The organism is Psychrobacter maritimus (genome assembly GCF_904846345.1).
Taxonomy (GTDB): Bacteria; Pseudomonadota; Gammaproteobacteria; order Pseudomonadales; family Moraxellaceae; genus Psychrobacter; species Psychrobacter maritimus.
In genome coordinates, this window is record NZ_CAJHAJ010000003.1 from 1 (window position 1) to 57,671 (window position 57,671).

A 57,671-nucleotide genomic window follows, 5' to 3' on the forward strand; every position below is an offset into this window, starting at 1 on the left:
TTCATGACTATATGCATTATTATAATCATGAGCGTATTCAACTTAAATTAAAAGGACTGAGTCCTGTGCAATACAGAACTCAGTCCTTGGGGTAAACTAAACCGTCCAACATTTGGGGGTCAGTTCACTAGTTATAATTAGCTGCTGGGTTTTTTTATTATCTCCGCGCTTTAAATGCCCAATAAAAGCCATATAAACTACTTATCTATAGTCACAAGCGTTCACTCAAAGTCATTTATTTTAAAGGGATGGGCGTTATACTAAAGGACGAATTTTCATTTTATTAGCAATAAAGTGAATAAAACATATCGTTAATACGTCACTGGTTTGCTAGTGGAAGGACAGGAAAGCGGTCAAGGAAGATAAATGAGTTTATGTCATATCGTACGCTTGGATGGGTATATTCAAAGTAGCTATCTCGCGGTTTATCCAGATAAATTGATGCTATTAGACGGCGGCTGTCGTCCTGATGTGGCGCTGGTGCTGGGTTATATTAAAAATACTCTTAAGCGCCCAATCAGCGATTTAAAAGTAGTGGTCGTCACCCATATGCATCCAGATCATGCGGGCGGCGCGCACAAACTGCGTACGGCAACTGGCTGCTTGATCGTCTCTGCTGCGAAAGAGACCCAGTGGTACAGCGGTGTTGGCGGGCATGTTATGCATTTGATCGATTTGGGTCTGGCTCACTATGTGGCCAAGCGTCAAGGACGTACTTTTAAAAGGCTGTGGTATCCTGCGCACTTGCAACCTGATTTGACGGTTGGCGATGGTGATACGATACCCCAGTTTGACGATTGGCAAGTACTTGAGACGCCCGGGCATACGGATCGTGATTTATCTTTGTTTCATCTGCCAAGCCGTCAGGTATATACCGCTGATTTAATCATCAAGCTGCGCCATAAATTTGTCGCGCCATTCCCTATTTATGATCCTAAAGTTTATATTCAGTCGCTACAAAAGGTAAAAGATTTAAAACCGTCAAATGTCATGATGGCGCATGGTTGTGAGCTGGATATTGATGCCGCTACTTTTGACAAGCTGATTGCCCAAGCGCCTAAGCATCGGCGGACCATTAAAGATACCATTAAGCATAAATTGCTTTGGCGACAAAATGACGGTTTTAGCCTTCGTAAGCGTAAACGTTAAAAGCTAAAACGTTTACGCTATAAACTACAGCTTTAATAAAACATTTAGCCAAAAAAAGCATAAAAAAAAGCCCAATCATTAAATGACTGGGCCTTTCTAAATATGGTGGGCCGACCGCGACTCGAACGCGGGACCAATTGATTAAAAGTCAACTGCTCTACCAACTGAGCTATCGGCCCTGAAGAGTGTATAAAAAAAGCACTGCTTTTTTAACTCTGCAAGAGAATTTACATTTTCGTAAATTCTGTAAAGCATTCTAAAAGAAAGCTTCTTAAAACGTTTAAACTTATTACGCTACTACCGGATAGGGTAGCATACATGATAAGGGTAATACTTAAGATGGTGGGCCGACCGCGACTCGAACGCGGGACCAATTGATTAAAAGTCAACTGCTCTACCAACTGAGCTATCGGCCCTGAGAAGCGTTAAAAAATTGCATGACAATTTTGGCTTCGCAAGATAAATCTCCTTAAAGGGAAATTTATTAAAACCAGACATCAAAAGCAATGTCCTAAAGCTTCATTTCTTTATCTATTCATGAATCAATATCAAAAGAGACAATAAGCTTGTTTACCCGTTTAGATTATTTGTATCTCTAAACGTGAGAGCACATTATATATATAATTATGACAATTACAACCCCGAATGTTAAAAAAAGTGCAAATCCGTGCAAATTAATCATATTTTTTTAAATTTAAGGATTAATTGGCTTTTAGAGACTTTAAAAACCTATTAATAGGGCGTTTTCAACTTTGTTTTTTGACGTTTACCTTTAGCGTTAGTCGTAAAACTATTCTAATCTCTAGACAATGCTTCTACTGGATCTAACTTGGCGGCATTGCGTGCCGGCAAAAATCCAAACACAACCCCAATAAGCGTTGAGCAAACAAAGGCGGCAATAATGGACGTCGATGAGTAAATAACTTTAAAGCTATCGCCGCCGACACGGTTAATCAGCTCACCGATAGCAAATGCCAGTCCAATACCCAATAAGCCCCCTAAAATACAGACTAAAACGGCTTCAATCAGAAACTGCTGCATGATATCGCTTTGACGGGCACCGACGGCCATACGTACGCCAATCTCATTGGTGCGCTCGGTCACTGATACCAGCATGATATTCATTACGCCAATCCCGCCGACAATTAACGAGATAATAGCGATAGAAGATATTAATAACGTCATAGCAGCTGTGGTAGATTCAATGGTTTGACGGATAGAGTCGGAGTTACGGATGCGAAAATCATCGGTGCCATGACGGCCAGTCATTAGCTCAGCGATGGCAGACTCAGCGGCAGCAGAGGAGATGTTATTGTCAATCAGCGCGACAAAGCTCTCAATATAGGCACTACCTATCAGCCGCGACATCATGGTGGTATAGGGCATATATAACGTGGGCGAATCAACGCTGCGACGAAAGCCCCCATCGTTTGGCTCTAAAACCCCAATCACACGCCCAGGGACGCTACCTATTAGTAAGACTTCGCCAATCGGATTGGCATTGTCAGGAAAAAAGGTTTTATTGGCATTATCATCGATAATGATATCTTGGGTACGGCGCAAGATGCTTTGTTCATCGAAGCCTTGACCTAGTGCCAGCTTTTCACCGCTGACATCAAGATAATCTTTACCGACGCCGCTGATGCTAGCGGCTTCTTGGATATTACGATAGCGCACGTTCATATTGCTATTGAGCTGCGGGCTGACACTGACCACATAAGGCTGGTCAGCGACCGCTTGGGCGTCTTGTGGGGTTAGATTGTCATCGTTGTACTGCCGCCTAGGGTCGCCGTAGGGATAGCCGTCGGTAACAGTAATGGTATTAGTACCTAAGGAGCTGATATTGGATAATATCTGCGCTTGAGAGCCTTTGCCAAGGCCAACTACTGATACCACCGAGGCAATACCAATGATAATCCCTAACATCGTCAATAAAGTGCGCATTTTATGGGCGCGCATGGCAAGTAAGGACATTTTAAAGGCTTCAAATAAGCGGTCGATAAAGCTGCTAAAGGCGCTTTTACGGTGCTTATCTATCATCGCCGCTGGCTGGGCTTCTGCTTGCTGATAATCTTCGTTTTTATAATCAGCGATGATATAACCGTCTTTGATTTCAATGACGCGCTCAGCTTGGGCAGCAAGGCTAGGGTCGTGGGTGACCATAATAATGGTATGACCTTGCGCGTTTAAATCTTTGAGGATTTGTACGACATCTTCGCCGGATTTGCTATCTAGCGCGCCTGTTGGCTCATCGGCTAAGATGATATCACCGCCATTCATTAGCGCCCTTGCGATAGAGACACGCTGCTGCTGACCGCCTGATAACTGGCTTGGGCGATTATTGACCTTGTCCGCCAACCCTAAATCTGACAATAGCTTTTCGGCACGCTCACTGCGCGCTTGCCCATCCATCCCTGCGTAAACAGCCGGTACAGATACGTTGTCGCGGGCATTGATATCGCCCAATAAATGATAGCGCTGAAAAATAAAACCAAAGTGCTCACGGCGCAGTTTTGCCAGCTCATCTGCATCTAGGCGGCTGACCGATTGACCAAATATTTTATAATCGCCCGCAGTTGCTTGATCTAAGCAGCCCAAGATATTCATCAAGGTTGATTTGCCTGAGCCTGATTGTCCGATGATAGCGACCATTTCGCCTTGATTGATGGTCAAATTGATATCGTGCAAGACGCGAATGGTCTGCTCGCCAGCTTTGAACTCTCTAATCAGTCCTTTGACTTCCATCAACGGCGTATCAGTTACATTAGAAGTTAGGTCTTGGTTGCTCATTTGCTATCCTGCTTATCTCAAATCTCAAGTCATTATCAAAGCCAAAGCTGATGTTTTGCTAGCGACGATTTTATTTACAGCGGTTTTCTAGCACCTTTTAAATATTAAAACGGTCGACCGCCTCTGCCACCTTTACTGCCTTTGCCGCTATCCGGTCCTTCTTCGCTTAATATAACCTCATCGCCTTTATTAAGACCGCTTAAGATTTCAGCATTGACGCGGTTATTGATACCGACTTTAACGGTTTGCTCGACCACTTCGCCATCGGCTTTAAGTACACGCACCATGGCCATGGTTGCAGCCGAGTCATTGTTAGCATTCTTGTTGGCAGTATTATTAGCAGTGAGTGACTCTTTTTTATCCTTGCTGGATTTTTTAGATTTACCGGCAGGCTGCAGGGCAGCAGAGGGGATAAGTAGCGCGTCTTTTGCTTGATTAATAACGATATACACTTGCGCGGTCATATCGATGCGAAAGCGGCGCTCGGTATTGGGCACTTCGATATAACCGACATAGTAGATGGCGGCATCGGTTGAGCTGGTATCGCTGATTTTCTCAGGAGCCGGTTCAATGGCTTTAAGGGTCGCATCATACTTTTGGTCGGGATTACCAATGATATTAAAATAGACGGGCAAGCCTGCTTTGACGTTAATGACGTCGGCTTCAGAGATTTGCGCATTGATACGCACGGTCGATAAATCGGCTAAGGTAACAATGGTCGGTGCAGTTTGATTGGCGTTGACCGTTGTCCCTTGCTCAGTGGTTACCGATACTACCGTCCCTGACATCGGCGCGCGAATGGTGGTATAGCTTAAATCCTCCTGCGCGGTGCTGACGTTGGTTTGAGACTTACGTAATGCCGCCTGTTGGCTATTGATATTCGCCTCGGTGGTCGCTATTGCGGCTTTTGCTGTCTCGATAGCAGCGCGCGCATTAGCGACCGATGCCTGAGCGGTGGTAACCTTTGTCGCTTGCGTATCATAATCCTGCTGCGATATCGCATCGATAGCCAGTAAGCCTTGTAGGCGCGAGAAGTCTGCTTGTGCTTGTCTCAGCTCAGCTTGACGGCTGGCAAGATCTGCTTGCGCACTTTTTAGGCTCGCTTGCCGACTCAACGACTCGGCACGGGCACTTTGTAATGCCGCTTCACTTTGCTCAAGGCTCGCTTGTTCATTGCTTAAATTATTCTTTTGGGTAACCTGATCAATCTGCGCAATTAAATCGCCTTTTTGCACTTCATCACCGACTTCAACAAACAGCCGCGTCACTTCACCCGAGACCTGCGCACCCACATCTACGGTATTTAACGCCTTAACTTTACCGGAGGCCATGACGTTATTTTCGATATCGCCAATCTCAGCGGTCGCTGTTAGATAGTTAGGTGTGGTTTCTTTTGGTTTAAAGGTTTTATAGGCCAAAGCCCCTAAAGCTATGATGACGAGGGCAATAATGCCCCATTTAATAGCAGACTTTTTGCTCATTTTGCGCATGACAACAATCCAATCACAGTTAAATCAAGTGTAGCTATAGTAGAGGCTTGCTGGACAAAAGGGAATGGCAATTAGTTTGCGAAACGTTAAGAGGAGAAATAGTGGTAGTAATAATGCGACAAATTACAGACAAAAAAATAACCCTATAAAGAGGGCTAAATAAGAAAACGTGATGTTTTATTTTTAATAAGTTACGCCGTAGAGTTAATAATAAATAAAAGAAATACATTAGATTATGACGCGGGACAGGAATATGTTTTTTTTGCTTGCTGTGCCTACGCCGACAGAGGCTGCAAAAAACTCATTCCTATCCCGCTATCTGCTTTTTTATTGAAATCTGTATATGGTTGCCTGATCATTTAATGTGCTTGAAATAACCTTCGCCCTGATAGTTCAAGCGCTGCTTGCAGTAATAACTCCCATGCTGGCTGGCGCACTAAGCCTTTAATCGCTTGATCACACTTATAAAGCAGAGCAGGCCATGCAGCAGTTTGAGCTTTTGAGTGGCGGCGGCAGGCTTGTTGGTATAAGCCTTGTTTGCTACGCCAAATGCCAAGCGCTTGCGGGTCTTGTCCGTCCATTAACTGCATAATCTGCCGCATGTCTTTACTAATCGCCCATAAAACCAATGTGGTTGGCTCATCAGTCGCTTTCAGCTGAAAAATAATTTTAGCAACTTGGGCGCTATTGCCAGCAAGCATCGCATCGGATAAATCAAATACACTGAACTGGGCATCACTGACCAATGCCGCTTGCAAGTCATTAATATCTAATGCCACGTTTGTCATAGGCGGGCTAGAATTATTATCAAGATTTGCACTATGGCTATTATGACTATCACTGCTACTATTTGCCATCAATTGCGGCGCAAATAAATACGATAGCCGCCATAAGGTTTGATAAGCACTGAGCAAATGATGCTCGGTATGTGACATCAGTAGCTGCCAAGCTTCTTGCGACAGTGTTAAGCCAAACTGCTGGGCTTGTATCTGCAATAACTGCTGACGTTGTTGCTCGTTATACAAATTGCAGTCGATAACGTGACCATATTGCGCAAATGGTGCAAACCATTTGCTGCTTTGGGCGCGTTTATCCTGCTTTGGCGTGAGCCATAACAAGCTATGACTATGAGCACCTGTCTGTGCATCGACGGCAAAACGTTCTAGCTCGGCAATAACGGCTTTATCAGGTTTATGGTTACCCGTGACAATCAACGCACTGGCATCATCGAATAAAGACTGACTGCCAAGCTCTGACAATACTTCCTGCCAGCTCTTTACTGACACCAGCTCGATACGTTTAATGGCGTAATTCTGCGCGCGCCAATGCGGACGCAGCGCATCGATAAGCCATTGACTGAGTAAAGGCTCATCACCGTGTGCCAGCCACAAGCCTGCTACTGCAACGGAAGGTTGTAGTAGTTTTGGATAAGCTTGTATAAAAGTATCTTGCATAGACGAAGAAGGACACAAGGTTATGAATAGGGAAGTAAAGCTGCCTTTATCTAAAAAAGCATTTAAATCAAAGCGTTTAAATATAGCCAGCTTTAGTAAGGTCATGTTTTAACAATGATATTGTTAAAACATGAACGTTTAAAAATGAAAAACAGCAACCTTAAGATTGCGGTACGATAACAGCAGTAGATACTGAGCCTTTACCATTTTGCGTAGCGGGTTTGGCGCTATTAGGAGCAATCTTAGGCAGCGCAATCGCCACATATTGATCGGTAATACGGCGCGCTAAGCTGTCGTAAAGCCAGTCACGAATTTGCTCGCCCTGCTGATCATCAGTACTCACCGATGCCTCATTATATTGATAGCTGCGCTCAACTTGGATAGGGTTGGTCAGTGTCACAGGTTTACCATTCTCTACGCTTTGATAGCTGACATCAGCTGACATCACCAAGCGGATTTCTGTCAAGACACCAACCAGCTCATAACGCTTAAAACGGACATTATTAACCGTAATTGCAGCAATGGTTTCTGCGCCTACTTTTTGGTTATTGCTGGCCACATCGGCCAAGGTCATATTATCAATAACCTCAACGCCCAATGATTGTAGACGCCGTGTTAGGGGGCGTTTCAATGGAAATGAGGTGCGATTGTCTTCGATAATTACCGCTGTTTTAGCAACATCAAATAGCATGGGTGCATCATAGCCGCGTAGCTGAAAACCGCAGCCACTGAGACTGGCACCTGCACCCAATACCGCAAACATTGGCAAAGCTGTCAGTAGCGCTGTTAGCAGTTTTTGGGTGCCTGATTTACGAATCATGCTGCTTTTTCCGTCTGATTCTGCTTGATGTGCCTGCAAAGCTCGGTGCTTATACGACATAATCGCTATCCTTATTTTGATAAGAAGACCTAAAACGCAATGTCTAAAATGCTGGGTTTAAAACACTAGGTTTGAGAACGCCGCATTCAAAAGCGCAACGTCTAAAAACCCAGTTTTTGAAAACATAACGTTGAAAAGGTCTAGCCTGCCACCACAATATTAACCAGTTTATTCGGTACGACGATTTCTTTTTTAATCTCGCCAGTAAGGAATTTTGCCACGCCTTCAAGCGATTTTGCTTGCGCTTTCAGCTGCTCAGGATCGCTATTAGGCGCGACATCCATTTTACCGCGCATTTTACCGTTAACCTGCACCACCATCGTAATCATGTCTTGTACTAGAGCGCTTGCATCGACTTCTGGATAGTTTAGGGTAACGGTATCCATTCCTAACTGCTCAAGCAAATGCTCACCGATGTGCGGCGCGTATACCGATAGGATAATCAATAAATCAATCAGTGCTTCATGCTGTACTTGCAGGTCTTGCTCACTGTTTGCCTTAAAGTTACTCAGCTCGTTAGCAAGCTCCATCAGGCTAGAAACTGGCGTATTAAGTGCTAGGCGCTTACCCAAATCGCTATCAATTTTGCCAATCGTTTCATGGGTTTTACGGCGTAGGGCTTTTGCTTCTTTGCTTAAGTTATCCGTATTGAGTGCTTCATTATTTAGCGTATCAAGATTTAAATTTGCGTCGGCAAGTGCTAGCATATGCTCGGTCGCAATACGCCAAACCTTTTTAACAAAGTTATAAGGACCTTTTAGTGCGTCGTCTGACCATTCTAGCGTTTGGTCGGCAGGTGCAGTAAATAAGGTATAAAGGCGCACGGTATCCGCGCCATATTTATCAATGGTAATTTGTGGATCGACACCGTTGTTTTTTGACTTTGACATTTTCTCGATTTTACCAATCGTCACTGGCTGACCGTCTGATTTTAAAATGGCTTTAATCGGCTGACCACGCTCGTTATAGTCGATATCGATGTCTTCGGTGAAGTAATAAGTGGTACTGCCATCGCTATTCACGCGGTAGAACGTGCCGGCAAGTACCATACCTTGGGTCATTAGATTTGCAAATGGCTCATCACCTGAGACCAAGTTTTCATCGCGCATCAGTTTATGGAAGAAGCGTGCATAAAGTAGATGCATAACTGCATGCTCGACACCGCCGATATATTGGTCAACCGGCAACCATTTATTGGCGGCAGACTTATTGACCATATTGGTTGTATCGTGTGGGCTGGCAAAGCGCGCATAGTACCAGCTCGACTCTACAAAGGTATCAAAGGTATCGGTTTCACGCTCAGCAGGATTGCCACATTTAGGACAAGTGGTATTGACAAATTCTGGGATATTTTTTAGTGGATTACCGCGGCCGTCAGGGACGACGTCAGTTGGCAAGACCACTGGCAAATCTTGCTCTTCAACTGGTACGGTACCGCAATGCTCACAGTTGACCATTGGGATAGGGCAGCCCCAATAGCGCTGGCGCGAGACACCCCAATCGCGCAGACGGTATTGGATTTTTTTCTTTGCAAGAGATTGTGGCTCAAGCTTAGCAAGCATCGCTTCAAACGCTTGCTCGAAGTCCATGCCGTCAAATTCGCCTGAATTGACTAGAGTATTGCGCTCGGTATAAGCACGATTGCTCTCAGTATTATTCGCTTTGGCGTCAGCTTCTACTTGATCAAGAAAGCCAGCAGGAATGTCAATCACTTGCTTAATTGGCAAATTATATTTGGTCGCAAACTCGTAATCGCGCTCATCATGAGCAGGAACTGCCATCACCGCACCTGAGCCATAGCTCATCAATACATAGTTGGCAACCCATACAGGCACTTCTTCGCCAGTCAATGGATGGGTCACCGTCAGACCCGTATCCATACCGATTTTTTCAGCTTTAGCCAAATCAGCTTCAGCAACTGAACCTTTTTTACAAAGGGCACAGAATTGGGCAATCGCTTCATCTTGTTCAGATGCGTATTGTGCCAACGGATGCTCGGCCGCGACTGCGACATAAGTCACACCCATCAAAGTATCAGGACGGGTAGTGAACACATCTAAGGTATTGGTTTCGCCAGCCAGCTCATAAGGGAAATGGACTTCCATACCGGCACTACGACCAATCCAGTTACGCTGCATGGTTAGCACTTCAGACGGCCAATGACCTTCTAACTGGTCTAAATCATCAAGCAGCTCATCAGCATAATCGGTGATGTTAAAATAATACATTGGGATATCGCGCTTTTCGACTGCCGCGCCACTACGCCAACCTTTACCATCAATGACTTGCTCATTGGCTAATACGGTGTTGTCGACCGGATCCCAGTTGACGGTGGCAAGCTTTTTATAAACCAAGCCTTTTTTGTATAACTGCAAAAACAACCACTGCTCCCACTGATAATACTCAGGGCTACAAGTGGCAAATTCGCGTGACCAATCAATAGACAAGCCAAGCAATTTAAGCTGCGCGCGCATGCTATCAATATTGGCAAACGTCCATTCGGCAGGCGGTGTTTGATTGGCAATCGCGGCGTTTTCTGCTGGCAGGCCAAAACCATCCCAACCCATTGGTTGCATGACTTCATAGCCTTTTAGGCGATAATAACGGCTCAGTACATCAGAGATAGTATAGTTACGCACGTGACCCATATGCAGCTTACCGCTTGGGTAAGGGAACATCGACAGCATATAGCGACTTGGCTTGTCGCTTGGCTCGTTACTTACTTCAAAACGCTTGTCAGTTGCCCATTTGGCTTGTTGCGCCGCTTCAATAAGTTGCGGCTGATACTGGGCGTTATCGATAGAAGTATTATTGGTATGGGTAGTATTAGCAGTTTCTGCTGTCACGGCGTTGCTCATAGTTGGCTCGGAATAGGTTATTACAGATAAATTGGGTAAAATTTTACAATGCCATAGCATAGCGTAATTTGGCAAAAATTGCGACGATATGATGGGGTGTTTGCTCACCGTAAAGGCGATAAATCTGCAAAGTGAATACGCTTATGAATGTTTTCGTCGTCATAAACCAAATGCTGATGTCAGTTAGGTATAATAAACAAAATAATGATCATTGATTTGGAGTTTTTATGACCATCACTATTTACGGTATCAAATCTTGTAGCACCATGAAAAAAGCTTTTACTAAACTTGATGAGCTGGGCGTTAGCTATGACTTTCACGATTATAAAAAGCAAGGCATTGATAAAAATAGCGTACAGCGTTGGGTAGAAAGTTTAGGCATTGATAAAGTATTGAATAAACGCGGCACGACTTGGCGTAAGCTGACTGATGAGCAAAAACAAGCCGCTGATGAAAACGTCAATAACGCCATCGATTTGCTGATAGAAAATACCAGTATGATTAAGCGTCCGATAGTTGAAGGTGAAATTAAAGATAAGCTTTTTTTGCTATGTGGTTATGATGAAGAAGCATTCGACACAACTTTTTCGTAAAGGAAGTTTTTGGCCAATTGCAAAAGCCCAAGCTTAGATTCTAAGCTCGGGCTTTATAATACCTACGATAAACCAGATCACACTGAAGCACCAAATAATGAGCACATAAAGACGGATTTGCTCGGCTGTCCAATCAAGTGCAAACCATTCAATCATAAAGAACGATTTCCATCCCTCTATCCAGCGCGCACCGCCATAACCAATAATCCACCAGCAATAAAGGCTCTCTAAAGCAAACAGTAGACACCATAGCCACAGCGGCATAATTGACTCCTCAAGAAACTAAAGCATGGTCGCATCAATATCACGACTGATAAGTGTACCAACCCCTTTATTGGTAAAAATCTCCAACAGCGTCGCATGCGGCACACGACCATCAACGATAACGGCACTTTTTACGCCGCTACGTACCGCATCAAGCGCACATTGAATCTTAGGAATCATACCGCCTGAAATCGTACCATCTTCAATAAGGCTATCGACTGTCTTTGGCGTTAATCCAGTGACGACTTCACCGTCGCGTCCTAATACCCCTTTGATATTAGTCAGTAGCATGAGCTTTTCAGCTTGCAAAAACTCTGCAACTTTACCGGCGACCAAATCGGCATTGATATTATAAGTATTGCCTTCTTCATCGACGCCAAGAGGGGCGATAACAGGGATGAAATCAGAGGCAATCAGCATATTAATCACGTCTTTATTAACGCTGACCACATCACCGACAAAGCCCAAATCGACTGGCACGGCAATACCGTCTGCGTCTATTTTTTCCATCATTAACTTTTTAGCTAGGATTAAATTGGCGTCTTTACCCGTCAGACCAATCGCGCGTCCACCGTGCTTGTTGATTAAGCTAACGATAGATTTATTAACGCTTCCGCCGAGTACCATCTCGACGATATCCATCGTGCTTTTGTCAGTCACGCGCATGCCGTCGATACGATCAGATTGACGACCAAGCTCTTTTAACAAATTATCCACTTGTGGACCACCGCCATGTACGACCACGGGATGCATGCCAACGGTTTTTAGCAAGACGATATCACGGGCAAAGGAGCTTTCAAGCGCAGGGTCGGTCATGGCATTGCCGCCGTATTTAACTACAATGAGCTTATCAACAAAGCGTTGAATATAAGGCAGCGCCGTGGTTAATACTTCTGCGGTAATTTTGGCTTCATCCAAATTAAGCGTCATGACAAGCTCCTAAAAGACAGGGTTAAGCGGTGGATTAATTGAGGGTTTCTGTTTCTGTGTGGCGTTCTCTAATAAGACGTTCTCTAATAAAATAAATGGTAAAAAATTAGTTAAATAATACCTATTCAGCAACAATAGCCAGTATTTGCGTGGCTAAATGCTCGTTAAATGGGCGGCATAAAGCGGCGAACCTTGTTTGAATATCGATAAGGTCGGCGATGCTATCACCTGCAAAGCGCACGGTCAGGTTTTGACTGGTATTTGATTGACGTAATACGCCAAACCCGCGTGCAAAATCCAAACGTACCCCATCAATACAGCTGAGCTTGGTGCCCACGGGTAATAATTTTTGCGCCTGCTCTAAAGTTATATATTGGTTTTTAGCCGAACAAGTACAAAGTAACGGCGCACAGCTAATGATTGCTTGTGGGTTAGGTTGGGTAATAGAAGCTGCTGATGTCGCATGAACCAATTGCTGTAAATACTGACAGAATCTTGCCAGTTGCTGCACGATGGAACAGTCGGTAAGAGCGGTTGCTGGTAGCGGTAAATAATGGTCAGCCGTACTGACAATAACGGGTAAATTATCAATGATATCGGCTAAGTTTCTCGCACAATTCGGCTTAGCAGGCAGTGGTTTAGCTAACCAATGGAGCAGTCTTAATGCAGCATACATGGCATCATCATAAAGAATAAAGTAGCTATCATTAAAAATAAAATGCCCAGATAATTCACCGGCAAAGATAATTTGACCGCCAGACTGCTGTATTTGTTGCCGCATCAGGCTGCTACCTGTTTTACTAATCACAGGCGTTGCGCCAAGCTCAGTAATGAGCTTTGGTAAATGATGGCAGCATTTAATATCAAAGAGTACTTGAGCGTTTGATAATGACTCATTTAAAGGCTGAGGGCGCTGATTGACAGCTACCGTTGCCAACAGATAAAGCAGATGGTCAGGAGTAACAACTTTGCCCCGATTATCGACCACCATTAACCGATCGCCATCACCATCAAAGGCGATGCCTATATCTGCTTGATGCAGAAGTACGCTTTGCTGTAATTGCTTAAGGCGCTGCGGCTCAGTCGGGTCCGGATTGCCGGCGGGAAAGTCACCGTTTGGCGTATCATTCAGCATGATGACACTTTGGCAAAAATTGACGAATAAAGGCTTAGCAATATTGCTGGTGGCGCCATGCATACAATCAATGACTACCACCAAATCAAGTTTGGATGAGGGTAGTTGACTATCTTCTGCAGTTTGGTTAAGAAGCTGATTATTATGTTGATAAATTTGCTTAAAGACTTGCGTAATGGCGTCGCTATAAGCGCTTGCGACTTGATTAGCAGGTAACTGCTGTTGTTTATGATAAATGGGCTTAGCAATGCTGTCCAAAGACGGGTTTTGCGCATTATCAATACCCAGCTGATGATATAGCGCCTCAATGTCTGCGCTGCTAGGCGAGATATGATTGACGAGCCATTTAACCCCTAAAATATCTTTAGCAGAATGGCTGGCAGTCACGATAATGCCATGTCCCTGATATTGCTCCGCCCAAAAAATCATCATAGGCGTGGTAACTAAGCCCAGTTGAATGACTTGTATACCTTGCTGAGACAAAATATGAGCAAGTGTTTGCGCAATGATATTGCTATCACAGCGTACATCATAACCAATAACGATAATGGTTTTTTTGTTAGCGCTTTGGCGATCGTTATCACTGTTAATTTTGCTATTTTTTGTGCTACATTTTTTACTATCAATATTTGGTTGAGCTTGATAAAGATGAGCAAAAGCGTGCCCCAATGCTTGAATAAAGTCATTGGTAAAATGCTGGCGCGAACCACGAATATCATAAGCACGAAATAAGGATTGCTGCGCAGCAAAAGACGGCATCGCTTACTCTCCTTATTGTCGTGATTGTTAAGTTATTATGATTGCTAAATTAGTATGATTTTTAGATTGTCTTCATGATCAACAATTAAAATGGTAAATCAGTACGGACTACTGACGACCAGAGTGGCCAAAACCACCCGCACCGCGCGTGCTGGTATCACTAAATTCTGCCACCACTTCAAACTCAGGACGAGCAACCGGTACAACCACATATTGCGCCATACGCTCGGCAGGATTTAGCACAAAATCTTCATTGCTGCGATTCCAAATACTGACCATCAGCTCACCTTGATAATCGGCATCAATCAAGCCGACCAAATTACCCAAGACGATACCATGCTTATGACCGAGACCTGAGCGCGGTAAAATCATACCCGCAAAATTAGGGTCTTGAATATAAACAGCTAAACCAGTACCGATCAAATGCGTGGCACCGGCTTTAATCGTCAATGGCTCGTCAATGCAGGCACGCAAGTCGATACCTGCACTGCCATCGGTTGCACGTGTCGGTAGCGAGAACGCTTTATCTTCAGTAATTTTAGGGTTTAATACTTTAACTTGTACAGCTTGCATAACGCACTCACTTAACGATTTAATGGTGTTGTAAACAGAATGAATCACATTTTTAACTGTTAGGTTTTAAATGCTTAACAACAACTATTTTTATAAATAGCTGCTGATTGTTAACTTTTAGTTTTCAGATTTTCATAGGCGATTAACTAAAGAATCAACACGCTCGCCAAGCCCAAAAACGACATAAAGCCGACAATATCGGTCACGGTGGTTAAGATAACCGAGGCGGATAGCGCAGGGTCGATATTCATACGTTTGAGCATCAGCGGAATACTAATGCCTGAAACGTTGGCGGCGGTCATATTAATCGCGATAGCAAGCCCAATGACAGCGCTGATTTTAATGTCATGAAACCACAATTGGGCAATAAACGCCATGATTATCGCCCATATGATACCGTTTATCGCCCCAACCCACAGCTCTTTATTTAATAACCATAGGCGATTGGAGCCACCGATTTGACCCATCGCCATACCACGAATGACCACCGTTAGCGTCTGTGAGCCTGCAATACCGCCCATACTGGCAACCACTGGCATCAGTATCGCTAGCGCCACGACCTTTGCCAGTACGGCTTCAAACTGACCAATCACTGCGGCGGCTAACAGCGCGGTGCATAAATTAATACCGAGCCAAATACTACGGCTTTTGGCACTGGTCAAAATAGGAGCAAACAGCTCTTCATCTTGGCTGACACCGGCAAGATTTTTCATGGTGCTGTCGACATCATCTTGGATAATCTCCATGATATCTTCGCCATTTAGTTGACCGACCAGCTCACCGTGACTGTTAATCACCGGGGCAAAGCGAATATCTTCTGAACGGAAAATCGCTGCCGCATCTTGAATATCTAAGCGGTCATTGATGGTAATGGCCGCATCAATTAATGCCGATACTAGGGTACGTTGGTCATGTTTAATCAAATCGACCAAACTGAGCAGCCCGAGTAATTGCTGGCTTTGGTCGACGACCAATAGCTCTTGGCTCTCGTCATCGAGTAAATCGTCATTTTCTCGCAGCCAGTTTTGTACTTCTGCAAGGGTGATGTCATCCCGAATCTGAATGAGGTCAGGATCCATATAACTACCAACTTCCCAGTCGGCATAGGTATCGAGCTTATTGACCTGAATGCGAATATCTTCATCTAGAGTTGCCATCACCGAGGTGCGCACACTTTCGGTAACGGTATCTAAAATCTCGGAGATATCTTGCGCATCAAGGTCTTGGGTAAACAGCGATATCTCTTTTGAAGAAACGTTTTCTAACAGCGGCTGGCGTGTATCAAACTCCAGCTCTGCAAGCACTTCACCTTTGATATCTTCTGGCACCTGCGCCCAAATCAATAAGCGATTTTGGCTAGGAAACGATTCTAATAAGCTGGCAATCTCATATTCTGATTGCTTGGCTAAAAACTCGGTAATGGCCTCATACGCTTTATCTGCGACCAACTCTTGCAAATACAGTAGTTTATATTCGCCGTTAGATTCCGCCGGATTGTAGTCTCCCTGTCGTGTCGATGGGCGTTCAGCATTCGGCGTCGAGGTGGGCATAAAGGTTCCAAGTTTTTAAAAGGTATTGATATGAAAATTGAGCTTACCGCTCATGTAAAGAGCGGTAAGCATGATATCTTTTAAGTTTTAAGTTTTAAACTTAACGATTACCTAGTAAAGCACGAATGTTAGCCAAGTATTCATCAGCAACTTTTTCAGGGTCTTTGCTGGCCTTTTTCTTTTTCGCTTTGGCTGGCCAGTCGATATGATCTTCTGGCAATTCATCTAAAAAGCGTGATTCAGATGTCACGCGCATCTGACCACCTGCGCGGCGCTGGGTGGCAAGCGTCAATGTCAGCTCACGACGGGCGCGGGTAATACCTACATACATCAAGCGTCGCTCTTCTTCGACCGTCTCGCTAAGAATAGAGTTGCGGTGCGGTAGCATTTCTTCCTCAAGCCCCATGATATAAACGAAATCAAACTCCAAACCTTTTGCCGCATGTAAGGTCATGAGGTTCACTTTATTGGTATTTTCCTCTTCTTGCTGTTGCTCGAGCATATCGAGCAATACCAGCTTACGAATGATGGTATCAATAGTGCGATCTTCGTCTTCTTCAGCGCGATTAATCAGCGATTGAATACTGGTATAAAGCATGTCGATATTATCGATACGGTTTTTTTCTTGTTGCGGCGTTTTAGAATCGCTACGGACAAAGTCGATATAACCGGTTTCATCAATCATTTGACGGACGATTGGCACGGGGTCGGGATGCTGATCGAGCTCACGGGTATAGTGCCCAATAAAATCGCCAAACTCTTTTAAGGTGCCATACGCTTTAGACGGCAAGACGTGAGCAAGCCCGGCATGGGTACAAGACGCCAATAACGAGATGCTATGCTCTTGTGAAAATAGACCAAGCTTTTCAAGGGTTGCAGGTCCCATCCCTCGCTTCGGCGTATTGATAATCCGTAAAAATGCGCTGTCATCTTCAGGGTTCAAAATCAAACGCAAATAGCCCATGATGTCTTTAATTTCACTACGAGCAAAGAACGACTGACCGCCGGATAATTTATAAGGCACTTGCAGCTGACGTAACTGTGCTTCTAGCATCCGCGCTTGAAAGTTACTGCGATAAAGAACGGCGTATTGCTCCCATTCATTACCAAAACGCAGTTTATGAGTGACAATCTCTTTTGCCACGCGCTCAGATTCATCATCGTCATTACGACAATTAATAATACGAATTTTTTCGCCCTGACCTTTATCTGACCAGAGTTTCTTTTCAAATAAATGCTCGTTATTGGTAATAACGGCGTTAGCAGAGGTCAAGATACGCGTGGTCGAGCGATAATTTTGTTCGAGCATAACGATTTTAAGCTTAGGAAAATCTTCTTTCAATAATCCCATGTTTTCAGGTTTTGCGCCGCGCCACGCATAGATAGATTGGTCGTCATCGCCAACGACGGTAAAGCGTCCTTGTGGTCCGACCAGATATTTAATCATCTCATACTGGGCAGTATTGGTATCTTGATATTCATCGACGAGCAAGTAACGAATACGGTTTTGCCATTTATCACGCAGCTCTCTATTTTCACGTAAAATTTTGGTCGGTAATACAATCAAATCATCAAAATCAACGGCATTATAAGCACGCAGATTACGCTCATATAAAGCATAAAGGGTGGCAAAAATCATATCTTCTGGATCGTCCAAAGTTTCCATCGCCTTGTCCGGTTCAATCAGATCGTTTTTCCAATCAGAAATCATTTTAATGGCTTTGCCGACCAACTCACGACTTTCCGCGCCGCTTAAGTTGTCACGCATCATCAGCTCCATCAGCAGACGTTTGCTGTCGTCGCTGTCCATGATGGAGAAGTTACCTTTAAGCGGCGTATGTATCAGCTCATAACGTAAAAACTGTAGCCCGAACTGGTGAAAGGTAGACACTGTCAGTCCGCGAGTTTTTTCACTCGGCAGCAATTTACTGACCCGAGCTTTCATCTCGCGCGCCGCTTTATTGGTAAAGGTCACCGCCGTAATGCGCTCGGCCGGCATGTTGCATTCTTCAATCAGATAAGCAATTTTACGGGTAATCACCGATGTCTTACCGGAGCCGGCACCTGCTAGCACGAGCAATGGACCAGATACGTAGAGCATCGCTTCTTGTTGTTTGGGATTAAGTTGACTCATAAGGTGACCTGTAAGACAAAAGCAAAAAAAGTAAGCAAAAGGGGGCGCGCTTCGATATTAACAGCCGCTAAGTTCAATCAGTATTGCACGCATTAAGCAAATTGCTAGCGCAACATGACAACATAGCATTATAGCTTGTTGCCTCATCTTGATATCAAAACATGGCGTCAGTAAGATTATTCAATCCGTCTGTTAATTAAGCGCAGAGCAGTTAATATTTTGTGACAATTAACCATAAGTGCCGTCATTAAAATAGCTGCCGATACGACCATGGAATTCGGTGGGTCATTATAAAGCAAAAACCCTATCTTTGGGTGAGGAGTTGAAGGATGCGTGCCGAGTAAAAAAGCGTTTGGATTGCGTAACTTACACTATATATACCAGCGCCTTTTTAGAAATATGGATTTGGGCTTAATATAAGGTAACGTCTATATCATAGGTCGTAGTAAAAAAAACATATTTTTTTTGCAGAGAAAATGACCGTTCAATGCAGTTAAAAACTAGCTTTTGATTGCCGATATGCGTATAGTACGTAAATAATTTATGCCAGTTGTCACGTCATTGTTGACCACGTGTAATGAGCTATTAAATCAATTAAGTAAACACCGGATATGATATTGATTTAATACGTTGATCTTACGTTGTTACAAGATGCGTTGGGCGACCAGCCTTTTTATCCGTGTACAGAGCGGAACATCTACAGTTGGTCACGTCTGACATCGTCGTCAATAAGCTTGATAATTGGTTATTACCAGCACAGTAGCTATAATAGTCATTGATTTATATAATCACTGAGTTATTTAAATCACTGAGTTATTTAAACAAATTTACTCAAATAAAGTGACTCAATGACAGTTACTTTGTGTTTTCGTCTGCGTTACGCCTGTCGCCATTACCACCATTATTTGTGAGTATTTGCGGTGCGCTTGACACTCGATTGGGTGAGGAGCACGTATTATCATGTCTGCTTTTAATTGGTCAGCAATCGCTTTTATTTTAGCCGCCATTGGGCTAGTTGTATTTATGCTGGTCGTTCCGCGCTTACTTGGCGGTCGCTCTCAGGGCTCACAAAAAGAAGAGGTATTTGAAGCGGGTGTTGTCGGAGCTGGCAACGCCCGCATTCGTTTGTCTGCTAAATTCTATTTGGTGGCCATCTTCTTCGTTATTTTTGATTTAGAGGCGCTGTATCTATATGCCTATGCGGTTTCCGTTCGTGAGGCTGGCTGGCTTGGCTTTGTCGCTGCCGCGATATTTATCACCATCTTGATTATTGGCTTGGTATACGAGCTCAGTCTGGGTGCGATGAACTGGGCACCGGCGGATAAACGCCGTAAGCAACCTCGCTTACATGCGGCTCCGGCAGGTTTCAATTTGGCAGACATCACCAAATTTGATGGCGTTGATGAGCTGATGGTTGATCCGACGGGTAAAATACCGGCGCAATCTTCAGGGCAAATTAATGTCTCGAACAACATTGAGACCAATCGTCGTCATTTGCAGAATATCGATCATATTAATACCACAGGTAATATTACCTCCGTGGATTTTGCCACCTCTGCGCAGCCCGATAAGGTCGAACGCTAATTGCTTATAGCTAGATTAGCTTATTATAGCTAGATTGTTTTAGCCTTATTCCCGCATGTCAGCATGATTAATTTATTCATAATAGAAGTTATGGCGCTCGTAGTGGCAATCTGATTGCCGCATGGCGCTTAAAATAAAGGTTGTATGTTATGAAATACACATTAACAAAAGCCAACCCTGATGCAGATACCTATCCTGCACAGACTAGTCAAACGGTCAATGATCCGCTCGAAGACGAAGTCAATAAAAACGTCTTTATGGGTCGTCTCGAAGACCTTGTCCATTCAACAGCAAACTGGGGGCGCAAGCACTCACTGTGGCCATTTAACTTTGGTACCTCATGCTGTTATGTCGAATATGCAACTACCTTAACTGCGGTTCACGATTTATCACGCTTTGGTGCCGAAGTTATTCGCGCCTCGCCCCGTCAGGCGGACGTGATGATTGTTGCTGGTACTTGCTTTGTAAAAATGGCACCGGTTATTCAGCGTCTATATGAGCAAATGCTTGAGCCAAAATGGGTCATCTCAATGGGTGCTTGTGCCAACTCGGGCGGTATGTATGACATCTACTCAGTGGTGCAAGGCGTGGATAAAATCATACCTGTCGATGTCTATGTCCCCGGTTGTCCGCCGCGTCCAGAAGCTTTGATTCAAGGCTTGATGCTGCTGCAAGAGTCGATTACTAAAGAGCGTCGTCCGCTGGGTATTCATGTCAATGAGCAGGGTATCTATCAGCCACAAATGACGCCTGAGCGTGACCGTAAGCAAGCAGATCGTATCGCTGTGAAAAACTTGCGTAGCCCAGATAGTATTTAATCAGCAAGCATGTAGCCAAACTGTATGTGAAAAAGCAATATTTAAGCATCAGGTATTTTATTTGCTTGTTTGGCTCAATAATTCATAATCCGTAAAAATGCTCAGTACGCATATATTCATCGTAGTTCAGTTATGATCAACATAGTTCAGTTGTGTTCAACATAGCTTAATTATGATTAATGAAGGAATACATCATTCATGGTCACGGTAGTCGAAAACATAGATCCTAAGATTAAGCCTGTCCCAGCGGTTATCACCGAGCTTGAGCAGAAGTATGCCGGTAAGTTTGTCGTACAGCACACGGTGGATGAGATTCCAACGGTGTGGGTTGCGCGTGCCGACTTATTAGACGTTCTATTATACCTGCGTAAATTGCCAAAACCTTATGTCATGCTATTTGACTTATCAGCGATAGATGAGCGCTTGCGTCAACATCGTCAAGGTTTGCCTGACAGCGATTTTACAGTGTTTTATCATTTGATGTCGCTTGAGCGTAATAGCGATGTGCGTATCAAAGTCGCGCTAAGCGAAGACGATATTAATGTACCGAGCGCGACCAAGATTTGGCCAAATGCCAACTGGTATGAGCGTGAAGTGTGGGATATGTTTGGTATTGTCTTTACAGGTCATCCGCATTTAACCCGTATTTTATTACCTAAATATTGGGAAGGTCATCCACTGCGCAAAGAATATCATGCGCGGGCGACTGAATTTACCCCGTATTTCTTGAATACCGCCAAACAACAATACGAGCAAGAAAACCTGCGCTTTGTCCCTGAAGAGTGGGGCATGAAACGCTCGGGTCGTGATGAAGACTTTATGTTCTTGAACATCGGTCCTAACCATCCATCGGCTCACGGTGCTTTCCGTTTGGTGCTACAGCTTGATGGCGAAGAAGTCGTTGATTGTATTCCCGATATTGGCTATCACCATCGCGGCGCCGAAAAGATGGCTGAGCGTCAAACGTGGCACTCATATATTCCTTATACCGACCGTATTGACTATCTCGGCGGCGTCATGAATGAGCTACCGTATATCATGTCGGTTGAAAAGCTTGCCGGTATCACCATTCCACCGCGCGCTGAAACCATCCGCGTGATGATGAGTGAGTTTTTCCGTATTACCAATAACTTGCTGTTCGTCGGTACCTTTATTCAGGATGCGGGCGGTATGACGCCAGTATTCTATATGTTTACCGATCGCCAAAAAGCTTATGACGTCATCGAAGCCGTGACTGGCTATCGTATGCACCCAGCATGGTTCCGTATCGGCGGTACAGCGCATGATTTACCGCGTGGCTGGCAGCGTTTGGTTCGCGAGTTCTTAGAATGGATGCCAAAACGTCTGGATGAGTATGTCAAAGCAGCGCTGCAAAACAGTGTGCTTAAAGGTCGTACCCAAGGCGTTGCGCAATATAATACCAAGCAAGCATTGGCATGGGGCGTGACTGGTGCAGGTTTACGTGCAACAGGTTTGGATTTTGATTTGCGTAAAGCACGTCCGTATATGGGCTACGAGAATTACGACTTTGAAGTTCCAGTCGGCTATAACGGCGATGCTTATGATCGCTGTATGGTAAAAGTTGAAGAGATGCGCCAGTCGTTACGTATTATCCGTCAATGTATGGATAATATGCCGCAAGGTCCTTATAAGGCGGATCATCCATTGGCAGTACCACCGCCAAAAGACCGTACCTTGAATGACATCGAAACCTTGATTAACCACTTTATCTCCGTTTCTTGGGGTCCTGTGATGCCAGCGGGTGAGTGCACCACGATTGTTGAAGCCACCAAAGGTCTAAACAGTTATTACATCACCTCAGATAAAGCGACGATGAGCTATCGTACTCGTATCCGTACGCCGACATTTGCGCACCTGCAGCAGATGCCATCGGTGATTAATGGCTCATTGGTATCCGATGCCATTATGTATTTGGCATCGATTGATATTGTGATGGCCGATTGTGACCGCTAAATGTTAGCCGTAATGCATTGATCATCATCTTTTATCAATGCTAAATGCTATTAATGTCAAATATTAGAAGTTAAGTATTAAAAGTAAGACACGTTCATTAACATGTTATCGCCAAACTGGCACACCAAAACGCTGTCGTTGCGCCATGAGCGCAACCTTAACAGTGGGCTGAGTGAGGAAAGAAAAAGATTATGAGAATTGTTTCCGATAAAATGCCAAAAGTAGATGTGGCAAGTATCTTAACCGCTGAAGAAATTGCGGCTATCCATGAGTTTATGCATCATTATCCCCATCCACGGGCAGCGTCTTTAGATGCACTAAAAATCGTACAAAAGCGTAATGGCTGGGTCGATGATGCACAAGTCAATGCCATCGCTAATATTCTAAATATTCCTGTGACCGATATGGATGGGGTGGCAACCTTCTTTAACCGTATTTATCGTCAGCCAGTCGGTCGCAATGTCATCCTTATTTGTGATTCAGTGGCTTGTTATCTAACCGGTTACGAAGCACTGGCCGCTGAATTAAAAGCGCAGCTGGGCATCGACTATGGTCAGACTACCGCTGATAACCGCTTTACGCTATTGCCGATTTGCTGTTTGGGCAACTGTGACAAAGGTCCTGCTGTCTTAATTAATGAAGACACCTATGGTCCTGTGCAGCCCACCGAAGTCGCCCAATTGTTGGAGCTATACGCATGAGTTTAACGATTTCAGAGCAGATTGCTCGTCGCGGTCAAGGCAAAGCGCCAAGCCAATTAAATGACCAGCGCATTCCTGTTTATGGCGATAAAGCGACCGCAACTAGTGAAACCAAACCATTAACATGGCGCCTCGCCCATCACGATGCGGTATTGGATTTAGCCACTTATGAATCACTACGCGGATTTGAAGCCTTAAAAATGGCTTTAAACCAATCGCCAGCCGACACTTTAAATACCATTAAAGAAGCAGTGGTCAAAGGTCGTGGCGGTGCAGGTTTCCCAGCCGGTATTAAATGGTCGCTCATGGCACCACCCGATGGCGGTCCACGTTATCTGGTTTGTAATGCCGATGAGATGGAGCCGGGCACTTTTAAAGACCGTCTCTTGATGGAGCGTCTACCGCTACAGCTTATCGAAGGTATGCTGATTTCTGCCTACGCGATTGGTGCAACGGCAGGCTATATCTTTATTCGCGGCGAGTATATCTTAGCAGCAGAGCGTCTAACGGCTGCGCTTGAAGAATTGCGTGCCAATAATTTGGTCGGCGACAATATCTTAGGCTCAGACTTTAGCTTTGATTTGCACGTCCATACCGGCGCTGGTCGTTATATTTGCGGTGAAGAAACCGCTTTGATTAACTGCCTAGAAGGTCGCCGTGCCAATCCGCGTACCAAACCACCATTTCCGCAGGTGGCAGGTGCATGGGGTCGTCCAACCGTCGTTAATAACGTTGAAACTCTACATAACGTTTCAGCGATTATTTTGCATGGTAGTAAATGGTATCAAGACTTACCAAAAGCCAAAGGCGTGGTCGAAACTCCGGGTACTAAGCTGTTTGGTTGTTCAGGTCTGGTCAATGATCCCGGTCTATGGGAGTTACCATTTGGTTATACAGCGCGCGAAATTATCGAAGATTTCGCTGGCGGTATGCAGGAAGGTAAAAAGCTCAAGGCTTGGCTACCGGGCGGTGCATCAACCGACTTTTTAACCGCTGACCATTTAGATACCGTCGTCGATTTTGACACCATTCAAAAAGCCGGTAGCCGTATGGGTACTGGGCTAATCATGGTCGTCGATGAAGAACAAGACATGGTGCCATTACTGCGTAACCTTGAGATTTTCTTCCAACGTGAATCGTGCGGTTGGTGTACGCCATGCCGTGATGGTCTACCGTGGGGCGTAAAAATATTGACCGCTATCAATGATGGTCAAGGTCAAATCGGTGACGTTGAGAAATTAGAAGGCTTAACCCGTGATTTATGGATCGGTAAAACCTTCTGTGCCCATGCGCCGGGTGCGATGGAACCACTGATGAGTGCAATTAAATATTTCCGTCCTGAGTTTGATCAAAAAATTGCGCAGGCGGTTGGTGAAGATGTCATTGAGGCTGCAGCCAATCAACAGCCAGAAGTGAAATAAGGAGAGCGGCATGGCAGTCATACATATTGATGGAACCACTGTCGAAGTAGATAGCGCAGATAACTTGCTGCAAGCATGTTTATCACTCGGCATTGATGTGCCGTATTTTTGTTATCACCCCGCCTTAGGTTCAGTCGGCTCTTGCCGTCAGTGTGCGGTTAAGCAATATCAGTCTAAAGAAGATATGGAAGCGGGTCGCGGTCGCCTCGTGATGTCATGTATGGTCGCTCCGGGCGATGATATGTACATCTCGGTCACCGATGATGAAGCCAAAGCCTTTCGTAAGTCGATGGTTGAGCTGTTGATGATTAACCATCCGCATGACTGTCCAACTTGTGAAGAAGGCGGACATTGTCATTTGCAAGACATGACCTATATGTCAGGTCATAGCCGCCGTCGCTATCGCTTTACTAAGCGTACCCATCATAATCAAGAACTTGGGCCGTTTATCGCTCATGAGATGAACCGCTGTATCGCTTGCTATCGCTGCGTCCGTTTTTATAAAGACTATGCGGGCGGCGAAGATTTGGGCGTTTATGGTTCAAATGAGCGCGTTTATTTTGGTCGTGATAAAGACGGTCAGTTCGAAAGCGAGTTCTCTGGTAACTTAACCGAAGTGTGCCCAACCGGTGTGTTTACCGATAAAACCCACTCTGAGCGCTATAACCGTAAATGGGATATGCAGTATGCGCCAAGCATCTGTCATGGTTGCTCAGCCGGTTGTAATATCTCTCCGGGCGAGCGTTATGGTGAATTACGCCGTATTGAAAACCGCTATAACGGTGAAGTAAACCGTTACTTCTTATGTGACCGCGGTCGCTTTGGTTACGGTTATGTCAATCGCGAAGACCGTCCAACGCAAGCGCTTGAGCTTATCAATGATAAGCACGTTAAAATCAATATCGATTATGCCCTCGATGAAACCATCAAACGTATCAAAGATAAAAAAGTCATCGGTATTGGCTCACCACGTGCCAGCCTTGAGACCAACTTTGCGCTAAAAAACATGGTTGGCTTTGATAACTTTTCAACTGGTTTAAACCATCAGCAGCAAGCACTGGTTAATAAGTGCATTGAAGTATTAAGCACCGAGGGTATTTATAACCCCGGTATGACGGATATTGAAAGCCATGATGCGGTATTGGTACTAGGTGAAGATATCACCCAAACCTCATCACGTGTGGCGCTATCGATTCGTCAAGCGGCAAAAAATGAAGCCATTAAAATGGCTGCTGCTACCAAAACACAATCGTGGTTGGCTGAGCCAGTCAAACGTATTGGTCAAGGTGTACAAAGTCCGGTATACGTCATCGATGTTATCCAAACTAAGCTAGAAGATATCAGTAAAGTCAGCGTCGTTGCGACACCTGAAGATATTACTAAGCTTGGCTTTAAAGTCGCTGATGCGATTGCTGATTTTGCTGATGATTTAGCAGAAATCGCAGAACCAACGTCAGATGACGATGTTAATGGTGATGCTATGCAAGCGTTGGCACAGCAAATTGCTTATGACTTGATTCAAGCCGATAAGCCGTTGGTGGTTTCGGGTACTAGCTTATCATCGACTGCTTTGATAGAAGCAGCAGCACAAATTACCCAAGCATTGAGCCAAAAGCGGGCAGCGATTAAAGCGACTGAGCAGCATCAGGTTGAGGCGCATAATGCTCTAGTTCGTGATAAACAGCTTCGTGATGAGCAGGTTGCAGCCGCTGAAGCACAAGCAACAACCCCTCAACAGAGTGAAGACAAAGACTTATCTGCTAAGCCGAACAAACCTGAAACCGGCGTTGACACAGAAGCGCAAGACGACGTCGAGCGTAAACCGGCAACCAAGCTTGAGCTAAAAGAAGTTAATAAACAATACCATGCGCAAGCTGGTATTTATTTAGCGGTTCCTGATGCCAATAGCATTGGTGTTTGTATGCTTGGCGGTCAATCAGTCGAAGAGTTATTAGCGACTGATTTCGATGTGGTCATCGTTGCTGAAAATCAGTTAACCGATGCCATTGATGCGCACAAATTAAGCCAGCTATTGACTGACAAAACCGTCATCGCCCTTGACCATCAGCTCCTTGATTGGCATAAAGACGTCGATATCGTCTTACCAGCTGCTAGTTTTGCGGAAGCGGATGGTACGCTTATCTCTGCTGAAGGTCGCGCGCAGCGCTTCTTTCAAGTTTATGATAACGAATATTATCATCCGATGAGCAGTATCAAAGAAGGCTGGCGCTGGTTACATGCGGTTCATAGCAGCTTAGAAGGTCGCGATGTCGACTGGACACAGCTTGATGATGTCATCAATGCATTGGTTGCCACCCATCCTAAACTTGCTGGTATTAAGGGCGCTGCTCCGGATGCCGATTACCGTATGACCGGTCTAAAAATTGCCCGTCAGCCGCGCCGCTACTCAGGCCGTACTTCTATGCGTGCACCGGTATCTGTGCATGAGCCGATGCAGCCAAAAGATTTGGATACCGGTTTAACCTTCTCAATGGAAGGCTATAGCGGTAAGCAAACGCCAAGCTCGATGATTCCTTTTGCCAATGCGGCAGGTTGGAACTCACCGCAAGCATGGAATAAATACCAAGATAAAGTCGGTGGTAGCCTCAAAAATGGTGATCCAGGCGTCCGTCTGTTTGATCAATTAGAGCGCTTAGCCACGCGTCAATATGTTGCCCCAGAAGTTACTTCGGTGACGACCACGGATATGCAGCAAGGACAAGCAAAACTGGTACCTATTTATAACCTTTATGCCAGCTCTATGATGGCATCACGTAGCCCCGTCGTTGCTGAGCAATTACCGCTAGCCACATGGCGCGTCGGTATTGATGATGCCAAAGACTGGGGTCTTGCAGCGGGTGATTATCTGGCGATTGAGATTGATAAACAGCAAATCACCTTACCCGTTGAGCTCGTTGGTTACTTAGCAGAAGGTTGTATCGGCTATCCAGTTGGGCAGGTGGATATCATCCATCCGTCAATGCCAGCATCGGTACGTAAAGTTGATGCGCCGGTGACGATGATGGGCAGCATGGCGACTGATAGTACTTTAACCGCCAATACCAATAACCGCGCAACGCCAGTAAGCAGCGCGCCGACCACCACACAGGAGGTGTAATATGCAAGTTACCCGTATTATCCCTGATGTGCCAAGCTTTTTGGCTGGTATGATGACCTTTGATACCTGGTCGATACTCTTTATGGTCGTGCAATCGCTGGTCATCTTTTTGGTGGTCGTCATTGTGGCGGCAATGATGATTATTTATGAGCGCCGCATGCTTGCACTCTGGCAAGACCGTTACGGTCCGAACCGTGTTGGTCCGTTTGGCTCGTTGCAGCTGGTTGCTGATATGCTCAAAATCTTCTTTAAAGAAGATTGGACGCCAAACTTTACCGATAAGTTTATGTTTACCTTGGCGCCAGCGGTTGCCATGTTTACTGCTTTGGCCTCTTTCGCCATTATCCCTATCTCGCCATCCCTTGGCGTTGCTGATTGGGATATCGGTATTTTGTTCTTCTTTGCTATGGCAGGTATTGCTGTCTATGCGGTGATGTTCGGTGGTTGGGCATCGGCCAATAAGTTCTCTTTACTTGGCGGCTTACGTTCTGCGGCGCAAACCATCAGTTATGAAGTCTTTTTGGGCTTATCATTGATGGGTGTGGTTGCACTGACTGGCTCATTTAACCTACGTGAAATCGTTGAATCGCAAATTGACGGCTGGTATATCATTCCGCAATTCTTTGGCTTTTTAACCTTTGTGGTTGCTGGTGTTGCTGTTACCCATAGACATCCATTTGATCAGCCGGAAGCCGAGCAAGAATTGGCCGAAGGTTATCATGTCGAATATTCTGGCATGAAGTTCGGTATGTTCTTTATCGGTGAATATGTCAACGTCGTACTGATTTCTGCGTTGATGACTTGTTTGTTCTTCGGTGGTTGGCTTGCGCCGTTTAATTTAGATATTCCGTTTATTCCACCAGCTTTTTGGTTCATGATTAAGACACTATTCTTTATGACCATGTTTATTTTGGCTCGAGGCTCACTCATGCGTCCGCGCTATGATCAGGTGATGAACTTTGGCTGGAAAGTCTGCCTGCCGGTAACCTTGATTAATCTGTTGGTTACTGCTGCAGTCATTTTGATTTTTTCCCCAACGTTATAGTCATTACTAGTAGCCATTACTAGCCATCACTGATGAACTAGGGTAAAGCTGATAAGGATAATAATCCCATGTTTACTACTATAAAAAAGACCGTCATTGGTATGTTTACCATTGTCCGAAGTATGTGGATGGTCAATAGTCATGCAATCAGGCCACGCGACACCATTCTTTATCCAGAAGTGCCGGTACCTGTACCGCCGCGCTTTCGCGGACGTATCATTTTGTCTCGTGACCCTGATGGTGATGAGCGCTGCGTCGCTTGTAACCTATGTGCTGTGGCATGTCCGGTCGGCTGTATCTCACTGCAAAAAGCAGAACGTGAAGATGGACGCTGGTATCCAGAGTTTTTCCGCATCAACTTTTCACGCTGTATCTTTTGTGGATTGTGTGAAGAGGCGTGTCCGACGACCGCGATTCAGATGACCCCAGACTTTGAGATGGGCGAATATGTCCGTCAAGACTTGGTTTATGAAAAAGAGCATTTGCTGATTTCAGGACCGGGTAAATATCCCGATTATAACTATTATCGCGTGACGGGTATGGCGGTAGCAGATAAACCAAAAGGCGCGGCACAAAATGAAGCTGCACCGATTGATCTAAGGAGCTTGCTACCATGATGAATATTTTAAATAGTCCTGAATTGGCAGGGTTTTATGCGCTGGCAGCGGTGGCAATATTTGCCAGCTTGCGCGTGGTGACCCTCGCCAATCCAGTGCATGCTATTTTATCGATGATTGTGTCGTTATTGGCCATCTCAGGTATTTTCTTTGTATTAGGTGCACCTTTTGCTGGTGCGCTTGAAGTGGTCGTTTATGCCGGTGCCATTATGGTGTTGTTCGTTTTCGTTATTATGATGCTAAATCTCGGCATGAGTAATGATGAGCGCGAAGAGCGCTGGCTTGATGCCAAAACTTGGGCGGTACCGACGGGGCTAACGATTATTATCGCGGTTGTGCTGTATGCGATGATTGGTCTTAACCATAATGAAGCGGCGATGATTGGCGGTACGACGATTTCAGCCAAAGCAGTAGGTACGGCGCTGTTTACCAAATATATTATGCTGATAGAAGTGGCGGCATTGCTCTTATTAGCCGCTTTGGTTGCCGCTTATCATTTGGGTAAAGAGTCTATCGATGATGAGATTGTTGGTAATGCAACCCAAGGTAACGATAGCCGAGGTGCTAGCCAAGCAACCAATCCAAATGTCGCCAGTATCAAACATTACGATGATAACGGCATGCCCATAGATACTGATACGGTAAACGGGGCTGAACCATACGAATATAAAGATGTTGACCCGCATGACTATGTTGGCAAGAAAGTCGGCATGAAAGCAGGTACGCAGGTAGGTGTGAATAAAGTCACGCGCAAGGAGTCGGACTGATGGTACTAGCAGCGAGCGTGGCACAGGAGGTTGCGAATGTGCCGTTTGCCCACGAGGTAGCAGGCTTAGTGCAGCCGGTTGCTGAGGCGCAGAATGTACTGGGTATGATACCCATGAGCCATGGATTGATTTTGGCCGGTATTTTATTTGCGATAGGTCTGTGCGGTGTCATGGTAAGGCGTAATTTCTTATTTATGCTGATGAGCCTTGAGATCATGATGAATGCGACGGCTTTGGCATTTGTGGTCGCAGGTAGCCGCTGGGTTGATCCAGATGGACAGATTATGTTTATCTTTATTCTGACTTTAGCAGCGGCAGAGGCGGCCATTGGTTTGGCAATATTATTGCGGTTTTATCATCAGCGTGGGCATCTTGATGTCGATAGCGCCAATGAGATGAAAGGATGATGTCATGAGTTTATTACCATTAACCTTTATATTCCCGCTCGTTGGCTTTTTGATTTTAGCCTTTATGCGCGACAAGTTAAGCGAGCAGGTAGCAGCGATTGTCGGTGTCGGTAGCATGCTGCTATCAGCACTTTGCACGCTGATTGTCAGCTATACCTTTTTAACAAGCAACCCTGCCGGTACGGTCATCGAGATTCCATTATGGACTTGGTTCCAAGTCGGCGATTTTGCGCCAAGTTTTGGTCTAAGCTTTGATGGCTTAGCATTAACGATGACGGGTGTTATTACCGGTATCGGCTTTTTGATTCATCTGTTTGCCGCATGGTATATGAAAGGTGAAACAGGCTTTGCGCGCTTCTTTAGCTATATGAACTTATTCGTCGCCAGCATGTTATTGCTGGTATTAGCGGATAACTTGTTCTTGCTCTATCTTGGCTGGGAAGGCGTCGGTATCTGTTCTTACTTGCTGATTGGTTTTTATTATCAAGACCGCGCTAATGGTCGGGCAGCGATTAAAGCCTTTACCGTCACCCGCGTTGGTGATGTGTTTTTAGCCTTTGGTCTGTTTTTATTGTTCCGCGAATTTGGCACGCTTAATATTCAAGAGATTATTACCCGTGCGCCGGAAATCTTTGATATTAATAATCCAACGATGATTTTGACCACCATGATGCTCGTTGGTGGAGCGATGGGTAAATCTGCACAGTTACCACTACATACGTGGCTTGCTGATGCGATGGCAGGTCCAACGCCTGTATCGGCTTTGATTCACGCGGCGACGATGGTTACTGCGGGTGTTTATCTGATTGCGCGTCTACATCCATTATTTCTCCTCACACCGGGCGTCTTGTTGTACTGGGTTGGGGCAGTGGGTGCATTGACGCTCGTCGTTGCTGGATTTTGTGCGCTGGTACAAACCGATATTAAACGTATCCTTGCTTATTCGACCATGAGCCAAATCGGCTATATGTTCTTAGCATTGGGCGTTGGCGCATGGCAAGGGGCTATCTTCCACTTGATGACGCATGCTTTCTTTAAAGCATTGCTATTCTTATCATCAGGTGCGGTGATTCTTGCGGTTCATCATGAGCAAAATATCTTTAAGATGGGCGGTTTGCGCAAAAAGATACCGTTAGTATTTTGGTGCTATATCGTCGGTGGCGGAGCGCTTGCGGCGATACCTTGGGTTACCGTTGGTTTCTACTCTAAAGAAGCGATTTTGTGGGAAAGCTACGCAACCGGTCACCAAGTCTTATTCTATATGGGCGTATTCGGTGCGTTCTTAACCGCACTTTATACCTTCCGTATGATTTGGATTATCTTCTTTGGTGAAGAAAAAACCCCTGCGCACAAGCTATCTGGTGTGTCATATTGGCTACCGCTGACAGTATTGCTGGTATTATCAACCGCCGTTGGTGCGTGGATTACGCCACCATTACAAGGCGTATTGCCAGAGAGTGTTGGGCATTTATTAGAAGTGGCTGGTCAAGCACATGACAAACATACGGCGGAATATATCGCCATGGGCGCCATGCTTGCTGGTTTGATTCTCGCAGCATTCTTATATGTCGTCGATAAAGGTCGCATGTTGACCCGCTTTAAGCGCACCTCTATAGGCGCAGCGTTATATCATTGGTGCTATCACGGTATGGGCTTTGATGCGCTATACGATATAGTTTTTGTTAAACCCTTTTTGTTCATCGGCCGCTTATTTAAAGCCGACCCTATCGATAAAACGTGGCTGTTATTACCTAAGCTGGCATCTGCTGGTAACAAGGTATTGTCTGCGACGCAAACAGGGTCACTTCGAGGTTACGCAGCAAGCTTTGGCTTGGGTGTGGCTGTGCTGTTGGTGCTGGTAATGATGACGGTGGTATAAGATGATTGAGTTACAACAAACGTGGATGCTACCAGCATTAATCGCAATTCCTTTTATTGCAGGGTTGCTATGTTGGTTGGTCGAACGCTTTAATAAACGTCTACCGCGCTGGATTGCTTTAATCGGTATGACGTTGACCTTTGCCTTGTCACTAGTGCTGTGGCAGTACGGTGATTATAGCGGTATGAGTCAGCAAGTGATTGCGCCAGATGCAAATGTGCCATGGGTCGCTGAATTCAGTGTGCCGTGGATACCCAGTTTTGGTATCAGCTTTCACTTAGCGTTAGATGGCTTATCGCTATTGATGGTTGGCTTGACAGGTCTGCTTGGTATTGCTGCCGTTGCCTGTTCGTGGAATGAGATTCAACGCCGTGTTGGTTTCTTCCATCTAAACTTGCTCTGGAGCTTGGGCGGCGTTATTGGTGTTTTCTTAGCCATTGATATGTTCTTATTCTTCTTCTTTTGGGAGATGATGCTGGTTCCAATCTACTTCTTGATTGCCATTTGGGGTCATGACGTCGTTGGTAAAACCAAAGAATATGCCGCAACTAAGTTCTTTATTTATACCCAAGCATCTGGTCTTATCATGCTGGTCGGTATTTTGATATTGGTCATTATCAGCTACGCCCAAAAAGGGGTGGTGAGCTTTAATTATAATGACTTGCTCGGTACGTCACTTGGCGGCTGGGAATATCCGATTATGCTGTGCTTCTTTATTGGCTTTGCCGTGAAGTTGCCGATTATTCCATTCCACGGCTGGTTGCCTGACGCGCATGCGCAAGCACCAACCGCAGGTTCGGTGGATTTGGCCGGGGTTTTGATTAAAACTGCCGCTTATGGTTTGATTCGTTTCGTCTTACCATTATTTCCAGCAGCGTCACAAGATTTTGCCCCGATTGCCATGACCTTGGGTACCATTGGTATCTTCTATGGCGCGTGGCTGGCCTTTATGCAAACCGATATGAAGCGCTTGCTTGCTTATACCAGTATCTCGCACATGGGCTTTGTGGTATTGGCAATTTATGCAGGAACTTTACTCAGCTTACAAGGTCTGATGATTCAGATGCTCGCGCACGGTTTAAGCTCAGCGGCACTGTTTATCATGGCAGGGCAGCTATATGAGCGTCTACATACACGTGATTTGACCTTGATGGGCGGTATGTGGGGTCAGTTCCGTTATTATGCGCCGATACTGATGTTCTTCTGTGCCGCTTTATTGGGTATTCCAGGCACAGGTAACTTCATCGGTGAGTTTATGATTTTATTTGGTGCGTTTGCTGATTATCCGGTGTTTGTGGTCTTGGCGACATTCAGCTTGGTATTGGCAGGTTTATACTCGCTTATCTTAATTCATAAAGCGCTATTCGGTACCAACAATATTAAAGAAGTGGCGTTACAAGAAACCAAGTTACACGGTTTGCCGACGCGTCCGTTAAAAGATTTGGGCAAGCGCGAGCTGTCTTTATTATTGATGCTAGCGGCAGGCTTGGTCTGGCTCGGACTGTATCCACAACCGTTCCTTGATACCTCAAGTCACGCGATGCAGTGGATTAATAACGCCTATATATACAGTCAAGTAACACAAGTAGATGCCTCGCAGCTGCTTGATGCAATGGAGGCACGTTAAGTCATGAACGATTTTACGATGAATGATTTGATGGGGCTGCTGCCTTATGCACCAATCATTGCGGTAGTCATTACGGTATTGGTGGTGATGGTTGCCATCACTATTAAACGCTCACATATGATGACCGGTACTATCTCGGTCGTCGGTCTGAATGTCGGTTTGTTTACCTTGCTTGGACAAATGGCAGGCATTATCGATAGTGGGCCTTTAGTACCAACGGCGGAGCAGTTATTTGTTATTGATAACTTTGCCCAGTTTAATATGGTGGTTATCTTTATCTGTGCATTAGCCTGCTTTACGCTGTCTTATGCCTATTTAGCTGATTTAAAAGATCATAAAGAAGAGCTATATTTATTGATGCTGCTATCAACCGTTGGCGCTTTGCTCATGGTCAGTGCTCAGCATTTAGCCTCATTCTTTATGAGCCTTGAGATGCTATCGATACCGCTATACGGCATGCTGGCATATACTTATATGCGTAAACGCTCGCTTGAGTCGGGGCTGAAGTACTTAGTGTTATCAGCGACGGCATCAGCAACACTACTAATGGGTATGGCGTTTATTTATGCAGAAGTAGGTTCGCTTGCCTTTAAACCTATCAGTATGACGTTGGTTGATCTCTTTGAGTCGCCGCTGTTGATTTTAGGGGCTGCAATGATGATGTTTGGTATTGCCTTTAAATTGTCGGCAGCACCGTTTCATATGTGGACGCCAGATGTTTATGAGGGCGCACCAGCACCTATCGCTACTTATTTAGCTTCGGTATCAAAAGTGGCAATGATGGCGTTGGCAGTTCGTTTCTTAATTGATACGTCGTTATTGGCACTGCCATCGGTACAGATGCTGCTTATGGTCATGGCAACCTTGTCGATCTTGGTGGGTAACTTACTAGCTGTCCGTCAGACTAGCCTTAAACGTCTACTTGGTTATTCGTCTATTGCCCATATGGGTTATGTGCTTATCGTGATTGTTAGCATTGGTTCTGCCGCTGATAGTATCTCAAGCATGTATATGGCGATTTATGCCTTTACCTCTATTGGTGCCTTTGGTGTCGTAACCTTGATGTCGAGCCCTTATCGCTTGGCTGGTGAAGCCGATGAGCTGACCCATTACCAAGGGCTATTCTGGCGCCGTCCAGTATTGACCGCTGTTATGACGATTATGATGTTGTCATTAGCAGGTATTCCATTGACCGCAGGCTTTATTACCAAGCTATTTGCGATTCTTGCCGCCGTACAAGGTACCAACTGGTTCTTGGCTGCGATGATTATCTTGGGTAGTGCCATCGGTCTATTTTATTACTTACGCGTTATGCTCACGCTATTTAAACGTCCAAAACAATTTATTGAATTTGACGTCTCGAAGCAGTGGGGTCTGCGTACCGGTGGTATTATGGTCATCGCCGTCACCGCTATCATTGTGTTCTTCGGTGTGCTACCGAACAGTATGATTGAATGGGCAAGTTTGGCTCGTATATGGTAATGGCATCATAGATATGAGTTAAGTATCAGTATTAATGTCAGGTAAGACGCCGCATTCTTATGGCGCTGCTTATCTGCTGTTACGGTTAGAAAACCAAGGTGCGCCAGCTTTATGATAAGCTTGGCGCATCTTTTAGTTTGACCCCTTTAAAAATTCATAAAAATAGCCATCTACACTAGAGTAGCCATAATTATTAATAAAAAAAGAAGGTAAGTCATTATTATGAGTGACAATATTCAAAAAGTAACGGTGCTCAGTAAAACCACGTGGACGCCCAACCTATTTAGCTTTACCGTCAGTCGTCCTGATAGTTTTAAATTTACCGCTGGGCAATTTGTGCGTTTGGGCGTTAATCCCAGTCAATTAAAATACTATAAGCAGTTGAGTGCAGTAGCTGATACTGATGATGACGATGAAGAGCTGAACGAAACACTGAATGAGGATATCTTCCGCGCCTATTCGATTGTATCGTCACCCTTTGATGAGATATTAGAATTCTTCTCTATTGTCATCCCTGATGGCGCTTTTACTTCGCAGCTGCAACACCTAGAGGTAGGCGATGAGCTGTTATTAAACACCATGCCATTTGGCTTTTTAACCTTGGCGCGTTATCAAAAACCACTACCAAAAGACTTATGGCTGCTGGCGACGGGTACAGGCTTAGCACCTTTTTTATCGATGCTGCAAGATTTAAAAACATGGGAAGATTACGAGCATATCGTACTTGCTTATAGTGCGCGCTCAACAGAAGAATTGGCTTATATCGACAAGATTGAAAGCTTACAAGAAGACTTTGGCTCCTTGGTTGATAATCCAGCCAAGTTGATTTTTATACCTATCGTGACTCGTGAAGCTGTCGAAGGGGCTTTGACAGAACGTCTGCCAAAACTCTTATTAGATGGAACGCTACAAGAGCGCGCCGGTATTGCTTTAGATGTCGATAGCACCCACGTTATGCTCTGTGGCAACCCAGATATGGTAGAAGATACCAAAGAGACGTTAAAGCGCTTAGGACTGGTGATGAATCGCCGCGGCGAAGGCAATATCGCAGTAGAAAACTACTGGTAGTCTTGTGATTGTCCTGAATCTACTATAGACGGGCTTCATTAAAAAAGCGCTGACCTTTAAAGACAATAATCTTTAAGGGTTAGCGCTTTTTTATGGATGGCATTTAGTTAGCTTGTATTTCAATATAGTCAATATTTTATAAAATGAATATAGTGCTACTGGTATAGATTTTGCGCAGCCTCTGTCTGCGTAGGCACAGCAAGCAAGAAAAATTTATACCAATAGCACGTTAGAATATTCGTACTTATTTTATTTGGGACTGGTTATATAAGTTTAAAATTGATTTTAGACCTGACTTGGCTCCGTAGCATCCGCAATCGGATTGATAGGACCTTGCATCAGCTGCGGCTCATCTTTATCACTAATGATATCTTCGTTAGCACTACTGGCTAGTAGGTCACGATAATTGATTTGCGTTTTAAGCACCAGTTGCTCTTCTTCAAGCTCGCCGTAATTGACCTGTACCTTATGTAAGGTGCTGATGATTTTCTTATTCTTTTTCAGCCAGCGATTGATATCAAGATAGATGACTTCCTCTTTGGCACGGGCAATATTGATATAAGACAAAATGAAGCCTAACGGGTCTTTTTTCAGTACGCTATGATAAAACCAGATAAAAAGCTTGATACCTTGGCGCTTGATAAAGGATTCGCAGCGTAGATTAAGGACGTCGGTATAAGTCTGCTGACCAAACACAAGGCGCTGAACGTTGCGATCAAGTTGTACATGAACCAAGCTAAAATTACTCGCCACCTCCGCATAGATACCGCCAGCATCGACGGTACAATACAGGCGAAACCAGTCATCATGTATCTCAACGCGCAGCTCTAAAATGGCTTTGACATTGTCTGTGACAAACTTTTGTAGGGCATCGTTGACGTAGGTTTGGGCAACCGGCAAGGATATCTCATCCTCAAGCTTATCGGTGGTTTTGTTATAAATGTTTTTAATCGCTTGGGTAAGACGCTCCCAGCCATCACTAAATGACTCGTCAAAACGGTAGCCAATATTTTCAAAGAATTCATCAAAACTGTCTGAATCATTCATATTGTCCATATTATCAAAGTTACTCAAACTTATTATCCTTATAATGATGGGGGTCGTCACGTAAGCGTGAAACTGCACCTGTGTTTATATTTCATATTATGCAGGCGTAAAATTCGTATTTGCTAATAGCTCACTTATAAAACAGTATATATGAAAAAGGTAGCGTGCAAAATGAACGTCTAGGTTTTGTCTGATTGAGCAGGCTTACTATTTACTCTAGCTGATACGAGGTAGTTAGAAAGTACGTCGCACTTAATATGCAGTAGTTAATATAAAACCGTTAACATAAATATCAGCTGATAGATAAGCAAGTAGCAAGTTAAGAGCTGCAGTATACGGTTGTGCTAGCGACACAATTCTTTGTCATGTTATGATAGCGCCGGCATTGGTCGACAGACGCTTATATTATCATGCTTCTTGCCGATAGCCCTTATATTCATTAGTTGAGAACAACTGTGGCCTCCATTAAAGACTCGCAAAGCTACCATTTTTCAGCGCAAGCACCTAAGCGTGATATCGGCTTGCCGATGGCGATTGTGATTGCCGTCAGTGTCCACGCGCTGGTTATTTTTGGGATTAGCTTCTCGATGGGGCAAGACCCTGCTGGCATGATGCAAGATGTTGCGAAAGCGCTGACCGACAATATGCAACCAAATGAAGATGCACAATTTATTGCCAATGCCTCACAAGAAGGCGGTGGCACGGTGCAGGAGCAATTGCGCCAAGAGACCGACCAGAGCAGTCCATTATCTGCCGAACAAATGAGCGAGACGCAAGATGTGATTAGCTTGCAGCGCCAAGTCCGTCAGCAGCGCTATCAAGAAAGCTATCTGCGGACGACGCTAAGTTGGCGTGAAGCAAGCGTCGAGTCTGATAACGATAGCAAGCAAGAACAAGATGATATGAAGGCGCAAGAAGAGCGTCTGCGTAAGCAAATTGCTACTTTAGAGGCGCAGCTGTCTCAGCGGCAACAGCTGTATGCGACCAAATCAAAAGTCGTGACCGTCGATAGCAATTCGACAACGCGCGGTGCGGCAGCGGACTATATCAATACCTTTCGTGAGCACGTCGAGCGCGTCGGTAACTTGCAATATCCTGCCCAAGCGCGCGCTCAAGGTATCACGGGTGAAGTACGCTTAATGGTCGTCATCGGTAATGATGGTAATATTAAAGCCATTCGTTTGCTTGAGAGTTCAAATTCGACGATATTAGATGAAGCAGCCAAACAGTCGGTTAGACAAGCGGCGCCCTTTGGTAAATTTACCGAAGACATGAATGATATCGTCGAGTTGCGTCTGATACGTACTTATCGCTATAGTGATAAAGTAGACATCACTTATTAAGCTCATTGAGAGCTAGAAATATTTTATCGGGCTTTAATTTAGCTTTAACTTCAATTTAGCGCTTAGATTAACAAACCAAGTGCAACGCTAATTAATAGTTAAATAATCATAAATATCATGTTTATGACAAAGTATTTATAAAAATACATTTTTAAAAATCAGTAATAGAGTAAAGAGTCAGTATGGAATTTTTAGGTTTTACCCTTGATATAGCAAGCTTAACAGAGAGTGCTTTGAGCATTGCGCTTAAAATTGCTTTTGCGTTATTGATATTTATTGTTGGGCGTTGGTTGGCAAAAAAAGTCGTAACCATTAGCAATCGCATTATGTTACGTAGCCGTTTAGAGGCGACAGCGGCTAACTTTTTAAGCCGATTATTATATGGTTTATTATTGGTTGTCGTGATTTTGGCAGCGCTGAGTAAAGTTGGCGTTCAGACCACGTCAGTCGTCGCTATCTTGGGCGGTGCAGCGGTGGCGATTGGTTTGTCACTGAAAGATCAGCTATCGAATTTTGCCGCTGGTATCATGATTGTGACTTTTCGCCCGTTTGTCCGCGGCGACTATGTACAGATTAGCAGTTACACCGGTACTGTGACCGAAATTACCTTGGTCAATACGCATTTAACGACCATTAATAATCACGACATCATCATTCCAAATGGTGATATTACTACCTCAGCGGTGATTAACTATACGGCGTTGCCCAACCGCCGCGTCGATATTACGGTTGGTATTGGTTATGATGCCGATATCAAAACCGCCAAAGATATCATGCTAAATTTGGCAAAAAATAATCCAATGGCGTTTACCGATCCTGCACCGGTGGTACGCGTGACCAACTTGGGCGACAATTCAGTCGATTTGACCTTGAATGTCTGGACCACTAACGATGATTGGTGGTCGATGCAATGCGATTTATTAGAACAATTCAAAAACGCCCTTGATGACAATGAAATTGACATTCCATTCCCGCAGCGCAGCGTACATGTCAAAGGCTTAGATCAGATGATTAACCAGATGGATCAAGCACAAAAAACCATGTTAAAAAAGAGTTAAAAAAGGACTAAAGACAAGCTAGAGATAAGGATTTGGCAGCGCTAATCCTGCCAAAATATCAATCTCAAAGCTTTCCATCTCATCTTGCTCGGCTTGTCCGAGCTCATGGTCAAAGCCAAGCAAATGCAGCAGACCATGTATTAATAAATGGCTGATGTGCTGATTGACAGTCTTGTTTTGCTCAGCAGCTTCACGAACCAACACGCCATGGCAAATAACCAGCTCACCTAGCGGTAGCGTTGGCATCAAGCCAATGATTGCCGCTGGCAAGTCGCTTGGGTAGGATAGGATATTGGTGGCATAATCTTTGCCGCGCGCCTCTAAATTAAGCTCTTGCCCTTCCACTGCATCCGTAATATAGATATCCAGCGCTTTCGATTTTTCTTGCCATACTTCAGTGTCAATATCGGCATAATAAGGCAGCGTCAGACCATTTTTAATACGCTCATCTATATTATCCAATGTCGCCATCATGACCTTCAATAAGTTTTCGCGATTATAAAAGCTCTCAAGTATATCGTCATCAATACTATCGGCGGCGCTGATATCAAGTACAGCTAAGCTGTCATCATTATCAAACGTGTTATTCAAACTGTCATTAAAACTACTACTAAAATTATCATCAACATTATTGTCAGTATCATTTGGTTCGGCTTGGCTCATGCCATTATCCTTTTTTTATCAATTTAAAATATTCAACAATAAATATCTAACGGTAAAAAACCGGATATCAAATCCGGTTTTCTTGCCATATTTTCTTAAGTTTTCTCATATAACTATATTAAGATAACTTATAGCTTAGCGGCTGCATCGTTTATTGCTTGTTTGCGCTCTTGCTCTTTCATGCGCTCAAATTTACGTTTTTCTTGCAAGGCGAGTTGCTCTTCATCAAAGACATCGTAAGCTTCAACAATTTTTTGTACCAATTGATGGCGCACGACGTCTTTTGAATCAAACTTGGTGATATGAATCTCTTCAATCCCGCTTAAGATTTCCATCGCTTGCGCTAAACCAGATTTACTACCGCGCGGTAAATCGACCTGCGTAATGTCACCGGTAATAACCGCACGTGAACCAAAGCCTAAGCGCGTTAAAAACATCTTCATCTGTTCAGGCGTGGTATTTTGCGCTTCATCCAAAATGACAAATGAGTTATTCAAAGTACGACCACGCATATAAGCAAGCGGGGCGACCTCGATGATTTGCTTTTCAAGCATTTTACCCACTTTATCAAAGCCAAGCATCTCATATAGCGCGTCATATAAAGGGCGCAAATACGGATCGATTTTTTGGGTTAAATCACCCGGTAAAAAGCCTAATTTCTCACCAGCTTCTACCGCAGGGCGTACCAGTAAGATACGCTCAATCTCATTGCGTTCTAGCATATCAACCGCACAAGCGACTGCTAGGTAGGTCTTACCAGTACCGGCAGGTCCAATACCAAACGACACATCAGACGATAAAATATCTCTCACATAACGCTGCTGATTACCACCGCGCGGAATGATTTTACCATTACGGGTGCGCAGGCTAACTGGCGTAAAGTCACTGGCAGCATCCAAGTTATCTGCATCTTCCTCATCAGCTAATTCTTCGTCGGCTGCTATATCTTCATCGCGCGAGATACTCGATTGGATGATTAAGTGCAGCTCTTCTGCGCTGATATCTTTGGTATTTTGCGCTTCATCGACCAGCTTATAGATAATACGTTCGCCGCGCTCAACACCCAATATATCGCCGCTCAGGCAAAAGTCGCCTTGGCGTTGGCTGATTTTAATATCGAGGCGTTCTTGGATATATTTCATGTGGTTATTATATTCGCCGAGCACGGTTTTGAGCTGTGCTGGGGTCAACGATTCGAACTTTATACGGCGGCTCATGGAATCAGTCAAGCGATTATCCTTGTATTTGGTTGCCCGCGGCTATGGCCAATTTTCTATGGTTTAGTTAATAAATGGCGATAGATTAACGGGCTTCAGAGATAAAATAATTAATTGTGTTTCATTGCTTTTAAATAGTTTTTGTAACGTTTGTTGCTCTTATGACGGTTGCTTAGCTGATAGAAATTAAAATGACGGTAAATGGCTGATAAAAATGGTTATTCGTAAAATGACTGGTAATAAGTAACTATCCTGCCTTCATTATGGTAGATAGATTTTAAAATTCAAGCGATATAAGGGAGGTAGCGCTCTGTTTTTGTATGGCGATTGCAACTACTGACTGCGTTTTTGCTGTTTTTAATGTTGAGTCATTTTAAAAGCCAGTGTTTTGTAGGTTTGAGCTTTCTAAGATACAAGCCGTTTTTAGATAATAAGTGAAAATCAGAAATCCTATACACTCGCTGAGGATACTGTCAAGAGCACGGCATGCGCGGTAATTTGTGGTAATCTATTGCTTAGATAAGACAGCTATAAAAGCCAAGCTGAAAAGCGTCAGACAACGATAAATTTTCTAAAAAAATAACATTTTTGAGTGCGTATTCATCACGTCTAAACGCGTGTTAAAAGGATCATATTAGGAATAATAACCATGCAAAATACTGAAGCAAATTCATTAAAATCCAATCATGTTAAATCTAGCCATGTTAATAAAGCGGCTATGACTGAGCAGCAAGTGCTTATCGCAGGCGGCGGGCATGTCGGTTTGTCCTTTGCATTGTTGCTTGCTCATCATGGTATCGCCAGTACCTTGCTAGAAAAAAACAGCTATCCAACCATCAGCCCTAATGATGATGCTAAGCGTAGCCATTATTTGGACAGCCGTAATACCGCATTGTCACGGCGTACGGTACAGATTTACCAAGAGATTGGGCTATGGGATGAGCTACAAAGCCATGCTTGTCGCATTGATGCGGTACAGATCAGTGAGCAAGGCAGCTTTGGACGCGCACAATTAAACAAAGCTGAGGAGCAGGTCGAGTCATTTGGGCAAGTAATGGAAAATGCGTGGCTCGGACGTAAGCTGTTATTGGCTGCACAGCAAGAGCCGCTGATTACCTTGATTGATAATGCCAATGTGATAGCAGTTAGCCAACAAAGCGAAGGCGTGACGCTAAGCTTTAGCTATTACGGTGAAGAAGAGCATGAGCAGCAATTGCAAGCCAGCGTTTTGGTTGCTTGTGATGGTCGTGACTCTACCGTACGTCAGCTATTAGGTATCAGCACTACGACTTATGATTATAAGCAAACCGCTATTGTTGGTGTGGTAGAGACCGATCAGCCGCATGAACATATTGCCATTGAGCGCTTTAGTCCGGCAGGGCCGCTTGCGGTGTTGCCATTGACTGATCCAGAAGGCGACGGCAATGATGAGTACCAAAAAGGTTATAGACGCTCAGTAGTTTGGGTTTGTCCAACTGGGGAAGAGACACAATATCTAGAAGATGATGCGCATTTCTTGGCGACCTTGCAGCAAGCCTTTGACGAGCGCGCTGGCACGTTTAAAAAAGCTGGTCGCCGCGGCGCTTATCCACTGACGCGGGTACTAGCAGACAAACAAGTAGACGGTCGCTGCGTCATCATGGGTAACGCGGCTCACACCTTACATCCGGTCGCTGGACAAGGTTTTAACCTCTGTATGCGTGATGCCCATGTACTGGCGCAAATGATGAGTCAGCAAGTGCTCAAAGGCGAAGACATCGGCAATCCGACTTTGCTCAAGCGCTATGAAAAAGCCCGTCAAACCGATCAAAAACGCGTCATTCGCTTCTGTGATGCCGTCGTACATGGCTTTACGCATCCAAACCCAGTAGTGAAGCTGGCACGTAACGTGGCTTTGGTTGCCTTTGATAAACTGCCAAATATTAAGCCATTGATTGCCAACTATGCGATGGGCTTAAAATCTTAGTTCAACATATTGGTAAGTTATTATGCAAATAAAATCTATAATTTCAGCTGCTGCTAAACCACATAAATATGAGCGGATAGCATGAATAACGCGACAAAGGATGTTTTATGAAAAATAACCATACGCTTATTATCGGCGGCGGTATCGTCGGTGCAACCCTTGCGCTAAAACTGGCGCAAGCTGAAATGCCAGTGACCCTCATCGATGCCCGTCCTGAACGTAGCGAGGCAGATTGGCAGCAGGTTCTTGGCAAGCGGGATGCGCGCGTTTATGCATTAAGCCTTGCCAGTATTAACTTACTTAAAGATGTGGGCGCTTGGCAAAAGATAGCGGCATCAGAGCGTAAAGCCGATTATTCGCAAATGCAGGTTTGGCAGCTAAACGGTCGCGGCGAGTTACTGTTCGGCGATAGTGGCGATAACAGTAATAGCAGTAATGACGGCAATAACAGCAAACAAAACCCTGAGCCAAAAATGCTCGGTAGTATGGTTGAGCCCGCAGTTATCGAATACGCATTGTGGCAGCGTCTATCTGCCTCTGATGTCAGTCAATATTTAACCGTTATCGATGGGCAGAAGGTTGTCGATATGGACTGGCTTGGTAGCGCGCAAGGTTACCGTGTGACCTTAGGTAATGGCAGTGTGATTGACGCGCGTTTATTGGTTGGTGCTGACGGTCGCGGCTCGTTTGTGCGTAAGCAGGCGGCAATTGAGCTGGATGTGCTTGATTATAATCAAACGGCGATTTGCTGCGCCATTCAAACTGACAAGCCGCACCGAGCAACCGCCCGTCAAGCCATGCTGCCGACCGGTACATTGGCATTGTTGCCGCTTGCTGATATTACTGATGAAGATAAAGCCAACCCGCAACATTGGCAGTCGATTGTATGGACATTACCACGCAACCAAGCATTGGCATTGTTAGAAGAATCGCCGCGCTATATCGCTGATAAATTGGCTGCTGCTAGCAATTATGAGCTGGGCGCTATTCGCGAGATTGAATCCATCGCCAGCTTTCCGTTAGCAGCGCAGCAAGCAAAAAGCTACGTCGCGGATAATCTAGTATTAATTGGGGACGCCGCGCATGGTGTGCATCCGCTGGCAGGTCAGGGGTTGAATTTGGGTATGCTCGATGTGAAAGCATTGAGTGAGCAACTCACCCATGACTATGCCCGCAGTGGCAACAAGCTGTGGGGTTCGAACCAAACCTTGCGGAGCTATGAGCGTCTGCGTCGTCCGCATAATAGTCTGATGATGCATAGCTTTTCGGCGCTTAATTGGCTGTTTGCAGGCTCGCTTGCGCAGATGCGTCCGATTCAACAACTTCGTAATGAAGGTATGTATCGCGTCAGCAAAATTAAACCATTGATGCGTCTGTTTGCGAAGCAGGCAAGTGGGGTCTAGGGTTTAAACTGAACGTTTTATATGAACTAAGGATGGCGTATGAAAAATAATTCATGGATGACGATAGGCGTGGTAATAGCTAGTTTTATGTTAGCTTCCTGCCAATCTGTACCCAAAAACACCATAATCAATAAAAAGGCAGACAACACACCTAAAGTCATGATAGAGCCACATGCAGATACAGACAGTGATGGCGTCCCTGACATCATAGATAATTGCCCGAACACCCCTAAGGGTGTGGTGATGGATGAGTATGGTTGTCCTCTCACCACTATTGGAACTGGTTTACAAATGGAGTATCGTGCCTTTTTTGCTAAAGGTAGCAGTGAACTAACATCTAAATATCAGGTTGAACTGGATAAAGTAGCCGCAAGAATGAAAGAGTATGATAGCGCTATTTTTAAAATTGAAGCGCACATTTCAGAGGATGAAATTAATAAAGACTTAAGCTCACTACCTAAAAACAGAGCACTGATAATCAAAAACTACCTTTTATTAAAGCATAGTATAGAATCTAGTCGATTGATGACTTTAAATTGTGACGCTAGAGCGCCCATTGCACCTAATGATACTGAGGAGGGTAGAGCTTTTAATCGTCGGGTTTATGGTTTATTAACTGAGCCTGATAGTGACTATCCTATCAATTTAAAAGAGGGCATCTGCGTTGAATTTTAACATCTTAGCGCAGAATTCTTCCACCTCTAAGGTGGTGAGATGAATGCGTTGTTGGTAACTACTCTTACAACCTGTTGTATAATAATTATGCCACCAACTAACAATAAGTATTTCATGCCAAAGCAGATCCTAAAAGCCCATAAAGTCAGGCTGTACCCTAATGAAGAACAGCAAATATTCTTTGCTAAATCATTCGGCTGCACACGCTTTATTTGGAATAGGATGCTTGGCGATAAAATAGACCACTATGAGACCACAAAGACCACCTTAAACAACACCCCTGCTCAGTATAAAAAAGAGTTTGAATGGCTCAAAGAAGTCGATAGCTTGGCATTGGCGAATGTGCAGCAAAACCTAAGAGCGGCTTATAACGCCTTCTTTAAGAACGGCACAGGCTTCCCTACGTTCAAGAAAAAGGGCATTAAAGACAGTTACACCACCAATAACCAAAAGGGTACAGTGGCGATCACAGATAGCACTGTCAAGCTGCCTAAGGTTGGTCATATCAACGCCAAGTTCCCAAGTGAAATAAACGGCTTAATAAAGAGCGCCACCATCAGCCATACCCCATCAGGTAAGTATTACGTCAGCCTACTGGTTGAAACCATCGTTAATGAATTACCAAAAACCCACTCTAACATCGGCATTGACTTAGGATTGACAGACTTTATCGTCTTATCGGACAGCACGAAAGTTGCTAATCCTAAGTTTCTATCGAAGCTGCAAGACAAGCTTGCGCGTGAACAGAAAATTTTAGCCAAACGCAGAGCCGTTGCCAAAGCGGATCAACGCAAGTTGTCAGAGAGCCGCAACTATCAAAAGCAAAAAATAAAAGTCGCCAAGGTCTATGAGAAAATAACCAATACTCGCAAAGACTTTCTACATAAACTCTCATTCAATCTCATCAAAAACCACGATGTTATTGCTATTGAGGACTTGAACGTCAAGGGTATGGTTAAGAATCATAAACTTGCAAAAGCAATCAGTGATAGCTCATGGTCAGCATTCACCACCATGCTTGCCTATAAAGCAGACTGGTACGGCAAAACGCTTGTCAAAATAGACCGATGGTTTCCATCGTCTAAGACTTGCTCAAACTGCAACCATCTACTGACTAAAGCTGAATTACCGCTGTCGGTTAGAATGTGGAATTGTCCAAGTTGCTTGCAGCAAAATGATCGCGATACCAATGCCAGTATCAATATCTTACATCAAGGATTGATACTGGCTAAACAATCAAAAACTGTCGGTGCGACAGGGTTAGCTTAGTTAATTCGCTTAACCGCTGATACAGAATATCGTGTCAAGTAAGAGCGTTACCTAAGAAACCCCTACCTCTAAGGTAGGGGGTAGTTCATAGAGAGTTTTTATTGATAAATAGCTGTCATCTCAACATAAAAAAAATTGTTTTTGAATGTATTCAGAGGGGGTAATGATGGGAATGAAAAATTGTAGCACTTTATTGCTGCTAGTAACATCTATAGCGTTAGCTGGCTGCCAAACCACTGTAACTGCGCCGTCTAAAGTTATATCTCAACATGAAAATATCAGGACGATGCAAGCAGAGATAGATTCAGATGGCGATGGAGTGCTTGATGATATAGACGAGTGCCCTGAAACGCCACCTAACGTAGTGGTCGATGCTAAAGGCTGTGAAATAATAATTGAAGGAGGCGAGGCACTTGAGATGGAATTACATGGGTTTTTTGCACCGCTGAGTAGTCGATTAATTAATAGCTATGATAAAGAGTTTGCAAAAATTGAAGAAAAGCTTAATGAATATTTAGACGCTAACATTTTTATCTTTGGGCACTTGTCATCGAATGAGCTTGCATTATCAAAGGATAATGACAACTTATCACGCCAACGTGCACTTACTATTAAAAACAGACTTATAACCGAGCATCATATCGAATCTGACCGTATTACTACTTATGACTGCTTAGATCGGTATCCTTCTACCAATATAGATCTGAGTTATGATGATCCTGAACAGATTGAATCCAAAGACAGAAGAGTGGTTTTTAAGGCAAGCAGACAAGTCAAGGATTTGTCGAATCTAAAATACGCAGGTGATAGAGAGAGTTATGGTAAGTACGCTAAGCACTGTGAGCCGTTTGAATAACAAAGACTGATTTTCATCAACCGTTAAAAGTTATCCTTACCCCAACGCCGAAAACAACACCATCAGCACTGGCGAGACAATATTAATAATAAAACCAAAACTAATCGCCAGTGGCACGACTTTTAGCCCGCCAGATTGTTGAATAATAGGCAGGGTAAAGTCTAAACTGGTCGCGCCGCCAAGTCCTACCGCTGCTGATGGATATTTACGCATAAAAACAGGAATAAATAATAGCGCAAAAAACTCACGTATTAAGTCGTTAAATAGCCCCACACTGCCCCAAACGGCGCCATAAGCATCGGTCATGATAATCGCTGACAGTGAATACCAACCAAACCCTGATGCCAGTGCCAAGCCTTTCGTCCATGATACATCGGTAAACATCAGCGCGAAAACAAGTCCGCCAACCAGAACGGCTAGTGTAAAGATGATACTCATCTCGACGCCACGTTTATTGAGTAGTACTTCTTTAAGGGTAATTCCCGAGCCTTTTAAGCCAATGCCAACCAGTAAGATTAATACCATCAGCATTGCGGTCATGGTGTTTTCAGGTGGCATATAATCCACGGGTAAGAGATAGCCAATTACCATGCCAATCACCACACAAATCACTTGCGCCAAGCTGCCACGAATACTGACACGGTGCTCTTTGGATTTGACACTGGGCTTTTTGGCATGCCACGGGCGCAGGCGGTCAAACAGCATGAGAGCAAATAAGCCAGTGCCAATTGTCAATATAGACAATATCGTGACATAAAGTGCGATTTCACCTATTTGACTGCCCAGCCCTTCGACTTGTGACAGCTCAATACCGATGAGGGTTAAGATGACATAAACCAAGTACGACAAGCCTTTATCAGCAAGCTTGGTCATGGTTGGATTGGAGGGGATGGCAAAACCAATAAACATTGGCATTAAGACCAAAACAAGGGTAATCAGGCTTTGCATGTCGGCAAACTCGTCATTTTTAAACAAGGCGTTTTTGGGAGGGCATTTCTAAGAAGTTGGGGATTGTATCATATTAGCTCGTAAATACGGCTATCAGCACATCATATTCATCGCAAAATATGACGGTTGTTTGAGTAGTAAATGACCTCTAAGTGGCTGGTTATTCTTTACCTGACAAACTTTTGTTGCTACATTGAAGGCATCAAAGGTTTTGGCACGTATTATGTCGCTATATCAACTCAAATCTCAATTCCAAGATCAATTGCGTCCTATAAGCGATACTCTAGCTGGGCAAGGTGTTACCGCCAACCAAGTGACGGTTTCAGCAGTATTGTTGAGTGTGGGAACGGCCTATGTGATAGCTAAGCCCGCAGCCAAAAATCAAGCGCTATGGCTGTTAATGCCGTCATCATTGTTTGTGCGTATGGCGCTCAATGCTATTGATGGCATGATGGCGCGCGAGCACGGACAGGCATCCAAACTTGGTGCAGTGCTTAATGAATTGGGCGATATTATTGCCGATACAGCATTATTGGCCAGTCTGTTGCCGCATATTGATAATCAAGAAACGCCCGCTGGGCTGATAAATATCGCAGAAAACCTATCTCACAGTCAGCGCCATATTGTCGGTTTGATTGGTCTTAGTATTGGTAGCGAGCTACTGGGTATAGCCAGTCATACAGCTCTAGGTACTCGAGCCAACCATGGGCCATTAGGCAAAAGTGACCGTGCTTTTTTGCTGGGTATGCTTGGTACCTTGGTTGGTGTCAAAGTACCGTTATCGCTATCACCTATAAGAATAGGGCAACTGTGCCTACTGACAGAAGCAATGCTCTTAAAGACTTGCCTCAATCGCTTGCGTTATATGGTGAATTTATACGTAATGCGTAAACCGCCAGTGCCTAAATCAACACTGAGTGCCTTAAATACTTGTCATCATTCAAACATTTCCAACCATGTTGAATTTTCTCCTAGCGTCATTGATGGTTTCATCGCTCATAACGCTTTACCTCATTCTTCTACTAATGCTTCTCTTTTGGAATCCAATATTATGTCAGCGACCTCTAATAATGCAGAAAATAAAATAAATCTGCTTAACGATAGTAACCATAAATACCCATCCCAAAAGACTTCATCAAAGCAGCCCTCACCCAAAACTATTCATGGTGAAAGCAGTTATAACGCTTATGATGGCACGGCAATATATTATCGTTACTGGCTGACGATGCCTTTAGAGGCTATAAAACAAACCAGTCAGCAACACACAAAACAGCGCCAAGTCATTCTGTTACATCGTGGTCATGAGCATTCAGGACGATTGGAAGAGTTAGGACGGCAGTTTGCAGCGGCGGGCTATCAAGTATTTGCATGGGATGCACGCGGTAATGGGCGCTCAGGCGGTATCAAAGATCATGCCGAGAGCGTCACTGAGCTAGAGCGTGATTTAAACGACTTTGTGCAATTGGTCGTTGCTCAAACTGGCATTGCCATTGACGATACTTTACTCATCGCCAGTAGCATCGGTGCGGTACTCGCGGCAGCATGGGTACATGATTACGCGCCCAATATTCGCGGGATGATTTTGGGTACACCTGCATTGAAGATTCGTTTGTATCTACCCTTTGCCATACCATCGTTAAAGGTGGCACGCGGACTCGGTTTGATGTCACGCGTGAGTAGCTACGTCAAAGCACAAGTATTGACTCATGATAAAGACGCACAGCAAGCCTACAATGCCGACCCGCTTATCTCCAATAGCATCTCGACTGACTTGCTCATTGATACTCATGCGACGGGTCAACGCTTGCTCGATGATGCTGGTGCCATTACCGTACCGACGTTTGTATTGTGTGCAGGCAAGGATTATGTGGTCGATAAGCAGGCTGAACGTGATTTTTATGACGCCATCAATACGACTGATAAACGCTGGCAATTATATCCAGACAGTTATCATGCTATCTTTCATGAAACCAATAAGGCAGATGTCTTCGCTGATTGTATTGAGTTCACTGAGCAGGTATTCAGTACGGACGTTAAAACGCCTGATTTAAGCGCCGCTCATCTAAACAGTGCCAGTAAGGATAAGGTTGATCGCTTAGCGATTAAACCTTTTAACCCAAGCTTTGCCATTACCCGATTTGCCATGCGAAAATTTGGTCATGTCAGCGATGCCATTGCCACTGGACTTGTGCATGGCTTTGATTCGGGTCATTCGCTCGATCATGTCTATTACAATCAGCCGAGTGGTCAGAATAAATTTGGTCAGGCAGTCGATAAATTTTACTTAAACAATATTGGTTGGCAAGGGATTCGTATCCGCCGTGAGCATATATTAGAGCTAGCACGTCAAGCTTTAGCAGATCTTGAAGATAAGAACCAAAGTAGCGCTAAGTTATACCAACCAAGATTGCTAGATATTGCTAGTGGCCATGGTTTTTATGCGTTTGATTTGTTGACAGAGTTTACAGACTTGCATGCTGAGCTACGTGATTATGAGCAGCATAATATTCAAGCTTTACAGTCAAAAGCACAGCAATTAGAAATTGCTGATCGCGTGATTGCCTGTCAAAAAGATGCCTTTGACCCTGCCAGTTACGTTAATGAGCAGAAAGAGACTGGCAGTGTCGATGAAACAAAATTCGATATCTCCATTGCCTCTGGTGTTTTTGAATTGTTTTCTGACAATATGCTACCAACGACGGCTTTGGCGGGCATTTACGATAGTTTAAAATCTGGTGGTTATTTACTTTATACCAATCAGCCTTGGCATCCTGAACAAGAATTTATCAGTAAAACCTTAAACAATCATCGTGGCAGCAGTTGGGTGATGCGTTGTCGTTCACAAGCAGAGATGGATCAGTTGGTTGAGAATGCTGGCTTTCAAAAAATAGCGATGCGTATTGATCGCTTTGGTATTTTTACCGTGTCACTAGCGATTAAAGTCGCCTCAACCAATCATGAATAATACGCATGCCAAACCCTATGAGCGTGTACAGATTTTTTCAGGGGGCGGTTCACGTTTTGGCTATTATTTAGGTAGCTATGCAGCATTGGTGGCTCATGATTTGACGCCGGATATGATTGTTGGCACCTGCGGTGGTAGTCTATCGGCTTATTTGGTTAATTTAGCGCCCGATCCCAAGGATTTGCAGGAGCTCATGTGCAGCCGTGAGTTGTATCGTGTCATTACTACCATCAGACATGTCGCGCCAGACGAAGCAAGTAAGCGATTAAAAATACGTTATATGGCTCAAGCTTTCAAGCGCTGGCGACTCACAAAGCAAAAAGCTAACGGACAAAGACAGCAACAAGCAGATAACTATGAGCGGATTTTGGATGAATTGCAGCAACTAGCGATGTTTCGAGTCGATAATGAGGAACAATGGCTTGACGAGTTGTCTGGTTTTTCTCTCAAGCGCAATAATAATTCGTTTAATCCTACCGCGCCAGAGATAGCCATTATCGCCAGCCGCCTGTATCCAACAGCTAATCAAGGGACTACTGCTAGTAATTCTGTTCACAATGATTTTAGGCTACAAGAATTATTATTTGCCCCGCCGCGATTGGCAGCATTAGATCTCATCGCAGAAAAACTGAATTCACCGGCTCATACATTTGCTACTGGACGTATCAATCAGTCTGTCAAAACGCTGACCAAATGGGATTTTGCCCCTGCGATTCGTGCTTCTATGGCAGATATGTATTACCTACCACCGACGCATATCGCAGCGCTTGGTTGGTGCTTAGGCGGGGTGATTAATCTCACGCCCATTGAGCTAGCGTGTCAATTGGGTCATAGCGTATTTGCAGAGACCAAGGCGGGTTATGATTCATGGCTTGCCGCACCAGCCATTCAACGTGTTTTTGGTTTTGACCCCAACGAGCGTTTGGCACAGGTGCAGGGTTTTGATTCAACAGAAACGCTGACACGCGCTGATTCTGTTAAAACCAGTCCTCGAGTGAATCAACTACATTGGTTACCTTTTGCAGATAATGCTCAGCAGTTGGCAAGACAGCATGTACAAAAACGTTTCAATATCAAACAAATGGTCGTTGAGCTCATTCACAGTGACTATGATGGCTTTGTGCGGCAAATGCAGGCGCAATGGCAGTATGGCTATCAGCGTACAGCTGACTACATACAGCAGCATAGTCTATGAAGAATGCCACAAAGCCCGCCTCAATAGATAAACCACACATTATCGTCGTTGGTGGTACCAGTGGACTTGGTTTGGCATTGGCACTGCATCATCAGGCGCTTGGCTGGCAAGTGAGCGTGGTTGGTCATAGCACGGCAAAGATAGACCGTCTCAATAGTCAGCATCCTAATATTATTACTTATTGCTGTGATTTGACTGATAACGCGCAAACACAAAGTTTGTTAGAGAGCTTGTCAAATATCAGTTTTCAAAGAGTGATTTATAGTGCGGGTAGTTATACCAATGAGCGTGTTCACCATCTGAGTCAAGCGGACAGCGATCAAATGCTAGCGATTAATCTGCAAGCGTTTGAGCAGGTTTTTAGATGGGCAAGTGAGCAATTAAAGCACCAAAGCTGTGCGTTGGATATCAACGAAAACAGCAGCCTAAGCCTAATTTGTATTGCTTCTATAGCAGGTACTATGGATTATCCTTATGCCAGTCTATATGCCAAAAGCAAACGCGCGATGATTGCCACTGCGAGCGCCTATCGTGCAGCACTTGCGCCTTATTATATTCAAGTAAACTGCATCGCCTCGGGATATATCGACACCCAAGCATTACGTGATTTGAATAATGATGATGCTAGCCATAAGCCATTTATAATAAAGACACAAACGGCGGTTGAGAAGATTATGCAGGCAATTGATAAAGATATTGAGTTGGCCATATTTCCACGCTCCATGCGCTGTATTACTCGGGCAATCAATCATTTACCTAAGCCTTTGCTTAACTGGATATTGCGTAGTAAATTGGATAAAACCACTTGATAACAGCTTAGCCGAGCAGCCAATAAAACAAGGTAAATAATGGCACACCAATCAGCAAGCTATCTATTCTATCCAATACGCCGCCATGTCCAGCGAGCATAGTACCCGTGTCTTTTACGCCGTGCTGACGTTTAAAGGCGGATTCTAATAAATCTCCAGCGATACCACTTACCGCTAAACCATAGGCGGCCAATAAGCAAATCCACCAGCTAAAAGAAGTGAGCCAGATGCCTAATAGTGTGGCCAATATCGCTGCTAATACACTGCCAAAGAGAGCACCTTCGATACTTTTATTCGGGCTGATGGTTGGAGCAAGACCGCGCTTAAAGATTTTGTGACCAAGCAATCGTCCGCATAGATACTGTGCAATATCATTAAATTGACTGGCGAATAATACAAAAAACAAAATGCCATATTGTTCGCGTTGCCACGTTAATTGCTGTAAGGCAATCAAGCTGATAATCAATGCGATAAAGACAGAACTAAACAGCAAGTCTAAGAATTTTAAATGTGTATAGGCTTGCTTAGAATCAGAAGGATTTTTTATAAAAGGCTGAGTATTTGGTTGCAAGCCACGCGCTTGAAGCTTACTAATAAGCCTAGCTTTGCTAGGTAGGTGCCATAATCGTTTAATCTCGTAGCAGCCACGCACACCAATCAACAAGAAAAAAGCGATCAGCAACCACTGATAGGGGTATGTGCGAGAGTGTAGGTGTTGACTATTATCAGTTATCTTAGCGATAACATAACAAGCGCAAAGCGCTGCTAACATGAGCCACCATGAGCGTGCTATTAAATAGATTTTCGGTAAGCGCTGACGCAAGCTAGGTAGGGCAAGCATAGCCCAAACCGAACTCACGACTAGCATTAGAACCATCACAAACCGTAAGTCAGAAGCCATGTTTTTAGCACTTTGAGGTCGATAGAGAACGGTAACCCACCGTTTTTTTATGGCTGAAGTGGCAACGCTTAATTGCTGTTAGACGTTAGCAACTGTATATACCGATTCAGCCTCTGTATCATCGATTATAGGCTGAATCAACCAATCAATACCACCTTCTTTCAACTTTGATAATGGCTCAATCACACTCGTCCGAGGTGTGCTTGTTAAGTCAGGATAATCCTTTCGATAATGCCCACCGCGGCTCTCATGACGCTGATAAGCAGATTGAATAATCAAAGTCGCTAATTGTAATTGTCTTGCTAATTGAAAGTAGGGCAGCTCATTCAAAATAGTAGCGTTGTCTTTATTGTCGATAGCTAGTTGATTAGAGTCACAACAGTTAAGCTTTTGTTGCCATTGCTGTATTTGTAAAAGTGCTTGTTCTAATTGTTTAGCATCACGGGTAATACCCATATGAGAGGTCATCAAAGCTTTTAGTTCTGCGGTTATTGCAGTGATATCAGCATCCGTATTAACGTTGTCGTTGTGATTGCCATTAGAGTTGCTTTCATATTCAACAGACGATGGCAAAGTAATGCGCTGACTATCTTTAAGCGTTGGCGCTATCCACATGTCATGGATTAATTTGTCTAAATTAGCATGAGGTAAAGTCGTTTCTAACGTTTCTATTGCTGCTAAATAGCGCGGCAAGTCAGCAGCGATATTGCGCCCAACGACCACGCATTCCAACAGTGAATTACTCGCTAAACGGTTTGCTCCATGTAGACCTGTATAAGCAACCTCACCAGCAGCATAAAGCCCTGCCACATCGGTCAGACCATTGGCAGACGTCACTACACCGCCGCAGCTATAATGAGCGGTAGGGGCAACTGGAATGGGGTCGGTAGTGATATCAATACCGAGATCTAGTAGTGTTTGATAAATCTGCGGGAAATGCTCTTGCAAAAATTCCGCTGGCAAGTGACTAACATCAAGATTGACGTAGCCAAGTCCATTGTTATTAATTTGCTCAGCGATGGCACGGGCGACGATGTCTCTTGGAGCCAGTTCTGCACGCTTATCAACATCAAGCATAAAACGCTTGCCCGTTTGTGGACAATATAGCCGCCCACCTTCACCGCGCAGTGCTTCAGATATCAAGAAGCTACTGTCATCTAAGGCTAAGCCAGTTGGGTGAAATTGAATAAATTCCAAATTAGCCAAGCGGCAACCCGCTTGCCATGCCATCATCACGCCATCGCCGACACAGACATTCGGCGCACTGGCACGCTTAAATAACTGTCCTAAACCGCCACTCGCCAATACGACAGCGCGACTATGAAAGGTAAGTTTACGTTGATTAAGATAATCAAAAACAAGCGCACCTTGGCATTGCTTATTTGGATTAGCGCTATTTTTTAAAAGGCTCAGTGCTTCATGGTAGGGCAAGATAGTAATATTGGATGCAGCTTGTGCTTTTAGAGTCAAGGCTTCCATAATATGCCGACCAGTGGCATCATCGGCATGTGCAACTCGCCGACAGCCATGACCGCCTTCTTTGGTCAGATGCAAATTGCTAGTCTGTAATGCCGCTAAAGGATTTGCATTATTATATGGCTGTCTTTCTTGCTCGGGAATCAAGGTAAAAGGTACGCCTTGTTCGCAGAGCCATTGCACGGCTTGCTGTCCAGCGCTGAGGATATTAGTGGTATTGTCAGTCTCACATAATCCTGCACCCGCGACTAACGTATCAGCAATATGGTCAGCGACACGGTCATTCTTGTCTAGACTGGCTGCAATTCCGCCTTGCGCATAATGGCTTGAGCACACTTCTATCGCGGATTTACTTAGTACTGTCACACTTAGCGATTTTGGCAAAGCGAGAGCAGTGCTTAGTCCTGCAAGACCAGCACCTATGATAAGTACATCTGTCTGGACAGTATCCTCAGCATTATTAGTATTTACCTTATCCGCTGACCATGCCTCGTTCATATTACGCCGCTCCAACATTGGCAAATAATTTGCGGTCTTTGACAAGATCACCGCTCGCGGCCACCCGTTGCTTTTGCGCTTCAGCAAAATCAAGCATGCGTTGGAGTGGTTTTTTGGCAGCTGTCGCCAGCTCTTGCGTCATGAGCACTTCACCGCTGCGCTGAGTTAAACACTGTTCAATCCCTTTTAGGCCATTCATCACCATCCACGGGCAAAACGCACAGCTTTTACAACTGGCGCTTTCACCAGCCGTCGGCGCGGCTAAGAAACGTTTATTTGGCGAGCGCTTTTGCATCTCGTGCAATATACCCAAGT

At 44.5% G+C, this 57,671-nt stretch carries 45 protein-coding genes and 2 tRNA genes (1 of these 47 running past the window's edge); 27 read left to right on the forward strand and 20 right to left on the reverse strand.

What is annotated here, in order from left to right; all coding sequences use genetic code 11:
• Together JMX50_RS05155 and JMX50_RS05160 are read left to right on the forward strand one after the other, a co-directional pair.
• The coding region (locus tag JMX50_RS05155) for an IS3 family transposase (protein WP_201627976.1) at positions 1-95 on the forward strand (95 nt) is incomplete at its 5' end.
• 271 nt (positions 96-366) lie between these two features.
• Positions 367-1,149: an MBL fold metallo-hydrolase gene (locus JMX50_RS05160; RefSeq protein WP_201628719.1), complete on the forward strand. Its 783-nt coding sequence runs from the start codon at positions 367-369 to the stop codon at positions 1,147-1,149.
• A gap of 103 nt (positions 1,150-1,252) precedes the next feature.
• Here JMX50_RS05160 and JMX50_RS05165 read toward each other — a convergent pair.
• From JMX50_RS05165 to leuS, 7 genes are all read right to left on the reverse strand, one after another.
• A tRNA-Lys gene (locus JMX50_RS05165) sits at positions 1,253-1,328 on the reverse strand.
• Positions 1,329-1,489: 161 nt separating this feature from the next.
• Positions 1,490-1,565 (reverse strand) — tRNA-Lys (locus JMX50_RS05170).
• 379 nt (positions 1,566-1,944) lie between these two features.
• Positions 1,945-3,939, reverse strand: coding sequence for a MacB family efflux pump subunit (locus JMX50_RS05175; RefSeq protein ID WP_201628720.1), 1,995 nt, complete (start codon positions 3,937-3,939; stop codon positions 1,945-1,947).
• Between the two features lie 104 nt (positions 3,940-4,043).
• The gene (locus JMX50_RS05180) at positions 4,044-5,429 is read right to left on the reverse strand and encodes an efflux RND transporter periplasmic adaptor subunit (protein ID WP_201628721.1); all 1,386 of its coding nucleotides are present in this window, start codon (positions 5,427-5,429) and stop codon (positions 4,044-4,046) included.
• A 359-nt stretch (positions 5,430-5,788) separates the two neighbouring features.
• On the reverse strand, positions 5,789-6,883 hold the full coding sequence (locus tag JMX50_RS05185; protein ID WP_201628909.1) for a DNA polymerase III subunit delta: 1,095 nt from the start codon (positions 6,881-6,883) through the stop codon (positions 5,789-5,791).
• 160 nt (positions 6,884-7,043) lie between these two features.
• Complete coding sequence (gene lptE, locus JMX50_RS05190) at positions 7,044-7,763, reverse strand: LPS assembly lipoprotein LptE (protein ID WP_227670924.1); 720 nt, start codon at positions 7,761-7,763, stop codon at positions 7,044-7,046.
• A gap of 140 nt (positions 7,764-7,903) precedes the next feature.
• Entirely contained in the window at positions 7,904-10,621 is a 2,718-nt protein-coding gene (gene leuS / locus JMX50_RS05195) for a leucine--tRNA ligase (RefSeq protein ID WP_413786815.1), read from the reverse strand.
• A 227-nt stretch (positions 10,622-10,848) separates the two neighbouring features.
• On the opposite strand from leuS, the gene JMX50_RS05200 reads away from it, so the two are divergent.
• Positions 10,849-11,214, forward strand: a complete 366-nt coding sequence (locus JMX50_RS05200; RefSeq protein WP_201628722.1) for a Spx/MgsR family RNA polymerase-binding regulatory protein — start codon at positions 10,849-10,851, stop codon at positions 11,212-11,214.
• A gap of 33 nt (positions 11,215-11,247) precedes the next feature.
• Here JMX50_RS05200 and JMX50_RS05205 read toward each other — a convergent pair whose 3' ends face one another.
• From JMX50_RS05205 to JMX50_RS05230, 6 genes are all read right to left on the reverse strand, one after another.
• Entirely contained in the window at positions 11,248-11,478 is a 231-nt protein-coding gene (locus JMX50_RS05205; RefSeq protein WP_201628723.1) for a hypothetical protein, read from the reverse strand.
• A gap of 18 nt (positions 11,479-11,496) precedes the next feature.
• Positions 11,497-12,408: an acetylglutamate kinase gene (gene argB / locus JMX50_RS05210; protein ID WP_201628724.1), complete on the reverse strand. Its 912-nt coding sequence runs from the start codon at positions 12,406-12,408 to the stop codon at positions 11,497-11,499.
• 121 nt (positions 12,409-12,529) lie between these two features.
• Positions 12,530-14,302, reverse strand: coding sequence for a phosphomannomutase (locus JMX50_RS05215; protein WP_201628725.1), 1,773 nt, complete (start codon positions 14,300-14,302; stop codon positions 12,530-12,532).
• A 108-nt stretch (positions 14,303-14,410) separates the two neighbouring features.
• Positions 14,411-14,875 (reverse strand): dUTP diphosphatase, encoded by a 465-nt coding sequence (gene dut, locus JMX50_RS05220; RefSeq protein ID WP_201628726.1) that lies wholly within the window; start codon positions 14,873-14,875, stop codon positions 14,411-14,413.
• A gap of 146 nt (positions 14,876-15,021) precedes the next feature.
• On the reverse strand, positions 15,022-16,425 hold the full coding sequence (mgtE, locus tag JMX50_RS05225) for a magnesium transporter (RefSeq protein WP_201625624.1): 1,404 nt from the start codon (positions 16,423-16,425) through the stop codon (positions 15,022-15,024).
• A 100-nt stretch (positions 16,426-16,525) separates the two neighbouring features.
• On the reverse strand, positions 16,526-18,559 hold the full coding sequence (locus JMX50_RS05230; RefSeq protein ID WP_201562547.1) for a UvrD-helicase domain-containing protein: 2,034 nt from the start codon (positions 18,557-18,559) through the stop codon (positions 16,526-16,528).
• 960 nt (positions 18,560-19,519) lie between these two features.
• Between JMX50_RS05230 and ndhC the strand changes: the two genes are divergently transcribed.
• From ndhC to JMX50_RS05300, 14 genes are all read left to right on the forward strand, one after another.
• Complete coding sequence (gene ndhC, locus JMX50_RS05235) at positions 19,520-20,143, forward strand: NADH-quinone oxidoreductase subunit A (RefSeq protein ID WP_201562545.1); 624 nt, start codon at positions 19,520-19,522, stop codon at positions 20,141-20,143.
• A gap of 149 nt (positions 20,144-20,292) precedes the next feature.
• Entirely contained in the window at positions 20,293-20,961 is a 669-nt protein-coding gene (locus JMX50_RS05240) for a NuoB/complex I 20 kDa subunit family protein (RefSeq protein ID WP_201562543.1), read from the forward strand.
• A 198-nt stretch (positions 20,962-21,159) separates the two neighbouring features.
• Positions 21,160-22,935 carry an NADH-quinone oxidoreductase subunit C/D gene (nuoC, locus tag JMX50_RS05245; protein WP_201628727.1) on the forward strand — a complete coding sequence of 592 codons (1,776 nt, stop codon included), beginning with the start codon at positions 21,160-21,162 and terminating at the stop codon, positions 22,933-22,935.
• A 191-nt stretch (positions 22,936-23,126) separates the two neighbouring features.
• Complete coding sequence (gene nuoE / locus JMX50_RS05250) at positions 23,127-23,636, forward strand: NADH-quinone oxidoreductase subunit NuoE (RefSeq protein WP_201562539.1); 510 nt, start codon at positions 23,127-23,129, stop codon at positions 23,634-23,636.
• Entirely contained in the window at positions 23,633-25,057 is a 1,425-nt protein-coding gene (nuoF, locus tag JMX50_RS05255; RefSeq protein ID WP_201628728.1) for an NADH-quinone oxidoreductase subunit NuoF, read from the forward strand. The genes nuoE and nuoF overlap by 4 nt, the downstream gene beginning before the upstream one ends.
• Positions 25,058-25,067: 10 nt before the next feature.
• Entirely contained in the window at positions 25,068-28,175 is a 3,108-nt protein-coding gene (gene nuoG / locus JMX50_RS05260) for an NADH-quinone oxidoreductase subunit NuoG (RefSeq protein WP_201628729.1), read from the forward strand.
• A gap of 49 nt (positions 28,176-28,224) precedes the next feature.
• Positions 28,225-29,220, forward strand: coding sequence for an NADH-quinone oxidoreductase subunit NuoH (nuoH, locus tag JMX50_RS05265; protein ID WP_201562763.1), 996 nt, complete (start codon positions 28,225-28,227; stop codon positions 29,218-29,220).
• Positions 29,221-29,288: 68 nt separating this feature from the next.
• Positions 29,289-29,837: an NADH-quinone oxidoreductase subunit NuoI gene (gene nuoI, locus JMX50_RS05270; protein ID WP_079691073.1), complete on the forward strand. Its 549-nt coding sequence runs from the start codon at positions 29,289-29,291 to the stop codon at positions 29,835-29,837.
• Entirely contained in the window at positions 29,834-30,604 is a 771-nt protein-coding gene (gene nuoJ / locus JMX50_RS05275) for an NADH-quinone oxidoreductase subunit J (RefSeq protein WP_201628730.1), read from the forward strand. The genes nuoI and nuoJ overlap by 4 nt, the downstream gene beginning before the upstream one ends.
• Before the next feature lie 98 nt (positions 30,605-30,702).
• On the forward strand, positions 30,703-31,011 hold the full coding sequence (nuoK, locus tag JMX50_RS05280; protein ID WP_045445153.1) for an NADH-quinone oxidoreductase subunit NuoK: 309 nt from the start codon (positions 30,703-30,705) through the stop codon (positions 31,009-31,011).
• Positions 31,012-31,015: 4 nt separating this feature from the next.
• Positions 31,016-32,890: an NADH-quinone oxidoreductase subunit L gene (nuoL, locus tag JMX50_RS05285; RefSeq protein ID WP_201628731.1), complete on the forward strand. Its 1,875-nt coding sequence runs from the start codon at positions 31,016-31,018 to the stop codon at positions 32,888-32,890.
• A 1-nt stretch (position 32,891) separates the two neighbouring features.
• Entirely contained in the window at positions 32,892-34,517 is a 1,626-nt protein-coding gene (gene nuoM / locus JMX50_RS05290; protein ID WP_201628732.1) for an NADH-quinone oxidoreductase subunit M, read from the forward strand.
• Between the two features lie 3 nt (positions 34,518-34,520).
• The gene (locus tag JMX50_RS05295; protein WP_201625253.1) at positions 34,521-35,999 is read left to right on the forward strand and encodes an NADH-quinone oxidoreductase subunit N; all 1,479 of its coding nucleotides are present in this window, start codon (positions 34,521-34,523) and stop codon (positions 35,997-35,999) included.
• A gap of 222 nt (positions 36,000-36,221) precedes the next feature.
• Positions 36,222-37,067 (forward strand): ferredoxin--NADP reductase, encoded by an 846-nt coding sequence (locus tag JMX50_RS05300; protein ID WP_201628733.1) that lies wholly within the window; start codon positions 36,222-36,224, stop codon positions 37,065-37,067.
• Between the two features lie 285 nt (positions 37,068-37,352).
• Here the strand turns inward: JMX50_RS05300 and JMX50_RS05305 are convergent, their stop codons facing one another.
• The gene (locus JMX50_RS05305; RefSeq protein WP_201628912.1) at positions 37,353-38,123 is read right to left on the reverse strand and encodes a hypothetical protein; all 771 of its coding nucleotides are present in this window, start codon (positions 38,121-38,123) and stop codon (positions 37,353-37,355) included.
• Between the two features lie 446 nt (positions 38,124-38,569).
• Here JMX50_RS05305 and JMX50_RS05310 point away from each other — a divergent pair, with 446 nt between their 5' ends.
• On the forward strand, positions 38,570-39,457 hold the full coding sequence (locus JMX50_RS05310; protein ID WP_201620004.1) for an energy transducer TonB: 888 nt from the start codon (positions 38,570-38,572) through the stop codon (positions 39,455-39,457).
• 182 nt (positions 39,458-39,639) lie between these two features.
• Positions 39,640-40,515, forward strand: coding sequence for a mechanosensitive ion channel family protein (locus JMX50_RS05315; RefSeq protein WP_201628734.1), 876 nt, complete (start codon positions 39,640-39,642; stop codon positions 40,513-40,515).
• 18 nt (positions 40,516-40,533) lie between these two features.
• Here JMX50_RS05315 and ybeY read toward each other — a convergent pair whose 3' ends face one another.
• Positions 40,534-41,178, reverse strand: coding sequence for an rRNA maturation RNase YbeY (ybeY, locus tag JMX50_RS05320; protein WP_201628735.1), 645 nt, complete (start codon positions 41,176-41,178; stop codon positions 40,534-40,536).
• A 128-nt stretch (positions 41,179-41,306) separates the two neighbouring features.
• Positions 41,307-42,395 carry a PhoH family protein gene (locus tag JMX50_RS05325; protein WP_201628913.1) on the reverse strand — a complete coding sequence of 363 codons (1,089 nt, stop codon included), beginning with the start codon at positions 42,393-42,395 and terminating at the stop codon, positions 41,307-41,309.
• A gap of 718 nt (positions 42,396-43,113) precedes the next feature.
• Here JMX50_RS05325 and JMX50_RS05330 point away from each other — a divergent pair.
• The 5 genes from JMX50_RS05330 to JMX50_RS05350 all read left to right on the forward strand — a co-directional run bounded on the left by JMX50_RS05330 (position 43,114) and on the right by JMX50_RS05350 (position 48,564).
• A complete protein-coding gene (locus tag JMX50_RS05330; protein ID WP_201628914.1) occupies positions 43,114-44,361 on the forward strand; it encodes a UbiH/UbiF/VisC/COQ6 family ubiquinone biosynthesis hydroxylase in 1,248 nt (415 codons plus the stop codon).
• Between the two features lie 107 nt (positions 44,362-44,468).
• On the forward strand, positions 44,469-45,764 hold the full coding sequence (locus JMX50_RS05335; protein WP_201628736.1) for an FAD-dependent monooxygenase: 1,296 nt from the start codon (positions 44,469-44,471) through the stop codon (positions 45,762-45,764).
• Between the two features lie 39 nt (positions 45,765-45,803).
• Complete coding sequence (locus JMX50_RS05340) at positions 45,804-46,439, forward strand: OmpA family protein (protein WP_201628737.1); 636 nt, start codon at positions 45,804-45,806, stop codon at positions 46,437-46,439.
• Positions 46,440-46,553: 114 nt separating this feature from the next.
• The gene (gene tnpB / locus JMX50_RS05345) at positions 46,554-47,708 is read left to right on the forward strand and encodes an IS200/IS605 family element RNA-guided endonuclease TnpB (protein WP_201628738.1); all 1,155 of its coding nucleotides are present in this window, start codon (positions 46,554-46,556) and stop codon (positions 47,706-47,708) included.
• Positions 47,709-47,874: 166 nt separating this feature from the next.
• On the forward strand, positions 47,875-48,564 hold the full coding sequence (locus JMX50_RS05350) for an OmpA family protein (protein ID WP_201628739.1): 690 nt from the start codon (positions 47,875-47,877) through the stop codon (positions 48,562-48,564).
• A gap of 36 nt (positions 48,565-48,600) precedes the next feature.
• On the opposite strand, the gene JMX50_RS05355 is transcribed toward JMX50_RS05350, so the two are convergent.
• The gene (locus tag JMX50_RS05355) at positions 48,601-49,512 is read right to left on the reverse strand and encodes a lysine exporter LysO family protein (protein WP_201628740.1); all 912 of its coding nucleotides are present in this window, start codon (positions 49,510-49,512) and stop codon (positions 48,601-48,603) included.
• Positions 49,513-49,735: 223 nt separating this feature from the next.
• On the opposite strand from JMX50_RS05355, the gene JMX50_RS05360 reads away from it, so the two are divergent.
• Genes JMX50_RS05360 through JMX50_RS05370 form a run of 3 tightly spaced genes read left to right on the forward strand, consistent with a single transcriptional unit; the run spans position 49,736 to position 54,481 of the window.
• The gene (locus tag JMX50_RS05360) at positions 49,736-52,477 is read left to right on the forward strand and encodes an alpha/beta fold hydrolase (protein ID WP_201628741.1); all 2,742 of its coding nucleotides are present in this window, start codon (positions 49,736-49,738) and stop codon (positions 52,475-52,477) included.
• Positions 52,470-53,672, forward strand: coding sequence for a patatin-like phospholipase family protein (locus JMX50_RS05365; protein ID WP_201628742.1), 1,203 nt, complete (start codon positions 52,470-52,472; stop codon positions 53,670-53,672). Before JMX50_RS05360 ends, JMX50_RS05365 begins: the two co-directional genes overlap by 8 nt.
• On the forward strand, positions 53,669-54,481 hold the full coding sequence (locus JMX50_RS05370) for an SDR family NAD(P)-dependent oxidoreductase (protein WP_201628743.1): 813 nt from the start codon (positions 53,669-53,671) through the stop codon (positions 54,479-54,481). Before JMX50_RS05365 ends, JMX50_RS05370 begins: the two co-directional genes overlap by 4 nt.
• A gap of 7 nt (positions 54,482-54,488) precedes the next feature.
• Here JMX50_RS05370 and JMX50_RS05375 read toward each other — a convergent pair whose 3' ends face one another.
• From JMX50_RS05375 to nadA, 3 genes are all read right to left on the reverse strand, one after another.
• The gene (locus JMX50_RS05375) at positions 54,489-55,382 is read right to left on the reverse strand and encodes a phosphatidate cytidylyltransferase (RefSeq protein WP_201628744.1); all 894 of its coding nucleotides are present in this window, start codon (positions 55,380-55,382) and stop codon (positions 54,489-54,491) included.
• A 78-nt stretch (positions 55,383-55,460) separates the two neighbouring features.
• On the reverse strand, positions 55,461-57,356 hold the full coding sequence (nadB, locus tag JMX50_RS05380; RefSeq protein ID WP_201628745.1) for an L-aspartate oxidase: 1,896 nt from the start codon (positions 57,354-57,356) through the stop codon (positions 55,461-55,463).
• A gap of 1 nt (position 57,357) precedes the next feature.
• Positions 57,358-57,671, reverse strand: partial view of a quinolinate synthase NadA gene (gene nadA / locus JMX50_RS05385; protein ID WP_201628746.1) — the end only. 826 nt of this gene lie beyond the right edge of the window; 314 of the gene's 1,140 nt are visible here — the last part of the coding sequence; its start codon lies off the right edge, out of view — the gene reads right to left on this strand; it ends in the stop codon at positions 57,358-57,360.

What these genes read in the sequence shown, in the direction of transcription:
- JMX50_RS05160 (WP_201628719.1), top strand. Translation starts at nt 367, where the DNA reads ATGAGTTTATGTCATATCGTACGCTTGGATGGGTATATTCAAAGTAGC.
- JMX50_RS05175 (WP_201628720.1), bottom strand. Translation starts at nt 3,939, where the DNA reads ATGAGCAACCAAGACCTAACTTCTAATGTAACTGATACGCCGTTGATG.
- JMX50_RS05180 (WP_201628721.1), bottom strand. Translation starts at nt 5,429, where the DNA reads ATGCGCAAAATGAGCAAAAAGTCTGCTATTAAATGGGGCATTATTGCC.
- JMX50_RS05185 (WP_201628909.1), bottom strand. Translation starts at nt 6,883, where the DNA reads ATGCAAGATACTTTTATACAAGCTTATCCAAAACTACTACAACCTTCC.
- lptE (WP_227670924.1), bottom strand. Translation starts at nt 7,763, where the DNA reads ATGTCGTATAAGCACCGAGCTTTGCAGGCACATCAAGCAGAATCAGAC.
- leuS (WP_413786815.1), bottom strand. Translation starts at nt 10,621, where the DNA reads ATGAGCAACGCCGTGACAGCAGAAACTGCTAATACTACCCATACCAAT.
- JMX50_RS05200 (WP_201628722.1), top strand. Translation starts at nt 10,849, where the DNA reads ATGACCATCACTATTTACGGTATCAAATCTTGTAGCACCATGAAAAAA.
- JMX50_RS05205 (WP_201628723.1), bottom strand. Translation starts at nt 11,478, where the DNA reads ATGCCGCTGTGGCTATGGTGTCTACTGTTTGCTTTAGAGAGCCTTTAT.
- argB (WP_201628724.1), bottom strand. Translation starts at nt 12,408, where the DNA reads ATGACGCTTAATTTGGATGAAGCCAAAATTACCGCAGAAGTATTAACC.
- JMX50_RS05215 (WP_201628725.1), bottom strand. Translation starts at nt 14,302, where the DNA reads ATGCCGTCTTTTGCTGCGCAGCAATCCTTATTTCGTGCTTATGATATT.
- dut (WP_201628726.1), bottom strand. Translation starts at nt 14,875, where the DNA reads ATGCAAGCTGTACAAGTTAAAGTATTAAACCCTAAAATTACTGAAGAT.
- mgtE (WP_201625624.1), bottom strand. Translation starts at nt 16,425, where the DNA reads ATGCCCACCTCGACGCCGAATGCTGAACGCCCATCGACACGACAGGGA.
- JMX50_RS05230 (WP_201562547.1), bottom strand. Translation starts at nt 18,559, where the DNA reads ATGAGTCAACTTAATCCCAAACAACAAGAAGCGATGCTCTACGTATCT.
- ndhC (WP_201562545.1), top strand. Translation starts at nt 19,520, where the DNA reads ATGTCTGCTTTTAATTGGTCAGCAATCGCTTTTATTTTAGCCGCCATT.
- JMX50_RS05240 (WP_201562543.1), top strand. Translation starts at nt 20,293, where the DNA reads ATGAAATACACATTAACAAAAGCCAACCCTGATGCAGATACCTATCCT.
- nuoC (WP_201628727.1), top strand. Translation starts at nt 21,160, where the DNA reads ATGGTCACGGTAGTCGAAAACATAGATCCTAAGATTAAGCCTGTCCCA.
- nuoE (WP_201562539.1), top strand. Translation starts at nt 23,127, where the DNA reads ATGAGAATTGTTTCCGATAAAATGCCAAAAGTAGATGTGGCAAGTATC.
- nuoF (WP_201628728.1), top strand. Translation starts at nt 23,633, where the DNA reads ATGAGTTTAACGATTTCAGAGCAGATTGCTCGTCGCGGTCAAGGCAAA.
- nuoG (WP_201628729.1), top strand. Translation starts at nt 25,068, where the DNA reads ATGGCAGTCATACATATTGATGGAACCACTGTCGAAGTAGATAGCGCA.
- nuoH (WP_201562763.1), top strand. Translation starts at nt 28,225, where the DNA reads ATGATGACCTTTGATACCTGGTCGATACTCTTTATGGTCGTGCAATCG.
- nuoI (WP_079691073.1), top strand. Translation starts at nt 29,289, where the DNA reads ATGTTTACTACTATAAAAAAGACCGTCATTGGTATGTTTACCATTGTC.
- nuoJ (WP_201628730.1), top strand. Translation starts at nt 29,834, where the DNA reads ATGATGAATATTTTAAATAGTCCTGAATTGGCAGGGTTTTATGCGCTG.
- nuoL (WP_201628731.1), top strand. Translation starts at nt 31,016, where the DNA reads ATGAGTTTATTACCATTAACCTTTATATTCCCGCTCGTTGGCTTTTTG.
- nuoM (WP_201628732.1), top strand. Translation starts at nt 32,892, where the DNA reads ATGATTGAGTTACAACAAACGTGGATGCTACCAGCATTAATCGCAATT.
- JMX50_RS05295 (WP_201625253.1), top strand. Translation starts at nt 34,521, where the DNA reads ATGAACGATTTTACGATGAATGATTTGATGGGGCTGCTGCCTTATGCA.
- JMX50_RS05300 (WP_201628733.1), top strand. Translation starts at nt 36,222, where the DNA reads ATGAGTGACAATATTCAAAAAGTAACGGTGCTCAGTAAAACCACGTGG.
- JMX50_RS05305 (WP_201628912.1), bottom strand. Translation starts at nt 38,123, where the DNA reads ATGGACAATATGAATGATTCAGACAGTTTTGATGAATTCTTTGAAAAT.
- JMX50_RS05315 (WP_201628734.1), top strand. Translation starts at nt 39,640, where the DNA reads ATGGAATTTTTAGGTTTTACCCTTGATATAGCAAGCTTAACAGAGAGT.
- ybeY (WP_201628735.1), bottom strand. Translation starts at nt 41,178, where the DNA reads ATGAGCCAAGCCGAACCAAATGATACTGACAATAATGTTGATGATAAT.
- JMX50_RS05325 (WP_201628913.1), bottom strand. Translation starts at nt 42,395, where the DNA reads ATGAGCCGCCGTATAAAGTTCGAATCGTTGACCCCAGCACAGCTCAAA.
- JMX50_RS05330 (WP_201628914.1), top strand. Translation starts at nt 43,114, where the DNA reads ATGACTGAGCAGCAAGTGCTTATCGCAGGCGGCGGGCATGTCGGTTTG.
- JMX50_RS05335 (WP_201628736.1), top strand. Translation starts at nt 44,469, where the DNA reads ATGAAAAATAACCATACGCTTATTATCGGCGGCGGTATCGTCGGTGCA.
- JMX50_RS05340 (WP_201628737.1), top strand. Translation starts at nt 45,804, where the DNA reads ATGAAAAATAATTCATGGATGACGATAGGCGTGGTAATAGCTAGTTTT.
- tnpB (WP_201628738.1), top strand. Translation starts at nt 46,554, where the DNA reads ATGCCAAAGCAGATCCTAAAAGCCCATAAAGTCAGGCTGTACCCTAAT.
- JMX50_RS05350 (WP_201628739.1), top strand. Translation starts at nt 47,875, where the DNA reads ATGGGAATGAAAAATTGTAGCACTTTATTGCTGCTAGTAACATCTATA.
- JMX50_RS05355 (WP_201628740.1), bottom strand. Translation starts at nt 49,512, where the DNA reads ATGCAAAGCCTGATTACCCTTGTTTTGGTCTTAATGCCAATGTTTATT.
- JMX50_RS05360 (WP_201628741.1), top strand. Translation starts at nt 49,736, where the DNA reads ATGTCGCTATATCAACTCAAATCTCAATTCCAAGATCAATTGCGTCCT.
- JMX50_RS05365 (WP_201628742.1), top strand. Translation starts at nt 52,470, where the DNA reads ATGAATAATACGCATGCCAAACCCTATGAGCGTGTACAGATTTTTTCA.
- JMX50_RS05370 (WP_201628743.1), top strand. Translation starts at nt 53,669, where the DNA reads ATGAAGAATGCCACAAAGCCCGCCTCAATAGATAAACCACACATTATC.
- JMX50_RS05375 (WP_201628744.1), bottom strand. Translation starts at nt 55,382, where the DNA reads ATGGCTTCTGACTTACGGTTTGTGATGGTTCTAATGCTAGTCGTGAGT.
- nadB (WP_201628745.1), bottom strand. Translation starts at nt 57,356, where the DNA reads ATGAACGAGGCATGGTCAGCGGATAAGGTAAATACTAATAATGCTGAG.